This is a genomic window from Pseudomonas sp. WS 5412, assembly GCF_012985615.1.
Classification (GTDB): domain Bacteria; phylum Pseudomonadota; class Gammaproteobacteria; order Pseudomonadales; family Pseudomonadaceae; genus Aquipseudomonas; species Aquipseudomonas shahriarae.
Genome location: NZ_JAARMB010000003.1, coordinates 1 through 56,768 on the forward strand (window position 1 = coordinate 1; position 56,768 = coordinate 56,768).

Genomic DNA, 56,768 nt, shown 5'->3' on the forward strand with positions numbered 1-56,768 from the left:
TGATCGATGGCAAGACCACCGAGTTTTTCTGGCAAGGCGACAAAGTCATCGCCGAGCACACGGCGGGGCAGCATCGCAGCTATCTCTACGAGCCTGATAGCTTCAGGCCGCTGGCCTTGCTGGAAGGCTTTGGTCCGGCCAATACCCAGGCGTTCCACTACCAACTGGACCATCTGGGTACGCCCCAGGAACTGACGAACACGGACGGCAAAATCGTCTGGTCAGCCCATTACCAAGCCTACGGAAAAATCACCCGGCTGGACGAGAGCACCGTCGATAACCCGCTGCGTTTTCAGGGGCAGTATTTCGACCGGGAAAGCGGGCTGCACTACAACCGGCATCGCTACTACAATCCGGATAACGGACGCTACCTGACGCCCGACCCGATGAAGTTGGCGGGTGGGGTGAACGGGTATTTGTATGTGCCCAACCCTACGGGGTGGGTGGATCCGTTGGGGTTGAACTCATGTCCGGGCGAACGTGAATGTACGCCGACAAATGGCATTGACGACCCGTCATTAAAGGCGTCCACAAAAAAAAACGAGCCCAAACCGCCAGCCCCAGACGAAGATGACAAGTACCTTTTTCGTGGAGATAAAATCCATCCGGACGTAGTATTCAAAGAGGGGTTCAAAAGCAAAGGAAATAGTGAAGATCTTCTTCTACACGCTTTTGACAGTGACGACCCTCCAAGCATCTTCATTAGTACGTCTGCATCTAGAGCTGTAGGAATCGAATTCGCAACAGGCTACAAAACCAAGAAAGGCTACTTATACGTTCTTAAAAGTATAGCGGGACATGACTTAAACATAGAACTAGGAAAAGCGACCCCTTACCCAAAAGAGAAAGAGTTCGCCATTCATCAAAGAATAGACCCAGAAGATATAATAGGCGTCACGCCCATTAAGGCCAATGGAAGCTATGTAGGCTACTCACTTCCAAATCCGAATAGGAAATAGAATGACCACAAAAAAAATAATCGCCAGAATCGACAATACACTTACGGAGGTAATCGTAAAGTACGATTCCAAGAAACTCACAATGACATTTTCGGAGGCTGATAATCATAAAAAAATCTATCAGGAAAAAGACATTTATGTTTGCCTTGCAAAAATAAGATCGGACTTTCCTCATATAACATTCTTATGCAAGGGGGCAAAAATAAATGTTATGCCTTCCAGAATGGCCTCACAAATGTCCGCTGGGCTTGTCGCATACGAAATGACGCTGGGCAAACAAGCCTCAAACGAAGACATAGTTCATATATTTGACTATGAAGAGAGCAATCTTACAAACAACCCTCAAGACCAAATCGATTTTTTTAAGCAGTGGCTGGCATCTTTAGGTGCAGAGGACTATGAAAAATTCAACTAACACCAACTATTGATGCTGATTAATGGGGAGTTGTGTCCTTGCCGGAGATGGCGGCGGCCCTTCAAACCGACCGCACCCACCCTCCCTGCATCGAACGCACCCGATTGCGCCCGCCGCTTTTGGCCTCATACAACGCCTGGTCGGCGTCATTCAGCCAACTGGTCGCGTCGTCGTGGGAGGCTTGGTACGGTGCCAGGCCGATGCTCAGGCTGGCGCGCAGGGTGGGGTCCTGGGCGTAGCCCAGGGAGCTGAAGCGGTCGCGCAGGGCGTCCATTACTTCGGTGGCGTGGCCCAGGGGCATGTCCGGCAGGATCACGCAAAATTCATCGCCGCCGTAACGCCCGGCCAGGTCGGTGGCACGCAGGTTCTGACGCAGGATCTTGCTCAACTGGCGTAGCACGATATCGCCGGTGACGTGGCCGTAGGTGTCGTTGATGGTCTTGAAATGGTCGATATCAATCAACGCAATGGCGGCCCCCTGCTGGCCGCCCCGGCAGCGGGCGAATTCGATTTCCAGCTGGTCTTTCCACGCGCCGTGGTTAAGCAACCCGGACAGGCTGTCGGTGCGGCTCAGGGCCAGGAGTTCGCGTTTATGCCGGGCCAGGGTGATGGCCTGGCGATAACAGATCCAGCCCAGGACCAGCGGATAGAGCATCAGGATCGGCAAGCAGGCGTAGAGTTGGGCGGGCGTGGTCAGGGCGATATAGGCCGGGGCGAACAGCAGCAGCGCCACCCCGATGCCCAGTGCCTGGGCCACCCACCCCATCAGCATAAATCGGAGGCCACCGATGGCGACGTTGTTCATAGTCATCATCGACAGGGTGGTGACGCTGGGCAGCGGGTTGAAGTGCATGGCAGCGACCCAGAAGCCGCCACAAAACGAGTCCACCAACAGGTGGCGGCGCTCGGCGCGCAGGGAGTTTTCGGCGCGGCGCGCCATTTGGTAGGCCAGGTGCGGCCAGGCGAAGGCGTTGATCAGCATCCAGGCCCAGACCCAGCCAGGCGGGTCCAGTGGGTACATGCCGGCCGATACACAGACAAAGCCGAGCGTCAGCCCCAGGGTCCGAGATTTGTACAGGCGTTTGGCGAGCGGAAGTCCTTTTCCTCCTGCGGCTGACATGATCTGGCTGATCCTGGATGAATGCTGAAAGTCTATCAGGGCAAAGGCAAATAGCCAGTACCGCTCAGACAGTTACTGCAGACGCCAATCGCCTTGCCAAACCCTTGACGCCAGCGGACTAGCTGGAGAAACCGCGGGCCAACAACATCGCCACCGCCAGCAGCAATACTGCCGTGACCTTCTGCAACAGCACACGTTTGCGCGGCGACTCGAGCACATGCTTGATGCGTTGGCCGAAGTAGCAATACAGGCAGCCGCTAGCGAATTGCAGAATCAGGAATGTCAGGCCGAGGATCGCGATGTCACCGGCGGCGCTGTCCTGCCCGACGGCGGCAAACTGCGGGAACACGGCGCTGAACAGGATGATTGCCTTGGGGTTGGACAGGCCGGTCAGCAAGCCCTTGCCGAACAGGCCGCGGGGCGTCTCCGGCCCGTGCCCGGCGGCGGTGATCTGCACGCCGCTGCTGGTCCACTGCTTGTAGGCCAGGTACAGAATATAGGCCACGCCCACCAGTTGGATGCCCTGGGTAATCAGCGGGTAGCCCTTGATCAGCTCGGAAAAGCCCACGGCAAAGACCAGGATCGAAATCAGGTACGACACGCTGGCGCCGAACTGGGCCGGCAAGGAGTGCCGCAGGCCGTCCTTGAGACCCAGGCTCAGCAGCAGCAAGGTCATCGGGCCGGGGCTGAAGGCCAGGGTGCTGCACAACACCAGAAAATACAGAAAGGAAGACAGCGTAAGGGCGGTGACCATGGTGGGTAATTTCGCGGCGGGGAGGAATGTTGCGCAGTCTAGGGCGCGAATTCCGTGTCGGGCAGGTAAACTCGGCGGTTATTCACGCAGGCTTTACCGGTAAAGTGACCGGCAAACTTCAGGACGTCGCAATGGCCCTTCCGCAGATCCACTTTCATGAGCACGCCCCCAAGGTCCAGCAGATCGTCGAAGCGTTCGCCCGTGCCATCGAACAAGGCGAATTGGCCGCCGGCAGCAAACTGCCGTCGGTGCGTGAGCTGGGGGCGCAGTTGGGTGTCGGAAAATTCACCATCAATGAAGCCCTGGACCGTCTGCGCGGCCAACATCTGCTGACCTCGCGCCAAGGCCGTGGGCACTTTGTGGCCCAGCGCCAGACGCAGCCGTCGTCGAGCAACTGGGTGGACTTGCTGCCCCAGGATTTGCTCAGTGTGCTGCGCCGCCCCATGCTAACCGGCCAGGGCGAGCTACGCCCCGGTGGCGGGCATCTGCCCGAAGACTGGCTCGACTCCGAGGCCATGCGCCAGGCCCTGCGCAGTGTGGTGCGGGCCCCTTCCCTGCGGGTTGCCGGCATGGGTACGCCAGCGGGTTTCCTGCCCCTGCGCCAGGCACTGCAACAAAAACTGCAGGGCGATGGCCTGGCGGTGCCGGTGGAACAGATCATCACCACGCCCAGCACCCTGCAAGGCCTGGACATGTTGATGCGCCTGCTGGCGCGCCCCGGTGACACGGTGCTGCTGGATGCACCGTGCTATTTCAACTTCCACGCCAACCTGGCACTGCACGGGGTCAAGGTGCTGACACTGCCGCGCGGCCCGGACGGGCTCGACCTGGCGGCCCTGGAGCAGTTGCTCGCCGAGGCCCGGCCCAGCCTGTATGTGACCACCAGCATCCTGCACAACCCCACCGGCCATTCCTTCAGTGCAGCCCAGGCCTTTGGCTTGCTGCAACTGATGCGTCAGTATCACTGCCATATCATCGAGGACGACCTCTACGGCGACCTGCACCCCAACCCGCCGCCCCGCCTGGCGGCACTTGCCGGGTTGGAGCAGGTGACGTACCTGTCGGGCTTCTCGAAAACCCTCAGCGCCAATACCCGGATGAGCTATGTGGTGGCCGCACCGCAACTGGCGGCCAACCTGACCAATATGAAGTTGATGAGCGGCGGCGTGACCTCGGAGCTGTTCGAGCAACTGGTCTACCGCCTGCTCAGCGAGGGCAGCTATGCGCGGCACCGCAAGCGCATGGTCCAGCGCCTGCTGGAAGCCGGTGCGCGGGTGGAACAGTGGTTGCGCCGCTGTGGCTGTGAGCTGCCCATGGGGTATGAGGCCGGGATGTTTCTCTGGGCGCGTCTGCCGGCCGGGGTTAACGCTGAACAATTGGCCGAGGCCGGGCTCAAGCGCGGCATGGTGTTGGCGCCGGGGGCGTTGTTTGGGTATGAGTCGGGGATGGGCGAGTTTATGCGTTTCAATGTGGCGCACTGTGACGATCCACGGGTCCGGCAAGCCATCGAGCCATTGTTGCGCTGATCCAGTGTGGGAGCGGGCTTGCTCGCGAAGACGTCGGCCCAGCAAACATTGATGTTGACTGACCTACTGCTTTCGCGAGCAAGCCCGCTCCCACAGGGGATCTGCGCTTAACTGACGGGCATTAGGGCTTGCCGGCTCCCACAGTCGTGACAATTGAGTGCACACAAAAACGCAACACTGCACCGCTTCGAATGTGATGGTCGCTGCCCCCCAGGGTTTATATAGTCGGGTCCAACAGCCACCCGCCATGAGCCCCAGGGCCCATCACCAGGAAGCGCTCAATGACCGACCTTCACGACCTCACGGCCGCGCAATTGCTGGCGCATTTCGCCAGTCGCCAGCTCTCCCCCATCGACTACTACGATCACCTGCTGGGCCATATCGACCGCTGGGAGCCGCAGATCCGCGCCCTGTATGCCTTCGATCCCGAGCAGGTGCGCCGGGAAGCCCAGGCCTCCACCGAGCGCTGGAACAAAGGCCAGCCCAATGGCGTGCTCGATGGCGTGCCCGTGACCATCAAGGAACTGGTGGCTACCGAAGGCACGCCGATTCCCCTCGGCAGCGCCGCCACCCGCCTGACCCCGGCCCTCAGGGACGCCCCGCCCGCCGCGCGGATGCGGGAAGCCGGGGCGATTGTGCTGGCCAAGACCACTGTCCCGGATTTCGGCATGCTCTCCTCCGGCCTGTCGAGCTTCCATGGCATCACCCGCAACCCGTGGAACACGGCCAACAACACCGGCGGTTCCAGCTCGGGGGCTGCCGCTGCGGCCGCCGCCGGTTACGGGCCACTGCATATCGGCACCGACATCGGCGGCTCGGTGCGCTTGCCCGCCGCCTGGTGCGGCCTGGTGGGGTTCAAGCCGACCCTGGGGCGTATCCCGATTGACCCGTACTACACCGGGCGCACCGCCGGGCCCATGACCCGCACGGTGGACGACTGCGTGCTGATGATGCAGCACCTGGCCCGCCCCGATGCCCGCGACGCCACCAGCCTGCCGCCGCTCACCAGCGAATGGAGCAACCAGCCGCTGTCGGTCAAGGGCCTGCGCGTCGGCCTGATGCTGGAACCCGGCGCCGGCCTGCAACCGGAAGGTTTCGTGTGTGAGGCGGTGGAACACGCCGCGCGCCTGTTCGAAGCCCATGGCGCCAAGGTCACGCTGATCCCGCCGATCATGGACCGCGCCCAGCTCGACGGCCTCGACCAATTCTGGCGCGCCCGGCAATGGGGCGACCTGTCGGCGTTGAGCAGCGAGCAATTCGATAAGGTCTTGCCGTACATCCGCGACTGGGCCGCGCCCGGTGCCGACATCAGCGGCGTGCAGGCGGTGCAGGGGTTCAACCAGACCTTCGAGATGCGCCGCCGCGCCGCACAGGCCTTCAGCGACCTGGACCTGATCCTGTCGCCCACCAACCAGGTCAACGCGTTCCCCGCCGAATGGCCGTCACCGAGCAATGACCCGCAATTACCGTTCGAACACATCGTGTTCACCGTGCCCTGGAACATGGGCGAGCAACCGGCGCTGTCGATCAACTGTGGTTTCGCCGCCGATGGCATGCCCATCGGCCTGCAGATGATCGCACCGCGTTTTGCCGATATCTGGCTGCTGCAAATCGCAAAAACCTATGAGAGCTGGCGTGGCGCAATCCACCAATGGCCGAACCCGAACTGACCTTGACGCTGTAACTGAACTGCCCACCCACACGCCTGTTCCCTGGCCACAAGGCCGGGGTCTGGACGACCTATAACTAAAATCGAGGGGCTGGTATGCACACTGAACAATTGACTCGCGAGGGTCCCGAGCACACACCCGAAACGCCATCGCCGGACGCCGGTCGCAAGAGCATCTTCGCTGTGGTCTTGGGTAATGCCGTGGAGTTTTTCGACTTTGGGGTCTACGCGACCTTCGCGGTGATGATCGGCCATACGTTTTTCCCGTCCGACAGCGCCTTCGTCAGCTTGATGCTCTCGGTCACGGCCTTTGGCATCGGCTTTATCGTGCGGCCCCTGGGCGCGGTGCTGATTGGCGCCTACGCCGACCGCGTGGGGCGCAAGCCGGCGATGTTGTTGACCCTGGTGATGATGGCGGTGGGCACCGGCAGTATTGCGATATTGCCCGGCTACGAGACCATCGGGATTGCCGCGCCGATCCTGCTGGTGGTCACCCGCATGATTCAGGGCCTGGCCTGGGGCGGTGAAGCCGGCCCCGCCACCACCTATATCCTGGAAGCCGCGCCGCCGCACAAACGCGGCACCTATGCCTGCTGGCAAGTGGTCGCCCAGGGCGTCGCCGCCATGGCCGCCGGGCTGGTGGGTTACACCCTGACCAAAGTCATGTCCCCCGAAGACCTCAACAGCTGGGGCTGGCGCGTGCCGTTCGTGTTTGGCCTGCTGGTGTTGCCGATTGGTATCTATATCCGCCGCAACCTGGCCGAGACCTTCCACGGCCAGGGCGAAACCACCAGCACCGGCGACCTGGTGCGCGAAGTCTGCGGCAAGCATCGGTGCGCCCTGGTACTGGGCCTGCTGATCCTTTCGGGCAGCACCATCACCCAGTACTTCCTCAACTACATGACCACCTTTGCCCTGACTGAGCTGAAGCTGCCCACCAGTATTTCCATGCTCTCGACCCTGGTGGCCGGTGCGGCCATGGCGGTGTGCGCAGTGGCTGGCGGCATGTTGTGCGACCGTTTCGGGCGCCGGGTGATCCTGATGACGCCCCGGGTGGTGCTGTTGCTGATCCTGTTCCCGGCCTTGCAATTGATGACCGAACACCCCAGCCCGTCGACCTTCCTCCTGACCCTGGCGCTGCTGTCCGGCCTGCATGGCATGAGCGGCGCGGCGTTGATCGTGTTGCTGGTGGAAAGCTTCCCCAAATCCGTGCGCTCCACCGGTTTCTCTATCGTCTACGCCTTTGGTGTGGCGGCGTTTGGCGGCACCGCACAGATCATCATCACCTGGCTGATCGGCACCACGGGCGACCCGATGTCACCGGTGTGGTACCTGCTGATCGCCAACCTGGTGTGCCTCACCGCCGCCTGGTTCGCCAAGGAAACCCGGCCTGTGCTGCCCGGCACCCCGGCCCGCGAAACCCGGCTCAGAGAAGCCCCGGTTCGCTGATCGCTTTATCCCTACTGTGGCAAGACCGCTTGCCACAGGTACTGTGCCCGGCCTCAGCGGTCGCCTTACTCTTCTTTGTGTGGGGATTCACCATGTATCCACGTCTTTTCCTGGCCGCCGCCCTGGCGTCCGGTACCCAGGCTTTTGCTCAAGAAAACGCCCAGGCCAGCGCCCCCGGCTTTATCGACGGCAGCAGCCTGGACCTGAACCTGCGTCACTACTACTCCAACCAGCACACCCAGCGCAGCACCTACCTGAGCATCCAGAAACCCGCCGGCATCGAACGCACCCGCGTGCGCGAAACCTGGGTGCAGACCGCCATGCTCAAGTACAGCTCCGGCTACACCCAGGGCGTGATTGGCGTGGGGGTCGATGTCGGCGTATTCAGCGCGGTCAACCTGCAGCGCGGGCATGGCAAGGTGGCCAATGGCGGTGACCGCGTGCTGGTGGACAGCGACGGCGATGCGATCCCGACCTGGAGCCGGCTGGGGGTGGGCGATGTGCGGTTTCGCCTGTCCAACACCGAGTTCAAGGCCGGGCGCTTGATGACCGATAACCCGATCCTGCGCTACAAGGACAACCGCGCCCTGCCCTCCAGCTTCCAGGGCGTGGGCCTGTACAGCAACGAACGGGACTGGCTGTCGGTGCAGGGCGGCAGCTTCGACCGGGCCATCCCGCGCACCGGCACCGGCGCCGAACGGCTGACCACCACCTTTGGCAACCGCGCCTACAGCGGCGCGCGCATCAGCTACCTGGGGGCCACGCTCAAGCCGGGCTACGGCCTGGAAGCCAGCCTCTACGGCTCGCGCTTCGAGGACATGTGGGACCAGTACTACCTGGGGCTGACCCACCGTATCGGCGACAAAAACGCGGTGGCGCTCAAGACCGCCCTGCACTACTACCACACCCAGGATTCCGGCCAGCAGCGCCTGGGTTACATCGACAACGACGCCGCCAGCCTGGCCGTGACCGCCAACCACCAGGCCCACAGCCTGACCCTGGCCTGGCAACAGGTGTTCGGCAACGAGTACTTCGACTATGTGTGGGAGTCCACCGGCAACTACATGGCCAACTCGCTGTACTCGGACTACAACGGCCCCAACGAAAAATCCTGGCAACTGCGCTACGACCTCGACCTGGCCGCCAGCCTGTGGCACGCCAAGGGTTGGGGCATCGACGGCACGCACTACGAGGGGGATCGCAACGGCCACAACACCGGCTACAACGTGCGCGGCCTGGATAACGCCAAGCACAATGAAAACGGCTTGATGCTAGCCTACGTGGTGCAATCGGGGAAATTGAAGAACACCGTACTGCGCACCATCGTCTACAACCACCGCGCCAGCGGCGGTCAAATTGACGGCAGCTACGACGAGTTCCGGATCGTCGGCAACTTCCCCTTCAACCTGTTCTGACACCCGCCCGTCGGCACCAGTCAATGCCGACGGGTAATATTCAGAATTCTTACACCCTGCATGAGACTGCTCCGGCATTGGCTCGCCGCCGCGCTTGGTAAAAAGCCTGTCCCCTACGGACGGTTACCCAGGAACGCGGATGAAACCTTTGAAAGCAGCAGCGCTTTGCATCATCAGTGGATGGTTAATGCTCTTGAGTTCCCCCGGCCATGCCGCACCGCCGGGTATCGAGTGGCTGGTGGATTGCCCGCGCCTGCCCGGGCGGGCCCTTGACCAGGAGGTGATGGCACGCACCCAGTGCGGCATCGTCACCGTGCCGCAAAACCATCAGGCCGCGGACACACGCACGTTGCGCCTGACCCTCACCCGGGTCGGTGCCCGTCAGCCCCTGGAGCGTCGGGGTGTGATCTTCACCCGCCCGGCTACCGCACAAGCGGATTTGCGCGGGGTGTTCGCGGTGCACCTGGCCACAGTCTGGAAGTACTACAACACCGAGGCGTACCGCACGCTGACCCAGTTCTACGATGTCATCGAGTTGAGCCCGCGCAACGCCCGCACAGCAGCCGACAACGAGCAATCGGCCTGGGACATGGAGTTTGTACGCCAGCAACTGGGTGAGCAACGGATCAGCTTCCTGGGCATCGCCCAAGGCAACGTGCTCGGTGCCGGCTACGCCGGGCTGTTTGCCGATCGCATCGAACGCATGGTGCTGGTAGAGCCCGATGAGGCTGCCACCCCTGCGTTCGAATCCCTGCCCGCCACATTGCGGCTCAAGGGGCCTTATCTACAGGGCAGTTCCGTCGTCGATGCCAGCCGCTGCGTAAATCGTTGGGCGGGTGTCTACCTGGCACACGGCAGGCAGCCACCGCCGGCAAGCGACTGCCTGGGCAACTGAGGCTTCAGTCCACCAGCGCACAACGCTGCATCGCGCTGGCCAGCATTTCCTGGCACTTGAGCACCGCCACCGAGCGCGGCCGGTTGCGGTACCCGCACAGGTCGATGCGGATTCGCCCCAGGTGCTCATCGGCAATCGGCACCGCCACCAGGCCATCGCCCAGGTCGCGGGCGTCGGCATCCACCTGGGGCAGGATCAACACCGCCGCCCGTTGCCGGGCCAGGCTCTTCTGCACTTCCAGGGAGCTGGTGGTAAACACCGGCTGGATCGTCACTCCTCGTTTTTTTGCTGCCATCTCCAGGGCCTGGCGCACGCCGTACGCCGAGTCAGGAATGGCCAGGGGCTGGCCCTCAAGTTCGCGCAGTTCGATGCTGTCGCGCTGGGCAAAGGGGTGCTCGGCACTGACCAGCACCCGGTGCCACAACTCGCATTGTGCGGTGACTTCCACGTCGGCCCGTTCCTGCAGATAGAACGCCAGGCCCAGGTCGGCCTCGCCACTGCACAGGGCGTCGAGGGTGGCCGAGGCGCTGGCGATCACGATATTGAAGGTGACCTTGGGGTGCGCCCGGTAGAACGCCGCAAGCACCGGCGCCAGCACTGTGGAAACGATACTTTCTGACACATGGATGCTGATGTTACCCGCCACCTGACTCTGCCGGCTGGCGATCACATCGCGCACCTGATCGAGGCCGCGCAGGGTGCTGGTGACCTGCTCGGCCAGGCACTCACCCTCCACCGTCAGGCGGATACCGCGCGGGCCGCGCTCAATCAGGGCGGCGCCAAAGAAGTGTTCGAGGTGTTCAATCTGCCGGCTGACGGCAGTGGGCGTGACGTACAAACGCTCGGCCGCCTTACGCAACGAGGCGCAGCGCGCCACCTCGTGAAAATACCGCAAGGCTCGTAATTGCATGCTTGGGTGCTCCTGCACAAAGACTGGAGAGCTATGGCAGGCAATTACTGCGCCAGGCTCAGATTTTATGAGCACGACACATCAACTGTGGGAGGGGGCTTGCTCGCGAATGCAGTGGGTCAGTGATGGATATGTCGGCTGATACACCGCATTCGCGAGCAAGCCCGCTCCCACATGGGGGCATGGACGTGGTTTACGACCTGTTTTAACTGAAAACGACCCCTGCCGTTGACGCCCCGCCCCAACCCCTATTAAGTGCTATTTATCCGCATTAATACGATAAATAGAAAACCATGCTCAGCCGCCCCCTGCGACGCAAACGCCAGAAGCTTTCCGATGTGATTGTCGAGTCGGTCAAGCGCTCGATCGTCACCGATGCCTTGAAGCCCGGCGACCGCTTGCCCACCGAGCGCGAATTGATGGAGAGCTTCCAATGCTCCAAGGGCTCGGCCCGCGAAGCGCTCAAGGCCCTGGAGGTCGAAGGCCTGGTCAGCACCCGCACCGGCCCTACCGGTGGCGCGTACCTGAACCAGGCCGGCACGGAGCCGGCCAGCCGCGCCTTGCGCAACTACCTGCACTTCCAGCACCTGGATGGCGAGCAGGTGTATCAACTGCGCAAGGTAATCGAGGTGGAACTGGCAGTGTCAGTGCTGGGCCGCTTGAGCGAAGACGACTATCGCGCCCTGCAAGACAACGTGGACTTTTGCAGCGCGCCGGAAGACAGCGAGGCCGGCCAGCGCGAGCAGCGCCTGGCGGAGCTGGAGTTCCACAACCTGCTGGCCAGGGCCTGCCCCAATCCGCTGCTGAGTTTTATGGCGCAGTTCCTCAACGACCTGCTGCGCGACCTGGTGGTGCTGAAAAAAGCCTACAAGCCCAAGCGCAAGCAATTCGACGCGGCCAACCTGGACTATCACAAGCAACTGCTGAGCGCGTTTCGCGCCAACGATGAAGCCGCCGTGCGCAGCCTGATGCATGAACACATGTGCGACGCCGAACACCACATGACCGCGCTGGAAGGCCAGGTCAGCCCACACTTTTTGCTGGAGTTCGACCACTCCTGAAAACACCCCAAATCCCCTGTAGGAGCTGGCTTGCCTGCGCCTACAGTTTTGACCGTGTTTCACCTCAATAAAAAAGGCCTGCCCACAGGCCGTGCTCCACCGTATCGCCATTGCCACTCCTGCCAATAACTAAACCAGGGAGTCACCCCATGCAGCGTCGTACGTTGTTGAAAGCCAGCCTCACCGCCGCCGCCGCGCTCAGCCTTCCGCTGGGCGTGCGCAGTGCATTCGCCGCCGAACCGTTTACCTTTTACGGCCTCAAGTCCATGTCTGGCGCCTTTGCCAGCTATGGCAAGTTTGCCGACATGGGTTCACGCCTGGCGGTGGCCCAGTACCCCGAACTCCTCGGGCGCCCACTGAACTACAAGGTGATCGACACCGAAGGCAACGCCGGCAAGGCGGTGCGCAAGGTCCAGGAGGCGATCGGCCAGGACGGCGCGCGGTTCTTCCAGGGCTGCACCCTGTCGTCCTCGGCACTGGCAGTGGCCAAGGAAGTGGACAAGGTTGGCGGTGTGTTCATGACCCCGGTGGGCGCTGACGAAGTCACCGGCAAGGACTGCAACAGTGCGACCTTCCGCTGGTCGGTGCCCACCTATGGCGCGATCCGCGAAACCCTGGTGCCGCTGATCAAGCTGCTGCCCGAGGCCAAGCGCTGGTACACCATCACCCCGCAATACGTGTTCGGCGAAGCCTTGCTCGAAGGCGCCAAGAGCGTGCTGGCCGAAAACGGCCTGGAGCATGTGGGCAACAGCTATCACTCATTGCAGGAACAGGAATTCTCCGGCTACCTGACCAACGCCATCGCCGCCCGGCCCGACGTGCTGGTGTTGCTGAATTTCGGCAGCCAGTCCTCCAACACCCTGCGCCAGGCCGTCAACTTCGGTATCAAGGAGCGCATGAAAGTGCTGCTGGTGTGGTCCGCCGGACTCGACCAGTTCCAGGAACTGGGCAGTGATGTACTCGAAGGCGTGTACCTCGGCGCGCAGTATTGGCACCAGGTCGATACCCCACTCAACCGTGAGCTGGTCAAGCTGACCCAGGCCAAATACGGGATCAACCCCACCTACCCGCTGGCCGCTGACTACATCAGCACCAAAGTCATGATCGACACCATCAAGGCCACCGGCAGCTTCGACGGCCCCACCGTGGCCAAGGCCATGCAGGGCCTGAGCTACGACGGCCCGACCGGCAAGGAAACGATCCGCGCCGGCGACCACCAGGTGATCAAGGATTACTACCTGCTGGTGGGCAAGGCCACGGGCGACATGGCCGACAAGGATGACCTGGCCAAAGTCCTCAGCTCCGGCCAGTCGTTCCCACCGGTAGAAGCCACGGGCTGCAAGCTCGGCTGATCCGCCCACTTTCACCGGTAACACACGACAGGGCCGTTGACCGCGGCCGCCTGTTGGAGGATTCCTGCATGCTCAATCTTTACCTGTTCCAGATTCTCAATGGCCTGGGCCTGGGGATGATCTACTTCCTGATTGCGGTCGGGCTGACGATCATTTTCGGCCTGCTGAACTTCGTCAACTTCGCCCACGGCGCGTTTTTTTTGCTGGGGGCGTACATCTGCTACACCGCCGTCAGCCTCACCGAAAGCTTCTGGCTGGCCCTGCTGATCGCGCCGCTGGTGGTGGCCGCGCTGGCGTGGCTGATCGAGCGATTATTGATCCAGCGGATCTACCACCTGCCGCACATGTTCCAGATCCTCGTGACCCTGGGTATCGCGCTGATCATCCAGGAAGCCAGCGTGATGATCTGGGGCCCGGTGGGCAAAAGCGTCGCCGTGCCGGAACTGCTGCGCGGGGTGCTGGTGGTCGGCGACTTCGTGTACCCCTACTACCGCCTGTTTTTGATTGTGTTCTCGGGGCTGGTGGGCCTGGGCCTGTGGCTGCTGCTGGAGCGCACGCGCTTTGGCGCCCTGGTGCGGGCCGGCAGTGAAAGTACCGAGACCGTGTCGCTGCTGGGCACCAATATTTTCCGCCTGTTCTCCATGACCTTCGCCCTCGGCGTGGCCCTGGCCGGGATCGCCGGGGTGCTGTTTGCCCCGTTGCGTGGCGCCCAGCCCTTTGTCGGCCCGGAGATCCTCGGCATCGCCTTTGTGGTGGTGGTGATCGGTGGCATGGGCTCGTTCGGCGGCGCCCTGGTGGGCGGCCTGCTGGTGGGCGTGGTGCAGAGCCTGATGACCACCCTGTGGCCCCAAGGCGCGAGCCTGATGATCTACGGCGCCATGGCCGTGGTGATTCTGGTACGCCCTTACGGCCTGTTCGGGAGAGCCTGACATGAGCGAGAAAAATCCCCTGCCGTTTGCTAAAACTCAATCCAAGGCCATGTTGCTGTGGGTGCTGGCGGTACTGATCGGCCTGCCGTTGATCCTGCCCTCGGCAACCCTGGCCACCGAGATCCTGATCTTTGCCCTCGCCGCCCTGGCCTGCAACCTGTTGCTGGGCTACACCGGGCTGCTGTCGTTCGGCCAAGGCATCTTCTTCGGCGCCGGTGCCTATTGCGCCGCCTTGCTGATGATCCACCTGCAACTGGGCCTGTTCAGCGCGCTACTCGGCGCGGCCCTGGTCGGCGGGTTCCTGGCCTTCCTGGTGGGTGCCCTGGCGATCCGCCGCACCGGCATCTATTTCGTGATGCTGACCTTGGCTTTCAGCCAGATGGCCTACTTCCTGGCCTACACCCTGAGCGACTGGACCGGTGGCGACAACGGCCTGCTCAGTGTGCCGCGCCCGGAAATCCGTATCGGTGACACAGTGCTGCTGTCCCTGGCCGACGCCCGGGTGTTCTATGGCTTTGTCGCGGTGCTGTTCCTGCTGATCTTTATCGGCGCGCGCCGGGTGATCGCCTCGCCGTTCGGCAGCACGCTGATGGCGATCCGCGAAAACGAAACCCGCGCCTCGGCCATCGGCTACGACACGCGCCACTTCAAGATCCTGGTGTTTGTGCTGTCTGGCGCGGTCACCGGGATCGCCGGGGCGCTGTACGCCATGCTCCTGCACTTTGTGCCGCTGTCCAACATCGACCTGGTGATGTCGGAAAACATCCTGATCATGACCATCGTCGGCGGCACCGGCTCGCTGTTCGGCTCGCTGCTGGGGGCCGGTTCCATCGTGCTGCTGGGGGACTTTCTCTCCGATCTGTGGCCGCGCTGGCTGATGCTGCTGGGGGTGATCCTGATCCTGGTGGTGATCTTTATGCGTGGAGGCTTGTGGGGCGGCCTGTCGGCGCTGTTCGAACGTGTGCGTGGCAGCCGCAAGGCCGCCGCCGTGACCAAGGAGGAGCTGCTATGAGCATCCTGTTGGAAACCAAAGACCTGGAACTGGCCTACGGCGCCTTCCATGCCGTCAACGGCGTCAACCTCAAGGTCGAAGCCGGCACCATCCACACCATTATCGGCCCCAACGGCGCCGGCAAGACCAGCCTGTTTCACTGCCTGACCGGCGAACGCCAGGCCACCGCCGGGGCGATTCATTTCGACGGCCAGAACCTGATGCGCAAGCCGGCCCACAGCCGCGTCGGCCTGGGCATGGCGCGTTCGTTCCAGCTCACCAGCCTGTTCCAGAACCTCAGCGTGCGCGAAAACCTGCGCCTGGCCGCCCAGGGCCGTGACGGCGCACGCGCCCTGAACTTCTGGCGCCGCGTGGACAGTAAGCGTGAACACCTGGAGATGGCCGACCAGGTCCTGGAGCGTCTGCAACTCACCGCCCGCGCCGAGACCCTGGCCGGCGAACTGTCCCACGGCCAGCAGCGTGTGCTGGAGGTGGGCATGTCGATCTGCTCCAAGCCCAAGCTGTTGATGCTCGACGAGCCCACGTCGGGCATGGGCATCGACGACATCCCAATCATGACCCAACTGATCAGCGACCTGGGCCGCGACCATACGGTGCTGCTGATCGAGCACAACATGAGCATCGTCATGTCCATCAGCCAACGCATCACTGTGATGAGCCACGGGCAGATCCTGGTCGAGGGCACACCGGAATTCGTGCGCGCCGACGAGCGCGTGCGCAGTGCTTACCTGGGGGAGGCCGCCTGATGCTGACCGTCGACAATATCCATTCCTACTACGACAAGAGCCACGTCCTCGAGGGCGTGTCCCTGACTGTCAATCCCGGCGAACTGGTGACCCTGCTCGGCCGTAACGGCGCCGGCAAGACCACCACCCTGCGCAGCATCCTGGGGATTATCTGCCCGCGCCAGGGGCAGATTCACTTCAACGGCAAACCGTTGGTGGGGCAGAAAATCTTTGAAATTGCCCGCCAGGGATTAGCGCTGGTGCCGGAGAACCGCGGGATTTTCCGCCTGCTTACGGTCGAGGAAAACCTGCGCATCGCCGTGCGCAAGACCAGCCGTTGGCAGATGGAGGACGTGTACGCGATGTTCCCGCGCCTCAAGGAGCGGCGCAAAAACGCCGGGCATGCGTTGTCCGGTGGCGAGCAGCAGATGCTCGCCATCGCCCGCGCCCTGCTCAACGATCCCAAGCTGCTGATCCTCGACGAACCCACCGAGGGCCTGGCCCCGGTGATCGTCGACGAACTGGTGAAGATCCTGCGCAAGATCAAGGACGACGGCCTGCCAGTGCTGCTGGTGGAGCAGAACCTATTGGTCTGCGACAAGCTCGCCGACCGCCACTACGTACTCGAACAGGGCCGCGTGGTCTACGAAGGCAGCGCCGAGGCGTTTCGCGCCGACCCGACGATCAAGAACCGCTACCTGGCCCTGAGTGCCTGACCGGAGACTGCTGATGAATAGTTTTGCGCAACCGCTCCAGAGCAATGCCCCGCTGATCAACCGCGACCGCCTGTGGCAATCCTTGATGGACCTGGCCCAACTCGGCGCCACGGCCAAAGGCGGCGTGTGCCGCCTGGCCCTGACCGACCTCGACCGCCAGGCCCGCGACCTGTTTGTGCAGTGGTGCACAGCGGCCGGGTGCAGCGTCAGCGTGGATGCGATCGGCAATATTTTTGCCCGCCGCGCCGGGCGCAACCCCAACCTGCCACCGGTGATGACCGGCAGCCATATCGACACCCAGCCCACTGGCGGCAAGTTCGATGGGTGCTATGGGGTGATGGCCGGCCTGGAAGTGATCCGCACCTTGAATGACTTGGGCGTGGAAACCGAAGCACCGATTGAAGTGGTGGTATGGACCAACGAGGAAGGCTCACGCTTCCCGCCGTGCATGATGGGCTCGGGAGTGTTTGCCGGCAAATTCGACCTGCAGGAAACCCTCGACAAGCAGGATGAGCAAGGCCTGTCGGTGGGCGCCGAGCTGCAGCGCATCGGCTACGCCGGCCCGCGTGCGGTGCTCGGGCACCCGGTGGGCGCCTACTTCGAGGCGCATATCGAACAGGGCCCGGTCCTCGAAGATCAGGCCATCACCCTCGGCGTGGTCATGGGCTGCCTGGGCCAGAAGTGGTTCGACCTGACCTTCACCGGCGTCGAGGCCCACGCCGGCCCCACGCCCATGCGCCTGCGCAAGGACGCCCTGGTGGGTGCCGCGCAGGTGGTCAGTGCGGTCAACCGCATTGCCCATCAACAGCAACCCCACGCCTGTGGCACGGTCGGCTGCCTGACCCTGCATCCGGGCTCGCGCAACGTGATTCCCGGCCAAGTGCAGATGACCATCGACCTGCGCCACCTGCATGCCGACAAGCTGCAGGCCATGGTCGATGAAGTGCGTGAAGTGATCGAAGCCACAGCCAAGCAGCATGGCTTGAGCTATGAGTTGACGCCCACCGCCGACTTCCCGCCGCTGGACTTTCATCCGACCTGCGTCAACGCCGTGCGCGATGCTGCCCAGGTGCTGGGCCTGAGCCACATGGACATTGTCAGCGGCGCCGGGCACGACGCAATTTTTGTCGCTGAACTGGGCCCGGCCGGGATGATTTTTGTGCCGTGCGAAGGCGGTATCAGCCACAACGAAATCGAAAACGCCGCGCCGGATGATTTGGCCGCCGGCTGCGCGGTGCTGCTGCGGGCCATGGTCAATGCCGCGCAACAGGGAGGTGAAGCAGCATGACGCAGATCGCCAACCTGACGGCTGTAGAACTGCTGGCACGCTACCGGAATAAGAGCCTGTCGCCGGTGGAAGTGACCGAAGACACTCTGCTGCGCATCGAGCGCTACAACCCGGTGGTCAACGCGTACTGCCATGTCGACCCCGAGGGCGCCTTGAACGCCGCACGGGCTTCGGAGCAGCGCTGGTTCCAGGGCGCGCCCTGCGGGGCATTGGACGGGGTGCCGGCGTCGATCAAGGACTTGACCCTGACGGCAGGCATGCCCACGCGCAAGGGCTCACGCACCTCCTCCGCCACCGGGCCGTGGGACGTTGACGCGCCGTTTTCGGCGTTTATGCGCAAGGCCGGCGCGGTGTTGCTGGGCAAGACCACCACCCCGGAATTCGGCTGGAAAGGCGTCACCGACAACCCGCTGTACGGCATCACCCGCAACCCCTGGGACACGCGCACCACAGCCGGTGGTTCGTCCGGCGGCGCGGGTGCAGCGGCGGCGCTGAACCTTGGCGTGTTGCACCAGGGCAGCGATGCTGGCGGCTCGATCCGCATTCCCTGCGCCTTTACCGGCACCTTCGGGATCAAGCCGACCTTTGGTTACGTGCCGCAATGGCCGGCCAGCTCGATGACGATCCTCTCGCACCTGGGGCCGATGACCCGCACCGTGGAAGATGCAGTGCTGATGCTGCAAACCGTGGCCCAACCAGATGCCCGGGACGGCCTGATCGGCGCGCCGCGCAGCACGCCATGGCTCACGCCGGGCACGGACCTCAAGGGCCTGCGTATCGCCTACAGCCCGGATTTTGGTTACGTGGACGTCGATCCGCAGGTGGCCAAGGTGGTCGCCCAAGCGGTCGCGGGCCTGGTGCAACTGGGGGCGCATGTCGAACAGATCGACCCGGGCTTCAGCGATCCGCTGGAGGTGTTCAGTACCCTGTGGTGTGCCGGCGCGGCGCGCCTGACCGGGCAGTTGACCGACGCCCAGTGCGAGCTGCTCGACCCTGGCCTGCTGCGCATTGCGCAACAGGGCGAACGCCTCGGCCTGGCCGACTTCAGCGCCGCCCTGGAGGCCCGGGCGGCATTGGTGGCGCGCATGGCGGCGTTCCATGAGCACTACGACCTACTGGTCTCGCCGATGCTGCCAATCACCGCCTTTGACGCCGGGCATAACGTGCCACCGGGCTCCGGGCTGGGCGAGTGGATGGAGTGGACGCCTTTCAGCTATCCGTTCAACCTCACCCAGCAACCGGCGGCCTCGGTGCCGTGCGGGCTGGCGGCCAATGGTTTGCCGGTGGGCTTGCATGTGGTGGGTGCGCGGTTTGCCGATGAGCAGGTGCTGCGGGTGTGCCAGGCGTATGCCAGGGCGTTCCCGACCCAGCATTTGCAAGCACCGCATACGCCCACCTGAAACGCGATCACCTGCAGGAGCCGGCTGACCGGCTCCGACTACAGGTTGCTGCGGGATTAGGCTTTGATATCGGAGCCCTTCAAAGGCTGCTCACTATCAATCTTGAGCAGGAAGTCGGCGCGACGATTACCGTTCAGGTCAATCTGCAGCGTGGACTGATGGGCTTGAGCGTCGTATTCCAAAATGGCCTGTCGACCTTCACCGGTAAACCGGCTGACGAACCTCATGGGTTTTTCCGCAATGTCACGCCTCGGCGCTGATTCAACTCCATGCAGCGCTTCATCAACCACTGAAACGTCACGCTCATCCACATAAGTAGCCTCTGGCCCCGTCGCCCGCAGGTTGGACACGTCGATCTTGTCCTTGCCCGACACGAAGTCGGTGATTCGATCAGGACTCTGCGGTGTCGATTGCTGCGCATTCAAGAACAGGTAGGAGTTCCTGCCACCGCCGCCAGTCAATATGTTCTGGGTAAGGTTGCTGATAAAAATATCGTTTCCCGCCCCACCCTTGGCGTTTTCGATGGTCGTGCCCTTGGCAATGAATACATTCTTTTTCATCCCGCCGACATCCGACGGTGCGCCCTCGTTGAGATTGATCACCTGATTATCGCTAAACCCAGAAAAATCCAGCGTATCTACACCACCACCGTCCCAGACTGTAAACACCGGAGCGTCTCTGGATGAACTCAAACGATAAGCCTCACGGTCGGCATTGGAGTTGAAGCCATAGGTGGTATCGCCCGTCCGGGTTTCGTGGTTCGCCCCGTAGAGTTTCTGGATGGCGGCCATGTCATCCACCATCGGTGTAGAGGGCTGGTAGTTGATGCCGTTTTTTACGAAGGACTGGCCAGTATGCTGCTCACTCCAGTAGCTCATGATGCTATGCCCGCTGGTGTCCTCCGCGTAGGTAGCCGTCGCGTAACTCGAACCTGTAGGAAGGCTTCTGAACGGGTGCGACAACCCCAGGGCATGCCCCAGTTCGTGGGCGGTGGTTCTGTGCCCGTCGTTGGAATGGCTGGGGGCTGTATGGACCTCATCCGATCCGGCCAGCCATATTTCAGAGGCTGCACCGAACCGTGGAATACGCGGGTTTGCCGCCAGATATCGCTGTGTCGCTTCAGAAGGCAGCGTCGTCGCGAAAGCGTTTTTGCCGTCAGCGCTTTCATTGAAGTTTCCAAAGTTGATATTGCCCTCACTCACCGCTCCCTGACCCTGTTCGGTGAAGCGCACATTCGCCACATCCGACCATTGGTCCATGGCCTGCCGCGCTGAATCCTTCTGGGCCTGATTGAATTCACTGAACCCACTCAGGCCCAATGCCCGAAAAAACGGCCCGGCCGTCGTTCGAAACTGGTAGGTGACATCAGTTTTTCCATCGCCATTGGTATCGTGCCAACGGGAGTTGTCACGGGTTATCTCATCGGCGGCCTGCTCGACGGTATATGAAGGTTTGCCGTTGATTGTGCGTTCGCCACCGCGTTGATCGTGGTGAAGGACACGATCCAAGTGAGTCACGGTATTGCTGGCAAAGGGAGAAAGGTTAAACGTTGTTGAAGTCGACATGTTGCGTCTCCTTTTCACTGGTGCAGTGAAGTGGTGAGAAATGCCGGGGGACGAGCCCGCCTGGGCACATCCCAAACTAGCCCTGCACACAGCGAGCAGACATAGGCCTTTCCTTAAGGAAAGCGTGAGCCCACGCGCACGCGCTGAGCCCTGGAGCAACGCACTCATCGAAGAGGCGCGTGGTATCGTTGACACTTTTCGCGAGCACGCTCGCTCCTGCCTCGGAGCCGACATGGACATCGAACTGGCACGCACTTTCCTGGAAATCACCCGTTGCGGCAGCCTGGCCGCAGCCGCCGAGAAACTGCACGTTACCCAGACCGCCATCACCGCCCGGGTGCAAAAGCTCGAAAGCCAGCTCGACAGCACCCTGTTTGTGCGCAACCGCGCCGGGGCGCGGTTGACGGCCGATGGCGAGGCATTCGTGGTGTACGCCAATCAACTGGTGCAAACCTGGGAAGCCGCACGCCGCGACCTGCCGTTACCCGAGGGCTATCGCAATGTGTTGCATATCGGCGGCGAAGTCAGCCTGTGCAACCCGCTGATCCTCGGTTGGGCCAAGGCCCTGCGCGAACACATCCCCAGCCATGCGCTGCGCACCGAAGTGCGTGATGGGGAGTACCTGTTGCGCCAGCTGGAACTGGGGGTGCTGGATGCGGCGCTGGTGTTCCAGCCGCAGTACTGGCCGGGGTTGCAGGTGGAGCAGGTGCTGGAGGAAAAACTGATCCTGGTGCGTCTGGCCGCCCGCCCCGATCCCTATGTGTATATCGACTGGGGCGCGGGCTTTCGCCAGCAACACGACGCCGCCCTGCCGGACAAGGCCCGCGCGGCTGTGAGTTTCAACCTGGGGCCGTTGGCCTTGCAGTACATCCTGGAGAACGGTGGCAGCGGCTATTTCCGCACGCGGGTGGTGCAGAGCTATCTCGAGAGCGGCGTGATGGAGCGCGTGCCCAAGGCCCCGGAGTTCAGTTTCCCGACCTACCTGGTGTACTCGCGTGAGCGTGATTCGGCGATCCTGCAGCAGGCCCTGGTGCTGCTGCGCGGGGTGGTCAAGGCCGAGAGCGATTGGTCACAGCGTTGGGATCCGGTGCTTTGAACCGATGCCCATGGTAGCCTCCTGATGTTTTCTCCTGGTCCCACCTGCCGATGAACAAGAAAAAATCCGTCACCATCAGCGACATCGCCAAACGCGTCAATATGACCACCATCACGGTGTCGCGGGCGTTGAGCAAACCTGACCTGGTCAAGCCCGCCACCCTGGCGCGGATCCTTGAGGTGGCGCGGGAGCTGGACTATGTGCCCAACGCCTTTGCTCGCGGGCTCAAGCGCAGCGAAAGCCTGATCATCGGGGTGATCACCGCGTCGGTGGACAACCCGTTCTACAGCGAAATGATCAAGGCGATTTCCCGCGAGGCGAAAAAGCACGGCTACACCATCATGCTGGTGGACACCGACGAGCTGGAAGAATTGGAAAGCAAGGCCGTGGATACCCTGCTGGGTTATCGCGTGGCGGGGATTATCCTGTCGCCGGTCTCCGACGAGCCCGACTACCAGCCCGATTACCTGGAGCGCCTGGGCAACGGCAAGACCCCGGTGGTGCTGCTCGACCGCACGATCCACGACAGCCCGTTCAGCCGCGTGGTGCTGGACAACTACCACAGCGGGATCGAGGCCGCGCAGTACCTGTTGCGCCAGAACCCGGCGCTCAAGCGCCTGCTGGTACTGACCGGGCCGCAGCATTCACGCATCACCGTGGAGCGCCTCAAGGGCCTGCGCGAAGTGCTCGCAGAGTACCCCCAGGTGCAGGTCGAGGTGTGCGCCGGCGACTACACCTTGATGCCCTCCTACCTGCACACCCTCGACTACCTGGCCGCGCACCCCGCGCCGGAGGCGATCATGGGTTTCAACCAGTTGATCACCCTCGGCGCCCTGCGCGCCTTGCGCATGCACAATATCCCCCACGACAGCCTGACCATCTGCGGCATCGACCGCCTGCCGTTTGCCGATATCTTCGGCGTGCCGATTGCCTGCGTGGCCCATGATGCGTCGCTGGCCGGCAGCAGTGCGGTGCGCCTGTTGCTCGACCGCCTGCAAGACCCGCACAAACCCCGGGACAAGGTGGTGATCGCCGGTAAGCTGGAGAACGGCTAACGGCTGGTGTAGCCGCCATCAATCGGCAGGCTGACCCCACTGATCATGCTCGCAGCCTCACTCAACAGGAACAGCACCGGCAACGCCACTTCCCGGGGCTGCGCAAAACGCCCCAGGGGAATCGCCGCCAGGGCCGGGTCGCGCTTGGCCGGGTCGGACCAGGCCTGTTGCGCCATCGGCGTGAGGGTCACGGTGGGGTTGACGCTGTTGACGCGGATCCCGAAACGTCCCCATTCGGCACATTGCACACGGGTGATCGCATCCAGGGCAGCCTTGGACGCGCAATAACCGAGGTGATCCTCCAGCGCCACCAACGAGGCCTGGCTGGAAACGTTGACGATACTGCCGGCGATACCTGCCGCGATCATCGCCGCCGCTACCCGGCTGGCGACTTGCGCGGCGGCGCGGGCGTTGACGTTCATCACGTGGTCGAAGGCGGCGCTGCTGATCGCCGCTGCCGGTTCCAGGCGCGAGATCCCGGCGCAATTGACCAGACCGTGCATGGGCGGCAAGTCCTTGAGGGCCAGGTCCAGGGCGGCGCTGTCGGCGATGTCCAGGCACAGGGTTGCACAACCCAATTGGGACAGAGCGTGGGCGTCGCGGCCGATGGCAAAGATCTGGGCGCCGCTGGCGATCAGTTGCAGGGCGATTTCCCGGCCAATACCGCTGGTGGCGCCGGTAACAAGGATGCGCTGGTGGCTGAAGTCGAAGGTGGTGGTCATGGATGACGGTCTCGAATGCAATGGAGAACCCCTGTGGGAGCTGGTTTGCCTGCTCCCAAATCTTGGTCTGTGTTCACTTAACTCATTTGCAGGCTGTGCATGATCGGTTTGAGTGCCGGATACAGCCTCAGGTAGTCGGCAAAAGCGCGGTCGTATGCCTGCACATTTTCAGCCCCAGGCTCGGCCCGCAGCTGCAACTGCACCCAGCCTTTGTCCATTTGCGCCTTATCCACCAGCCCCACCGTATGCGCCGCCAACAACGCTGCGCCCAGCGCCGCCTCCACTTCCTGGACGATGGTGTACACCGGGTAGCGGGTGACATCCGCGATAATCTGCATCCACAAATCCGAATGGCTCGCGCCGCCCACCACGATCAACCGTGGGTCCAGGGAATGGGCACCGCGCATGCCCGCCTCGATATTGTGCCGCAGGGCAAAACTCACGCCTTCGAGCACCGCGCGGTACAGGTGGATGCGGCTGTGATACAGGTTCAGGCCGACAAAGCTGCCGCTGGCCTGGTCATCCCACACCGGGCTGCGCTCGCCCATCAGGTAAGGCAAAAACAACAGCCCTTCACTGCCCGCCGGGATCGCGTGCGCGCGCTGTTCCAGCAGCCACAGGCTGTCTTGGCCGGTGGCCTGGGCCTGTTGCTCCTCGGCCTGGCAGAACTGCTCGCGAAACCAGCTTACCGAGGCGCCGGCAGTAATCGCGCCGCCAAAGATGTACAGGTCCTGCTGGCCGTTATAGACGTGGGGCATGCTCACCAGACCATGGTGGGCATCCACCTGCTGGTTGAGGTAGCCCCAGCACATGCTGGTGCCGATCATCGCCACGTGGTTGCCCGGTCGGGTGACGCCGGCCGCCAGGGTCGCCATCGCCGCATCGACGCCACCGGCCAGCACCGGCATGCCCGGCGCCAGGCCCAGGCGCCTAGCCCATTCCGGCAGCAAACCGCCCACCACTTCGCCCGAATACAGCAAGCGCTCGGGCATCATTGCCAACGGGATATCCAGCGCCGCCAGCATCTCGACGGACCAGCCGCGCGCGGCCACATCATAGACCCCGCCGATATTGCCGGCGCTGCTGTGATCCACCGCCACCTCACCGGTCAGGCAGTAATTGATATAGCTGTTGGGCGGCAGCAGGTAGCGGGTGTTGGCCCAGACTTCAGGCTGGTGCTGCTTGAGCCAGAGCATCTTGGTGAAGCCGTAGTAGCTGTCCAGGGAGTTGCCGGTGACCGCGAACAGGCGCTCCAGGTCAACCTGCTCGCGGACCCAGGCCACCTGCTCGCCGGCGCGGCGGTCCATCCAGATCAGGCATGGGTGCAGCGGCTTGATCTGCGCATCCACGGCTATCCCCGAGCCGCCGTACAGACTGCTGATGCACAGCGCCTTGACCTGCTCTTTGACGACCCCGGCCTTGCCCATGCACCCGGCCACACAGGCCTCCACCGCGTCCAGCCAGACCTGCGGCCACTGCTCGGCCCAGCGCACTTTTGGCGTGTCCACGCGATAGCCCTGGCTGTGCTGGGCAATGATCCGACCCTCACCATCCACCAACAGCGCCTTGGTGCTTTGGGTGCCAATGTCCACGCCAATCACGTATTTCATACTTATTGCCCCGGCTTGAGCAGCACCTTGATCGACTTCACCGAGTTGGCCAGGTCGAACGCTTCGGCCCAGTTATCCAGGGGGAAGTCGTGGGTGACGATGCCCTTGGACGTCACCAGGCCGCGCTCGAACAGGTCGATGGCCACCGGGTAGCAATACGGCCCCAGGTGTGCGCCGCGTACGTCCAGTTCCTTGCGGTCACCGATGATTGACCAGTCGGCACTGGTCTCGGCGCCGAACACGCTGAACTCGACAAACCGCCCCAGCTTGCGGATTAAATCCAGGCCCTGGGTCACGCCGGCCGGCACGCCAGTGGTCTCGATATACACGTCGCAGCCGTAGTTGTCGGTCAGGCCATTGATGATCGCGCGGGCGTTGTCACGGGCCGGGTTGATCACCACATCGGCGCCGTATTTTTTCGCCAGCTCCAGGCGCTCGTCGACCATGTCGATCACCACCAGTTTTTTCGGGGTCTTCAGCGCAGCCACCTGGACCATGCACAGGCCCAGGGTGCCGGCACCGGCAATCACCACCACGTCATCGAGTTGCAGGTCGCCACGGTTGACCGTATGGATCGCGCAGGCCATGGGCTCGATCAACGCCGAATCCTCCAGGGACACCGACTCGGGAATCTTGTGCACGATGGCGGTCTTGGGGATGCGCATGTACTGGGCCATGCCGCCTTCGGCCACTTCGCGCTGGAAGCCGAAAATGTTGTGCACTTCGCACATCCAGTACTTGCCGGACTTGCAGAAGCGGCACTTGCCACAGGGCACGATCTGCTCGGCGATGACCTTGTCGCCGACCTTGACCTCAAAGTGCTCCTCGGCGCCCTCGCCCACTTGCTCCACGTAACCGAAAAACTCGTGCCCCGGCACCACCGGCGCCTTGACCCACGGGTTGTCGCCACCCCAGAACATCGCCGCGCCCGAGTGGCATTTGCAGTCACTGGCGCAGATCCCGCAGGCGGCAATGCGGATCACCAGTTCATTGGGCCGCGCCAGGGGTTTGCTGATGCGCTCCAGGCGGTAGTCTTTCGGGCCGTGGCAGACGACGGCTTGCATTTGGCTGTGCTTTTCCATGATGTACTGACCTTTATTGAAGATGAGAGAGCCCGTCGCGGCCACGGCGGCCGCGTCGAGGTGCTGGTTTTTTTACTTGTGGCGCTGACGGCTGATAAAGATCGCCAGCAGAATAATTGCGCCCTTGATCACGCTCTGCACATAGGGCGAGACCCCGAGCATGTTCAGGCCGTTGTTCAACACGCCCAACAGCATGGCGCCGAGCAAGGTGCCGACAATCACCCCGCGCCCACCGGCAATCGAGGCGCCGCCCAGGACCACTGCGGCAATCGCATCCAGCTCGAAACCGATGCCGGCGTTGGGTTGGCCACTCATCAGGCGCGAGGTCAACACCAGCCCGGCAATCGCTGCGGTCAGGCCGCTGATGCCATACACCAGCAACTTGAAGCGCGCCGCGCGCACCCCGGACAGGCGCACCGCCTCTTCGTTGCCACCGATGGCGTAGATGTAGCGGCCGATGCGTGTGTGTTGCAGCAGCACGTAGGCCACCAGGTAGGTGACCAGCATGATCAGGATCGGCACCTGGATGCCCAGCAGGCTTTGGCGGCCAAAGAAACCAAACCACTCCGGCAGCCCGGAAATCGGATAGCCATCGGTGTACATCAGGCCAAAACCCCGGGCGATACCCATGGTCGCCAGGGTGACGATGATCGGCGGCATATGCAGGTACGCCACGAACAGCCCGTTACCGATACCAAAGGCCACGCCGATCAACAGGCCCGCGCCAATCGCCAGGCCCGGCGGCAGGCCCGCGACCATCAGCCCGGCGGTCAGGGTGCCGGACAAGGCCATCACCGGCCCCACCGACAAGTCGATACCACCGGTGAGGATCACGCAGGTCATGCCCACCGCGATGATCGCGTTGATCGACACCTGGCGGCCGATATTGGACAGGTTGCTGGCGGTGAGGAAGTTGTCGCTGGCCACGATCATCACCGCCGTGACCACCAGCAGCCCGATAAACGGATAGAACGCCGGCGAGCGCACCAGTCGTGCCAGGTTCAGCCGTAACCCCTGGGTACCTGCGCGGTTAATGGACGTATTCACTTGAGCCCCCTGTTGCATGGCGCATGACCTCTTGTGGGTTGACGGCGGACGCTTCCAGTACCTTGACGATGGCGCCCTTGTGGAACACGGCGACGCGGTCGCACATGCCGATGATTTCCGGCAGTTCGGAGGAAATCATGATGATTGCGTAGCCTTGCTCGGTGAGCTTGCGCATCAGCGCGTAGATCTGTGCCTTGGCGCCGACGTCGATGCCACGGGTTGGTTCATCGAACACCAGCACATCGCAGTGATGGTTGATCCAACGAGCAATCACCACTTTCTGCTGGTTGCCGCCGCTCAGGTTGAACACCCGGCTTTCGCCGCTCGGCGCCTTGATCGACAGTTGCTGCATCAACGCTTCGACGCTGGCGCACTCCTTGCCCTTGTCGATCAGGCCGCTGGCGCCCTGGTACTTGTGCAGGTTGTTGATGGAGATGTTTTCGCGAATGCTGAAATCGGTGATCAGGCCTTCGCTCTTGCGACTTTCCGGCAGCAGGCCGATGCCGTGGGCCAACGCCTGGGCCGGGTCGTCGAGGCTGATTTTGGCGCCGCGCAACCACACATCCTTGGTCACCGACGGCAGTGCGCCCATCATCCCCAGTGCCAGCTCGGTACGGCCCGAACCGACCAGCCCGGCAAAGCCGAGGATTTCGCCCTGATGCAGGTGGAACTGGTTGTGGGGGCCATTGCGCTGCAACTGGATATCCCTGACCTCAAGCAGCAGCGGCCCGCGCGCGGCGGTGGGTTTGGCGGGAAAACTGCATTCCAGCTTGCGGCCCACCATCATCTCCACCAGACGGTCAATATCGCTGTCGGCCACGTCGGTGACGCCGGCATTGCCGCCGTCGCGCAACACGCTGATGCGGTCGCACACCTGGAAAATCTCCTCCAGATGGTGGGAGATAAAAATCACCGCCACGCCCTGGCGCTTGAGTTCGCGCATGATCTCGAACAGCAGTTCGGCCTCGCTCGGCGTCAGGGTCGCGGTGGGCTCATCGAGCACCAGCAGCCGCGCCTCCAGGGCCAGGGCCTTGGCGATTTCGACAAACTGCTGCTCGGCCACGCTCAGGCGCCGCACCGGGCATTGCAGGTCGATGCTCACCCCCAGACGCTGAAACAATGCCTGGGACGCCTCATGCATATCGCGCTTGCGCAGCAGGCCGAAGCGGTTGTTCAACTCATGGCCGAGGAAAATGTTCTCCACGGCCGTGAGGTCGGGAATCAGGCTGAACTCCTGGAAGACAATGCCGATACCGGCGGCAATCGCATCGCGATACGTCGCAAAGTGCCGGGCCTGCCCGTCAATCAGAATGCGCCCTTCATCCTGGTGCTCGACGCCGCCGAGGATTTTCATCAGGGTCGATTTGCCCGCGCCATTTTCCCCGAGCAAGGCATGAATTTCGCCGCGTTCCACCTGCAGGTTGATGGACTTGAGGGCTTGCACCCCGGGGTAGCGCTTACAGATATTTTCCAGTTGCAAAAGACTGCTCATACCGCCGACCTCTCGTTCAGAAGGATGCCCTGTGCCCCACGATTGACGTGGGGCATGGACGGTTTACCAGCTGAAATCCTTGGCCTTGGCCTGGTCGATCAGGGCGATGTCCACCGGGATACTGGCGGGGACATGGGAGCCCCACTTCTTCGCCAGGGCGATGCCCAGGGCCAGGCGGATCTGGTCGCGGGGGTACTGCGCCGAGGTGGCGATAAACTTGCTGCCTGGCTTGAGGATAGCCTTGATCGCTTCCGGTGCGCCATCGACGCTGACCAGCTTGACGTCCATGCCGCTGGCCTCGATGGCCGACAGTGCGCCGAGGGAGCCGTTGTCATTGACGCTGAAAATGCCCTTAAGGGTGGGTTGGGCCTGGAGCATGTTTTCGGTCACGCTCAGCGCCTGGTCACGTTCCTGCTTGCCGTTCTGGATGCTGACGATCTTGATCTGCGGGTGCTTGGCCACGGCTTCCTTGCAACCGCGCACGCGCTCGAGGATCGGTACTACGGCGATGCCATCGAGGATCGCGATATTGCCTTGGTCGCCGATGCTCTTGGCCAGGTATTCACAGGCCTGGAAGCCGGCGTCGAAGTTTTTCGAGCCGACGAAGGAATCCAGGGGCCCCTCGGCCTGGGCATCCACTGCAACCACCACCACACCCGCGGCGTGGGCCGATTTGACGGCGGACTGCACGCCGACCGAATCCGTGGGGTTGATCAGCAGGATGTCGATGCCCTTTTGCAGCATGTCTTCCACGTCACTGACCTGCTTGGACACGTCGTGGCGGGCATCGGTGATGATCAATTGCGCACCGATGGTCGCCGCCGCTTCTTGCAGAGCGTCTTTCATGGTGACGAAGTACGGGTTGTTGATTTCCTGGAAGGAAGCGCCGATGCGCATGGGGGCAGGCTTGGTGTCGGCCAGGGCGACGGTGGAGATGCTTAAAGCCAACAAACACAGGGTTTTGCGAAGCATTTTCATGGCGTGGTTCTCTGTTTTGTTTTTATTTTTAGAGCAAATGTTATCGTTAACATTTTGCCAGAAGCTAGCAAGGAAATGCGGTGGGTGCAAGCCCCTTGCGATATCCCTTGTGGGGGCGGGCATGCTCGCGTGGGTCGTTAAGGCGCACACCCGAGGTGTTCTTACTGGCGCGATCGCAGCGATGCGGCGACCCGACAAGCCAGCGCCCACAGGGGCAAGCTCAGCTCGCAAAATCCTCAGGCCGGACTAAGCTCACTCACCAACAAAAAATACAACGAGCGACGCCATGACCCATCCCACCGAGGCCTTTCGCGAACGCTACCGTGCCGCTGTCCACCCACGCTATAACCCGTGGCTGCATGCCGGTTTTGTAGTGCTCTACGGTTTGTCCTGCATCCTCCTGGCCTGGGGCAGCACCCAGCACATTCAGGCCTGGGAATGGCTGACCATCCCCCTGACCCTGGTGTTCTTCAACCTGTGCATCTACCTCGTCCACCGCCACCTGGGCCATCACAAACACGCTGTCGCCAAGCTGTTCTATGCACGCCACACCGGCGATCACCACAGTTTTTTCACCCCTGGCCATATGACCTACGACAGCCCCAGAGACTGGCGGGTGATCCTGTTTCCCGCCTGGCTGATCGTTGTCCACAGCCTGGCCATCACCCTCCCCGCCTGGTGGCTGCTCAAGCAGTTAAACCCCAACGTGGCGGGGTTGTTCGCCGGGTGTATGATCCTCGGTTACCTGCTCTACGAAACCTTCCATGCCTGTGAACATCTGCCCTCCGACCATCCCCTGGCACGCCTGCCGTGGATCCGGCACATGCACCAGCTCCACGCGTTGCACCACCGCCGTGAGTTGATGCAAGGGCGCAACTTCAACATTGTGCTGCCGCTGATGGACTATCTGTTCGGCACGTTGCACTGGGAGCCGGTCACGCCCCCCTCCAAAGCCCCTCGGGACACACCATGAATCAAAAAATCCGTCACTTGCTGCTCCTGGTATTGATCGTCGTCGTGGCCTTCCTGCTGCTGATGCCCACCCAGGTGCAACCGGTCAACTGGACACCACCCAAGGCACCCTCGCTGAAGGATGGGCCCTACAGCGAAAACCAGCGCCTGAAGGACGTCCAGCGTATCGGTGCCCTGGGCATCGACGGGCCTGAAGCGTTGCTGGTGGATGCCGAGGGTTTTCTGATCTCCGGCCTGCATGACGGGCGGATCATCCGCACCGCGCCCGACAGCCAGACCCTGGAGGTGCTGGCCCATACCGGGGGGCGGCCGCTGGGCCTGGCGCAACACCCGGACGGGCGGCTGATCATTGCCGACGGGGTCAAGGGCCTGCTGGCACTGGACGGCCAGCGCAAACTGACCAGCCTGACGACCAGCGCCAATGGCCTGCCCTTCGGCTTTACCGATGATGTGACGGTGGATGCGGCCGGGCGCTACGCCTACTTCAGCGACGCGTCGAGCCGCTGGGGCTATGGCCAGGATGGTGAGGCGGTGATCGAGCATGGTGGCGATGGCCGCTTGTTGCGCTATGACTTCAGCAACGGCCAGACCGAGGTGTTGCTCGATCAACTGCAATTTGCCAACGGCGTGGCGCTGGGGCCGGATGAGGCCTATGTGCTGGTCAATGAAACCGGGGCCTATCGCATCAGTCGCTATTGGCTCAAGGGCGACAAGGCGGGCACCCATGACCTGTTTATCGACAACCTGCCAGGGTTGCCGGACAACCTCACCTTCAACGGCCGGGATCGGTTCTGGGTAGCCCTGTATTCACCGCGTAACCCGCTGCTTGATGGCTTGGCCGGTTACCCGGCGGTCCGCAAGATGGTGGTACGTGCGCTGCTGGTGCTGCCCAAGCCCGTGGAGCGCAAAGCCTTTGTACTGGGGTTGGACGTGCATGGCCAGGTGATCGCTAATTTGCAGGATGGCAGTGCCGGCAACTATTCGCCGGTGACCACGGCGCGCGAGCATGGCGACTGGCTGTACCTGGGCTCGCTGAAGAACACCAGCATGGCCCGCTTGCCACTGAAACTGGCGCTGTAGAAGCCGACTTGCCGGCGATCGCCGGCAAGCCGTTTTCGGTTAGCGCACGATGGTCTGGCTGCAGATATGCCCCAGGCTTACGTACTGCGTGATGTTGCCGCCCACGCCAACACCGGGGAACTCTTTGAGCTCGATGCGCCAGCCGCCCATGTTGAACCAGGTCCGCCAGTTGTAGGTCTGGCCGGACGAGCTGTCCGGGTAGACCGCATTGAGATCGCCGGAGCAGGTGCCCAGGTCGACATTGCCGGAGGCCGCGCCAGTGATACCGGTCTTGGCCTCGTAGTTGACCCAGTGGTAGTTGATGGTGTTATCGAAGCGCTTGTCGACCCGCAGCACCGGGGTCACACCCCGCAACGGCTCACCGGTGCTGTCCGACCATTGGGTGCTCCAGCTCAGGCTACGGGCAGCCTGAGTAGCCAGTTGCATGATCGAACTGGGAATGCGCACCACGTTATCGCCATTCACATTGCTCTGGTTCAGTCGCGGCGCCGAGCCAAAAGACAAGAGGTATCGCGCCTGCGGGTTGAGCGCCACTGCCGGGTTGGCCCGCACCCGAACCTTTACGGTGTAGCCAGGCGTGAGGTTGGGGTAGGTGGAGGTGTTGTTTGGCTGGATCACCACCCAATTGTTGCCATCGAAGCGCTCGAAGATCCACTGGTCGCGGGTGCCCTCGCCGTCATCGCCAAGGAACATGCCCACACCCTGGCCGCGCAGCGCGGTGAAGTCGAAGTAATCGACATCGTTGACGCTGTCGAGGTTGCCGGTCACCTGGTTCAGGGCATCCGGCAGGGCGAACGCGGTTTGCGCGGTGTCGTTGGGCTCGAAGGCGTCGATATTGCTGTCCACCGCCACGCCAAAACTGAACTGCGAATTGCTCGCGGCTTTGGCCACCATGTACCAGTAGTAATCGCCGGCAGGCATCACGCCGTTGAGGTATTCATCAGCGCTGTCTGCGTTATCAGAGGTGCCCAGCAGCGTCAGGTTGCCCTGGCCATCGTCATGGAACAGGCTCAACGACATATCGGTACCGGCGCTCTGGTTCAGCAGTTGGACCTGGATGCGAGCGTTTTTCGGCAGGTTGAAGTGATAGGCGATTTCGGCCCCGGTCTCTACCCCGGTGAGGGTGTACAGGGTGTTGATATCCAGGGTCGGGAACTGTGGGGTAAAAGCCGCGATCGCTGCGCCTTGCAGTTGATCCTGCTGCGGCTTTTGCAACTCGCCGATCACCGCCTCAAAGGGCGCAGCGCTGGCTGCGGCTTTGCTCGCCGGGGCCTTGGGTTTGGCTGCCTTGGCCGCCTTGAGTTTTTGCTTGAGTTCGACCGACAATTTCGACGACTGGACCTTGCCCCCCACTTGAAGCACTTGGTCGACCGCTTGCTTGACTGCCTGGGCGGACAGTTTGGCTGGGGCTTGCGAAGGGTATTGTTCGGCCAGGGCAAAGGCCGAAACGAAGCAGGAGGCCGCCATGGCCGCGCCCAGCATAAAGGCTTTTTTCGATTTCATTTTTTATCCATCCATAGTTAAAAAATTGTGGCGTCGGTGCGCGGTGAAATCCGTTCACCTGGGATGGACTGTAGGATAATGCTGTATGCATGTACAGTATTTTTTCAAATAGATGTAAGGAGGATGTGATCAGTGCTGTAGGAGAAACTGACCTTGTTGCGAGGGACTTATCCCTCGCCACCCAGGCAATTTTTTCACATCGCTTTCACTGGCCGACCACGCCCTGCCCCCTAAATTGCCCAGCAACACAAACGGCTGTATTTCAGGTGTCAGGGTGAAGAGTGTGGTTGACATAAATTGCCCGGATGAGGGCCGGGCGAAAACCTTCAAGCAGTTATGGCTGCGTTTCGTTGCGCTCATCGCCCTGTGCCTGGTGGTGATGGGCGCAATGCTCTGGCCAACCACGCCGCCGAACCTGGGAATCGACAATCGCCTGGTCACTTCGGGGGCCTTGGCGGCCTGGCGCAGTGGCGACCTGATCGTACTGGTGCGCCATGAAGAACGCTGCGACCGCTCTGGCAACCCCTGCCTGGGCCCTGCGGATGGCTTGAGCCGCCCCGGCGGTGTCTCGGCCGTCGCCGTGGGTAGCGCGTTCAACGCCCTGGGCATGTCCCACAGCGATGTGGTGAGCAGCCCTACCACGCGTACCGTGCAAACCTCACGACTCATGTTCGGCGATGCCCAGATATTGCCCGACCGCTTGACCTTATGTGGCACGGCCCTCGCCCACGATCTGCCGGTACGCAAACACCCTGGGCGCAACCTGTTGCTGGTCACCCACAGCGAATGCATCGGTGACCTGGAGCGGGTGCTGGGTTACCCCCACGCTGATGGCGCCGAATATGGCAGCTCACTGTTCGTTCAAATCAATGCGCATGGCAAGCTCAAGGTGCTGGGTGTACTGAACAGCCAGGACTGGCCCACCGCCCTTGGACACCTTTAGCGGTCAGCTCACGATATCGCTGCGCTGCAGTTCTCCCTGCACCTCCAGGACAAAGGCCGGCTGGTTGGGTTTTCCCGAAATCTGCAACGTGCTCATGTTCGACTGTCGGTCATAGGCGACGATGGCTTCACCGCTCACCCCGGTAAAACGGCTGACAAACTGCAACGGTTTATCACCCAGCTGCGCCCTGATACCTGACACGTCAACCTTGTCCTCGCCGCTGACAAAGTCCTGGATCCGGTCCGGTGCCGTGGCGCTGGAGTCGTTGCCATCGCCACCGCGCAGTTCGTTATTCGCGGCGTTGCCCACCAGCCAATCGTTGCCTGTCCCACCCTTGGCATTCTCGATAGTGGCGCCATAAGCAATGGAAACGTTGCCTTTTAGGCCATCCACATCGGAAAACGTACCCTCTTCAAGACTGATTTTCTGGTCTTGGCTGTAGCCCGAGAAGTCAAGCGTGTCATTGCCGCCACCGTCCCAAATGGCGGCGACCATTTTGTCGTGCTTGGTATTGACGCTCAGGAAGTCACGGCCGGTATTGGAATTGAAGCCATACGTGGTGTCGTCTTTGCGGGTCTGGTGATTGACGCCATATTTGGATTGGTAAGCGTAAATATCGTCGAGCTGGGGAGCCGACGCCCGAAAGCCCCCATGATTGGCATAGGTCGTGCGTTCGCCCCGATAGCTCATGACGCTATGGCTTTGAGAGTCTTCATGGGAGTCGATCTTCGAACGTTCGAGAATGCCGTTGTAGTTGCCGGGGTGCGTAAGCCCCATTGCGTGGCCCAGTTCATGGATGAGCGTATGGCGACCGGCATCACCAAGCTGGGCTTTGGGCACGGACATATCTTTATCATTGCTTACAAACCAGACATCGCCCCCCTGCCCTTTAGCATCCGGCAGTACCGTATGGGCTTGAAGGGTCACAGCGGAGCAAGAAATACGATTTATCTCTTAAGCCGCCAGGAAAGCACCACGGCCTTGCGCAATCCCCATGAGCGCCTCATCACCCCGGCAACGGAATCACCCGCAACGGCCTGACCGACTTGTAGGAAAAGCTCGAGTAGATTTCCTTCACACACGGCAATGTCTGCAACACCTCACGGGCAAATTCGCCGAAGGACTCCAGGTCCCTGGCCACCACTTCCAGCAAAAAATCATAGCGGCCGGACACGTTATGGCAGGCGACGATTTCCGGGATGTCCAGCAACCGCTGTTCAAACGCCCGGGCGATTTCCTTGGAGTGGGTATCCATCATGATGCTGACAAAGGCCGTAACCCCGTAGCCCAAGGCTTTGGGCGAAAGGATCGCCTGGTAGCCGCTGATCACGCCGCTGTCTTCCAGGTTCTTGACCCTTCGCCAGCAGGGCGAGGTGGTCAGGGACACGCGCTCGGCCAGTTCGGCGACGGTCAGGCGAGCGTTGCCTTGCAGGGCGTTGAGCAGGGCTTTGTCGGTACGGTCCAGACTGCTGGGCATGTCTTGCCTCAAGTTGTTATTTTTATGGGATTTCATCCTTCGCCACAGGCTTTTCTCGGCAAAGTAGGCAACGTTCTGCCTCGGTTATGAGCATAGCATTGTAGGAAATAAGGAGTGTCCGACATGCACAATAAACACAACACATTCGGCTTTTCTACCCGTGCCATTCACTACGGCTACGATGCGCAAGACCATCACGGTGCCCTGGTGCCGCCGATCTATCTGTCGGCGACCTTTGCCTTCCCGACCGCCGAATACGGCGCAGGGTGTTTTGCCGGTGAAGAAAGCGGGCACTTCTACACGCGCATTTCAAACCCGACCCTGGCGCTGCTGGAATCACGCATGGCCACCCTGGAGGGCGGCGAGGCCGCAGTGGCGTTCAGTTCCGGCATGGGCGCGATTGCGGCGACCTTCTGGACCCTATTACGCCCCGGCGATGAGGTGATCGTCAGCCAGACCTTGTACGGCTGTACTTTCGCCCTGCTGCACCATGGCATTGGTGAGTTCGGCATCAAGGTGCGCCATGTCGACCTGGCAGACCTCGACGCCCTGCGTGCCGCACTCTCCCCCGCGACCCGCATGATCTACTGCGAAACCCCGGCCAACCCCAACCTGCAATTGATCGACATTGCCGCCGTGGCCAAGATCGCTCACCAGCAAGCCAACGTGACCATGGTGGTTGATAACACCTACTGCACTCCGTACCTGCAACGCCCGCTGGAACTGGGCGCGGATGTGGTGGTGCATTCGGCCACCAAGTACCTCAGCGGGCATGGCGATATCACTGCCGGGATCGCCGTCAGCCGCCATGACCTGGCGCAGCGCATTCGCCTGCAGGGCTTGAAGGACCTGACCGGGGCCGTACTGTCGCCCCAGGACGCCTTTCTATTGATGCGCGGCCTCAAGACCCTGGCCCTGCGCATGGATCGCCATTGCAGCAATGCCCAGGCCGTGGCCGAGGCCTTGCAGGCCAACCCGGCAGTCGAGTCGGTGACCTACCCCGGCCTGCGCTCCTTCCCGCAATACGAGTTGGCAGCACGTCAGATGAAACTGTCGGGCGGCATGATTGCCTTTGAACTCAAGGGCGGCATCGCCACCGGCAAACGCTTCATGAACGCGCTCAAGCTGTTCAGCCGCGCAGTGAGCCTGGGCGACGCCGAATCCCTGGCCCAGCACCCGGCCAGCATGACCCACTCCACCTACACCCCGGAGGAACGTGCCCAGCACGGGATTGCCGAAGGACTGGTGCGCTTATCGGTGGGGCTGGAGGATATCGCAGACCTGCTGGCGGATATCGAGCAGGCGCTGGCGCATTGCGTCAAGCGCGCACCGTCGAGCAAACCGGCGACGCATTCCGCGTAGAAATGGGGGGGTTACTTCACCAGCCGGGTTTCCTTTGAAGGCCGGTAGCCAAAGTAGGCGCTGTAGCATTTGCTGAAGTGGCTGGGCGACACAAACCCGCAGGCCACCAGCACTTCGACCTGGGACAGTTCGGTGTGCTGCAGCAGGCGCCGGGCCTCGGTGATGCGCAGCTCCATGTAGTAGCGCTGCGGTGTGGTGCCCAACTGCTCGCGGAACAAACGCTCCAGTTGGCGCCGCGAGCGCCCGGCATACACCGCCAGTTGCTCCAGGGCCAGGGGTTCTTCGAGGTTGGCATCCATCAGGCGCACCACCTCGCGCAGCGGCGCACTCACGCAGATATTTTCGGCGGGCTTGATCCGCCGGTAACGCGACTCCTCAAACGCCAGGATATCTTCAATGCCCTCCACCAGCGCCTTGTCGTGCAGGCTCTTGATCCAGTCCAGGGCCATATGGAACGCGCCCGAAGGGCTGGACGCGCTCAGTCGGTCGCGATCAATCACATAGGGCTCGCTGCTGACCTGGGTGGCCTTGGCGATTTCCGTCAGGGCCGGGCGATGTTCCGGGTGAATGGCGCAGCGATAGCCGTCCAACACCCCGGCCTTGCCCAGAAACCACGCGCCATTCCATAAGCCGGCGAGGACCACACCCTGTTGCGCCGCAGCCTTGAGCAGTTCGATAAAGCTTTCACCGGCCTTGAGCTGGGTGCGATAGCCGCCGCAAATCACCAACAGATCAAGGTCGCCCAGGGCGTTGTGGTCGAGGCGCGCGTCCGGGCGAATCACCAGGCCCAGGTCGCTGATCACCTCCTGCTCGTCCAGGCCGAAAGTGCGTGAAGTGAACAACCCCGGGCGCAGCAGGTTGGCGGTGATCAGGGTGTCCAGCGCCTGGGTGAAGGCCGGCAGGGAAAAGTGTTCCAGCAACACAAACCCTGCACGCACCTGGCGTTGGGCCTGGCCCGGGGTTTCGTTCAGGTAGCGCAGGTTCTTGCCTTTCATCCCGCCGCTGAATTGCCGTCTTTCCATGAGTGTTCAACCTGTGTGCGGCGCGGTATGAGGCGCCATCGCCGGCAACAGCTTAGGGCTTGATGTTTTTCAACTGGTTGAGCAAGTCGAGCAGTTGCTGCAATTGCTCTTCGCCGAACTGTTCCTGGATCTTCTGGTAGTTGCTTTCCATCCCCGCGCTCATCTCGACGAAGCACTGTTGCCCCTGCTCGGTGAGGGTCACGAACACCCGGCGCTGGTCTTCGCTGGACTTGCGCCGACGCACGATGCCGTCGCGTTCCAGGCGCGCCAACACGCCGGTCATGCTCGGTTTGAGGATGCAGGCCAGGTGCGCCAACTGATGACTCTCCAGTTCGCCCTGCTGGCGCAGGATCCGAATCACCCGCCACTGCTGCTCGGTCAATTGATGTTCATTGAGCAACGGCCGGAAAAACGCCATGGCGGCTTCGCGGGCCTGCAGCAGGGTCAGCGTCAGGGAAGGTCTGGGAGTGGACATGGCTCACGCACAAAAGAGATCGAAGCGTCGAAGCTTAGGGTCGGCTCCACGGGCATGCAAGCCGGCCGCCACACAAACTCGTTAACCTCGACACGAATTATTTTAAAGCAGCGCAAATTGTCTACCCATAATAAATATAACATGTTAACAATATGCCACTCCCTTCAGCGATCCGAAGGGCGATACCTACAAAAACAACAAAAGGAATCTGTCATGCATTTGCGCCTCCTTCCCCTGGCGGCCAGCGCTGGCCTGTGCGCTACGTTCAGCCCTTTGAGCGCCTACGCCGAGTTTATCCAGGACAGCAAGGCCAGCCTCGACCTGCGCAACTTCTATATGAACCGCGACTTTCGCCAAACCCACGCGCCGCAGAACAAGGCCGATGAGTGGGCCCAGGGCTTTGTGCTGCGCCTGGAGTCGGGCTACACCGAAGGCCGGGTGGGCTTTGGCGTGGATGCCCTGGGTGAGCTGGGGGTCAAGCTCGACTCCAGCCGCGACCGCCGTGGCACCGGGCTGCTGCCGTATGGCGCCAGCCAGCAGCCCGTCGACAATTACAGTGAACTGGGCCTGACGGCCAAGGTGCGGGTCTCGAAAACCGTGCTCAAGGCCGGCACCCTGCAGCCGCAGTTGCCGGTGGCCGCCTACAACGACACCCGGCTCCTGCCTTCGACCTATAGCGGCGAGTTGCTCACCTCCCAGGACATCGCCGGCCTGACCCTGAACCTGGGCCGCCTGGAAAAACAGAACCTGCGCGACTCTTCCAGCAACGACGCGATGAGCTACGCCGGCGTCGACAGCAACCACCTGGACCTGGCCGGCGGCACCTATGCAATCACCCCACAGCTGGCGACGACTTACTACTACGCACAGATGCAGGATATCTACCGCCAGCACTTCATCGGCCTGGTGCACGACCTGCCGCTGAGCAACGGCATGAGCCTGCGCAGCGACCTGCGCTACTTCGATACCCGCGAACAGGGCAACCATGAATTGCGCGGCGCTTCGCGGGTGGACGGCGGGCGCATCGACAACCGGTTCTTCAACGGCATGCTGAGCCTGTCGACAGGGGCGCACAAGTTCGGCCTGGGCTACCAGAACCTGTCAGGCCATGGCGATTTCGCTTACCCCGGCATGGACCCCTACTCGGTCAACCTGGTAACCATCAATGTGTTCACCAAGGCCGAGACCGATGCCTGGCAAGCGCGCTATGACTACAACTTCGCCGCCCTCGGCCTGCCGGGGCTGACCTTTATGACGCGCTATGTGGACGGCAGCCATGTGCAGACCGCCAGCGTGCGCAATGGCCGCGAATGGGAGCGCGATACCGACCTGACCTACACCGTGCAGAGCGGGCCGCTGAAAAACGTCAACGTCAGGCTGCGTAACGCGACCCTGCGGTCGAGCAACGGCCTGACCAGTGATATCGACGAAAACCGCATCATCGTCGGCTACAGCCTGGCGCTGTGGTGATCAACGCAGGCCCGATTGACGCAGGCGGTACTCCCCCGGCGTCATCTGTGCATAACGCTGGAAGAACCGGCTGAAATAGGCCGGGTCCTTGAACCCCAACTGGTAGCAGATTTCATTCGCGGAACTGCCGGTAAACAGCAGCAGGCGCCGGGCTTCCTGCATCAGCCGTTCCAGCACCAGGCGCTTGGACGGCAGGTCGGCAATACGCCGGCATACGTCGTTGAGCCGCGCCTCGGTCACGCCAATGTGCTCGGCGTACGCCGACAGCGGCCAATGCAGCAAATAGTGGTCTTCGATCAGTTCATTGAAGCGATGGAAGATGCGCAAGTCTTCGTGGCGCGCCGGGCGCGCTTCCAGGGAATTGGCGCACAGGCGCAGCAGGCTGATCATGATCAGGCGGGTCAGGCTTTCCAGGGCTGTCGCCCGCCCGGCGCCCGTGCTGTTGACCTCGTTGCACAGCTCGTCGAACAGCCACTCCAGCCGCTTGATCTCGGGCTGAAACGTGGGTGCCAGGCGTGCCAGCGCGACGCAGGCGGGCGGTATCTGCGGGCCGGGCGCAAGGCTCGGGTCGGCATCAATCAGCGCCCGCACCAGTTGCTGGCGCACGGTCAGGACATGGCCGTCGGCATCGGCTTCGGTGACAAAGGCATGGGCTACCGTGGGCGGCGTGAGAAAAAACATCGGCCCGGATTCCAGGTACTGCTGATCGTCGAGGTAGACCCGCACGGCGCCGCTCTTGACGTAATGCACCTGGAAAAACCGGTCATGCCGATGCACGGGCATATTGCGCCCGAAAAACCCCGCCAGGTTGCCGAGCCGGTCGTAATGCACGTCGGCATCGCTGTAGCGCTGGTCGTAGACCTGGCCGATGTTGATGTTGGGGATCGGTTTCACAGGCGCCTCTTTATTGTTTTTTGCACCCGATGATTTTGCCACGCTTGACGGTAGTTAACATATTAATTATAACGTTAACACATTAACGAACTGCCTCCAGAGCAGTCGCCATCGCCAGGAGAAATCCATGAGCCGTACCCTGCATGATGTTGCCAGCGGCACCCTGTTCGGCGTCGCGCTGAACTACCAGGGCTTGCTGAACCAGCGTCTCGCCGAATTCGAGCAGCCGCCGTACCAGAAGCCGCCGGTCAAGCCGGTGCTGTTTATCAAGACCCCCAACACCCGCAACAGCCATGACGGCATCGTGCTCCAGCCCCACGGCGAACGCCTGCAACCGGGCCCGGCCCTGGGCGTGGTGATCGGCAAAAGCGCCAGCCGCGTCAGCGTGGAAAATGCCCTGGAGCACGTGGCGGGCTACGTCATCGTCAATGAGTTCAGCCTGCCGGAAGACAGCTACTACCGCCCCGCCGTCAAAGCCAAGTGCCGCGACGGGTTCTGCGCCCTGGGCCCTGAGCTGGTGGCCCGCGAGCAGATCGCCAACCCCCATCAGTTGAGCCTCAAGCTGTTCGTCAACGGCGAGTTGCGCCAGCAGAACACCACGGCCAATTTTGTGCGCGACATTCCCCGCTTGATCGCCGAAATCAGCGAGTTCATGACCCTGCATGCGGGCGATGTGCTGATCACCGGCACGCCTGAAGGCCGGGTGGATGTGCAGCCCGGCGACACCGTCGAAGTCGAGATCAGCGGCCTGGGCCGCCTGGTCAACCACATCCAGGCCGAGGAGCACCCATGAAACACGCCCGTATCCGCTATGCAGGCCAGGTCCATCAGGTCCACGTCGAAGCCGATAACGCTGTGCGCCTGGCCGATGGCCGGCTGCTGGCCGAAGACCAGGTCGAGTGGCTGCCACCGGCCACCGGCAATATGTTCGCCCTGGGCCTGAACTACGCCGACCATGCCGCCGAGCTGGCCTTCGCCCCGCCGACCGAGCCGCTGGCCTTTATCAAGTCGCCAGGCACCTACACCGGGCACAACCAGATCACCTGGCGCCCGGACAACATCGCCTATATGCACTACGAGTGCGAGCTGGTGGCGGTGATCGGCAAGCCGGCGCGCAACGTCAAGCGCGAGGACGCCCTGGAGTACCTGGCCGGCTACACCGTGTGCAACGACTACGCGATCCGCGACTACCTGGAAAACTACTACCGCCCCAACCTGCGTGTGAAAAACCGCGACGCCACCACCCCGGTCGGCCCATGGATGGTCGACGTGGCCGATGTGCCGGACCCAGGCAACCTGACCCTGCGCACCTGGATCAACGGTGAGTTGCGCCAGGAAGGCAGCACCCGCGACATGATTTTCGATATCCCCTACCTGATCGAATACCTGTCCAGCTTCATGACCCTGCAACCCGGCGACATGATCGCCACCGGCACCCCCGAAGGCCTGGCCGATGTGGTGCCAGGGGATGAAGTGGTGGTGGAAGTGCAAGGCGTCGGCCGCCTGGTCAACCGAATTGTCAGCGAGGCGGACTTTTTCGCCGCCCGGAAAGAGGCTTGAACCCCATGATCAAACACTGGATCAACGGCCGCGAGGTCGAAAGCAAAGACACCTTCATCAACTACAACCCCGCCACCGGCGAGGCGATTGGTGAAGTGGCCAGCGGTGGCGCCGAAGAAGTCGCCCAGGCCGTGGCTGCGGCCAAGGAAGCCTTCCCGAAGTGGGCCAACACCCCGGCCAAGGAGCGCGCGCGCCTGATGCGCAAGCTCGGCGAACTGATCGAGCAGAACGTACCGCACCTGGCCGAACTGGAAACCCTGGACACCGGCCTGCCGATCCACCAGACCAAGAACGTGTTGATCCCTCGGGCCTCGCACAACTTTGATTTCTTCGCCGAAGTCTGCACGCGCATGGACGGCCACAGCTACCCGGTGGACGACCAGATGCTCAACTACACCCTGTACCAACCGGTGGGTGTGTGCGCGCTGGTGTCGCCATGGAACGTACCGTTCATGACCGCCACCTGGAAGACCGCCCCGTGCCTGGCCCTGGGCAACACGGCGGTACTGAAGATGTCCGAGCTGTCGCCGCTGACCGCCAACGAACTGGGACGCCTGGCGTTGGAAGCGGGGATCCCCAAGGGCGTGCTCAACGTGATCCAGGGCTACGGCGCCACCGCCGGTGATGCCCTGGTGCGTCACCCGGATGTGCGGGCGATTTCCTTTACCGGCGGCACCGCCACCGGCAAGAAGATCATGCAGACCGCCGGCCTGAAAAAGTACTCCATGGAGCTGGGCGGCAAGTCGCCAGTGCTGATTTTTGAAGACGCCGACCTCGAACGGGCCCTGGATGCCGCGCTGTTCACCATCTTCTCGCTCAACGGCGAGCGCTGCACCGCCGGCAGCCGGGTGTTTATCCAGGAGAGCGTGTACCCGCAGTTCGTCGCCGAGTTCGCCGCCCGCGCCAAACGCCTGATTGTCGGTGACCCGCAAGACCCGAACACCCAGGTGGGCTCGATGATCACGCAAGCCCACTATGACAAAGTCACCGCCTACATCAAGATTGGCCTAGAAGAAGGCGCCAACCTGGTTGCAGGCGGCCTGGAGCGGCCGGCCAACCTGCCGGCGCACCTGGCACGCGGGCAGTTTATCCAGCCAACCGTGTTCGCCGATGTCAACAACAACATGCGCATCGCCCAGGAAGAAATCTTCGGTCCGGTGGTGTGCCTGATTCCCTTCAAGGACGAAGCCGAGGCCCTGCAACTGGCCAACGAGACCGAGTATGGCCTGGCGTCCTATATCTGGACCCAGGACATCGGCAAGGCCCATCGCCTGGCCCGTGGCATCGAGGCCGGCATGGTGTTTATCAACAGCCAGAACGTGCGCGACCTGCGTCAGCCGTTCGGCGGGGTCAAGGGCTCGGGGACCGGTCGTGAAGGCGGCCAGTACAGCTTCGAAGTGTTCGCCGAGATCAAGAACGTGTGCATTTCCATGGGCAGCCACCACATCCCGCGCTGGGGCGTGTAACCCGCCGGGGCTGGCTCCTACAGGGTCCGTAGCGCACCAACAAGAATAATGAAATCAGGAGAATGATCATGGGTGAAGTAGTCCTGGCGGCGAAAATCTGCCACGTGCCTTCCATGTACCTGTCGGAACTGCCGGGCAAGCACCACGGTTGCCGCGAGGCGGCGATTGCCGGGCACAAGGAGATCGGGCGCCGCGCCCGTGAACTGGGGGCCGACACCGCTGTGGTATTCGATGTGCACTGGCTGGTCAACAGCGGTTACCACGTCAACGGTGGCGAGCGCTTCCAGGGCACCTACACCAGCAATGAGCTGCCGCACTTCATCAAGAACATGGAGTACGCCTACCCCGGCTGCCCGGAACTGGGTGAACTGATTGCCGCCGAAGCCAACCTGGCCGGGGTGCGCACCATGAACCACAACATCCCGAGCCTGGAGCTGGAATACGGCACCCTGGTGCCCATGCGCTACATGCACATGGACGTGCCCCAAGAGCAGAAATTCAAGGTGATCTCCATCGCCGCCTGGTGCGCCTGGCATCGCCTGGCAGACAGCTTCGCCTTCGGTGCCGCCGTGCGCCGGGCCATCGAGAAGAGTGATCGCAAGGTGCTGGTGCTGGCTTCCGGGTCACTGTCGCACCGCTTCTCCGACGACCGCGAAGCCGAAGCCAACATCCACAACTGGACCCGCGAGTTCGACAAGCAAGTGGATATGCACGTGGTGCAGATGTGGCGCGAAGGCCGCTTCAAGGAGTTCTGCGCGATGCTCCCGGACTACGCCGAACACTGCTTTGGCGAGGGCAAGATGCACGACACCGCGATGCTCCTGGGCTTGCTCGGCGGGCCTGAGTACAACCGCCCGGCCGAGATCATCACCGAGCCGTTCGGCAGCTCCGGCACCGGCCAGATCAACGCCATTTTCCCGCTCTGAATTCAACACCCGCAGATGTGGGCGCAGCCTCGCCCGGCGACACAGCGCCCACATTAAATCGCCTACAGAAGGAGGCTTTGCATGCCGCATTTCATCGCCGAATACACCGACAACCTCGAACCCCAGGCCGATCTGCCAGGGCTGTTTGAAAAGGTCCACCAGGTGCTGGGAGACAGTGGCGTGTTCCCCCTCGGCGGCATCCGCAGCCGCGCGGTGCGCCTGGACACCTGGCGCATGGCCGATGGCAAGCACGACTACGCCTTCGTCCATATGACCCTCAAGGTCGGCCACGGTCGCGACCTGCCTACCCGTCAGGCGGTGGCTGAAACCTTGTTCATGGTGATCACCGAGCACTTCGCCGCCCTGCAGGCACAACGGCTGCTGGCGCTGTCCTTCGAGATGGTCGAGCTGCACCCGCAGTTGAATTTCAAACAGAACAACGTCCACGCGTTTTTAAGCAACCAGGCGGGTTGACCCCCCGCCTCCCCCAACGGCCTCTCAGACAAAAAGTACAACATCATGAGCACAGCCAATACCGCCCACAGCGTCACCCTTGCCGAGCATGATCGCACCCACAGCACTGTCACCTGGCGCCTGATGCCGTTGTTGCTGATCTGTTACCTGTTTGCCCACCTGGACCGGATCAACATCGGGTTCGCCAAGATGCAGATGAGCAACGACCTGCATTTCAGCGACACGGTGTATGGCTTCGGGGCCGGTCTGTTTTTTATCGCCTACGCGCTGTTCGGCGTGCCCAGCAACATTGCCCTGGACCGCGTTGGGCCACGGCGCTGGATCGCCTGCCTGATGGTGGTGTGGGGCATCCTGTCCACCAGCATGCTGTGGATCGAAAGCTCCACCGGCTTCTACGTCCTGCGTTTTTTGCTGGGCGTGGCCGAGGCGGGTTTCTTCCCCGGGATCCTGGTGTTTCTCAACCGCTGGTACCCGGCGCGCCGACGTGCGCAGATCACCGCCCTGTTCGCCATCGCCGTGCCCATGGCCGGGGTGATTGGCGGGCCGCTCTCGGGGGCGATCCTGGAGAACTTCCACGACTTCGGCGGGATGCGCGGCTGGCAGTGGATGTTCCTGATCGAAGGCGCACCCGTGGTGCTGCTGGGCCTGGTGGTGCTCAAGTACCTGCCGGACAGTTTTGAAACGGTGAAATGGCTGGAGCCTGCGCAGAAACAACAATTGCGCGAACAGTTGAGCACCGAGGAAAAGCGCAAATCCATCACCTCCTTTGGCGGCATCCTGCGCGACCCGCAAGTGTGGCTGCTGGTAGCGATCTATTTTGCGGTGATGCTGGCGGTCAACACCCTGGCGTTCTGGATGCCCACCCTGATCCATGGCGCCGGCATCGGCCGCGACAGCCAGGTCGGCCTGCTGAGCGCCGTGCCGTACCTGGCCGGCTGCTTCTTCATGATCGGCTGCGGACGCTCCTCGGACCGCAACCGCGAACGCCGCTGGCATTTGTGTGTGCCATTGCTGATGGCGGCGGCGGGGATCGCGGTGGCCGGCCTGGCACCGGGCAACTCGCTGGTGGTGATGGGCGGCCTGATCGTCGCCGGCATGGGCGCCAGCGCCGCGCTGCCGATGTTCTGGCAACTGCCGCCGGCCTTCCTGTCCAACTGCACCCAGGCGGCCGGGATCGCCATGATCAGTTCGTTTGGCAGCATTGCCTCGTTCCTCGCGCCGTACCTGATCGGCTGGATGCGCGACACCACCCAGAGCGCCAGCCTCGCCCTGTACGTGCTGGCGCTGTTTATCGCCCTTGGCGGCCTGCTGGTGCTGCGCACCAACGCTGCCATCGTCAACCCTCAGTAAGAGACCCTTGTCATGCTTGATCCACAGCTCATCCTGCAAGCCGCCGCCCAGCTGGACCATGCCGAACGCAGCCGCGAACAGGTACGCCAGTTTTCCCTTGAGCATCCGGCGATCACGATCGAGGACGCCTACGCCATCCAGCGCGCCTGGGTCGCCCAGAAGATCAAGGGCGGCCGCAAGCTGGTCGGGCACAAGATCGGCCTGACCTCGCGGGCGATGCAGGTGTCGTCGAACATCACCGAACCGGACTACGGTGCGCTGCTCGATGACATGCTGTTTGAGGAAGGCACCGACATTCCGTTCGAGCGCTTTATCGTGCCGCGGGTCGAGGTCGAACTGGCCTTCATCCTCGGCAAACCTCTCAAGGGCCCCAACTGCACGATTTTCGATGTGCTCGACGCCACCGAGTGGGTGATCCCGGCCCTGGAAATCATCGACGCGCGTATCCAGCAGATCGACCCACACACCAAGGCCACGCGCAAAGTGTTCGACACCATCTCCGACAACGCCGCGAATGCAGGGGTGGTCATGGGCGGCCGCGCGGTGCGGCCAACCGAAATCGACCTGCGCAAAGTGCCGGCGGTGCTGTACCGCAACGGCGTGATCGAAGAGTCCGGGGTCTCGGCCGCCGTGCTCAACCATCCGGCCAAGGGCGTGGCCTGGCTGGCAAACAAGCTGGCGCCCTACGACGTCACCTTGCTGCCGGGGCAGATCATCCTCGGCGGCTCGTTTACCCGGCCGGTGGCGGCCAGCCCGGGCGATACCTTCCATGTCGACTACGACATGCTCGGTTCGATTTCCTGCCGCTTCGTCTGACCCCTGGAGGACTGATTCATGGACATGCCTGTCAACCGCTTCAAACAGCGGCTCGCCAGCGGTGAAACGCAGATCGGCCTGTGGCTGGGCCTGGCGGACGCGTACTGCGCGGAACTGGCGGCCAATGCCGGTTTCGACTGGCTGCTGATCGACGGCGAACACGCCCCCAACGACGTGCGCGGCATGCTCGGCCAATTGCAGGCCGTGGCGCCCTACCCCAGCGCGGCGGTGATTCGCCCGGTGATCGGCGATACCGCGCTGATCAAGCAGGTGCTGGATATCGGCGCGCAGACCCTGCTGGTGCCGATGGTCGAAAGCGCCGCCCAGGCCCGGGAGCTGGTGCGCGCCATGCGCTATCCGCCCCAGGGCATACGCGGTGTGGGCAGTGCGCTGGCGCGGGCTTCGCGCTGGAACAGCATCGACGGCTACCTGGACCAGGCCGATGCACAGATGTGCCTGCTGGTGCAGATCGAAAGCCTGCAAGGCCTGGCCAACCTCGACGCGATTGCCGCCGTCGAGGGAGTGGACGGCGTGTTTATCGGCCCGGCGGACTTGAGTGCCTCCATGGGCCACCGAGGCAATCCGGGACACCCAGAGGTGCAAGCGGCAATCGAAGATGCCATTGCGCGGATCCGCCAGGCGGGCAAGGCGGCGGGGATTCTCAGTGCCGATGAGAAACTGGCCCGGCGTTACATCGAACTGGGCGCGGGGTTTGTCGCGGTGGGGGTGGATACCACGGTGCTGATGCGTGGGTTGCAGGGGTTGGTGGGCAAGTTCAAAGACAAACCCGCGCCAGCGAGCACTGGCGGCGTCTACTAATCACCTTCAAACGCCGCAGGACCCGATGTGAGAGCGGGCTTGCTCGCGAAAGCGGTGTGTCAGTCAATATATTCGGTGACTGAACCACTGCTTTCGCGAGCAAGCCCGCTCCCACATTTTGGATGCGTGGTGTTTGAGAGATCGTGTTTCAGCGCTTGATGTTTTTCAGCTCATCCAACAGCCCCAGCAAAGTCTGCAACTTCTCCTCCCCCAGTTGCTCCTGCAAGCGCTGGTAGTTGGCCTCCATGCACTGGCTCATGGAGGCAAAACTCGCCCGCCCCTTATCCGCCAGGGTCACCAGTACCCGCCGCTGATCCTGCTCGGCCTTGCGCCGATGGATCATCCCCGCCGCTTCCATGCGCACCAGCACGCCAGTCATGCTCGGTTTGAGGATGCAGGCCAGTTCCGCCAGTTGGTAAATCTCCAGTTCATCGTGTTGATTGAGGATGCGGATCACCCGCCATTGCTGCTCGGTGAGGCCGTGCTCGTTCAGCGAGGGGCGGAAAAAACTCATGGCCGCTTCGCGGGCCTGTAGCAAAGTGAGGGTCAGGGACTGCCGGGGTTTGAGCATAGAGTCAGGGTCACGTGATATTTAGTTAATGTTTTAACGAAACTCTAACATCCCCACCCCGCGCAAGCGCTATAACTTAATGGTCGCGCACGTCCATGGCGCGCTGAATCAAAAGCCCCGGCACGCAGGATCAAGACATTGCTGCCGCCAAAGCCCCTAATGAAGACATCTGCTTTAGAGCCTTCCTTCACTTTTCAGGCTGCGCCATGATCACTATTGAAACCCCCACGTATTACACCGCGACCAAGAAGTACAACCTGAGCTTTCCCACCCTGGAGCAGGACATCGAGGCCGACGTCGTCGTGATCGGCGGCGGCTTTTCCGGGATCAACACGGCGCTGGAACTGGCAGAAAAGGGCATCACCAATATTGTCGTGCTGGAGGCGCGCTACCTGGGCTTTGGCGGCACCGGGCGCAATGGCGGGCAGATCATGGCCGGCATCGGCCACGACCTGGAGAAAATCAAGCAAGACGTCGGCGAAGACGGCCTGCGCCAAGTGTTCGAGATCAGTGACCTGGGCGCCGACATCATCAAAGACCGGATCGCCAAGTACAACATCGACGCCGATTTCTGCCATGGCTACGGCTATATGGGCTTCAACGCCCGTCAGGAAAAGACCCTGCGGGCCTGGGAAAAAGACTTCAAGTCGATCAACAGCAAGCATGAAATCCGCTTTCTCGGCGGCTCCGACGTCCAGCAGATCATCGGCTCCGACGCCTACAGCAGCGCCCTGTTGCATATGGGCGGCGGGCATGTGCATTCGCTGAACCTGCTGCTGGGCGAAGCCACCGCCCTGGCCGGCCTTGGCGTGCGGATCTTCGAGAACAGCCCGGCCCTGGAAGTCAGCTATGGCGAGCTCATCACCGTGCGCACCGGGCGCGGCTCGGTCAAGGCCAGCAAGCTGTTGTGGGCCTGTGACAGTTTTCTCAACAAGCTGGAGCCGGAGCTGCATCGCTCGACCATCAACACCTACGCATTCCAGATGATGACCGAGCCGTTGAGCGAAGAACTGATCCAGCGGATAAGCCCGATTCGCGGGGCCTACAGCGACATCCGCCCGGTGATCGACTACTACCGCGTGACCAACGAAAACCGCCTGCTGTTCGGCGCCGCCACGCCGCTGGTAGAGCACATTCCCGGCGATTTGAAAGCCTGGAACCGCAAGTTGATGCTGAAGATCTTCCCCTACCTCAAGGACGTGAAAATCGACCTGGCCTGGGGCGGCCCGATGGCCTGCAGCCCCAACCTGTTCCCCCAGATCGGCACCCTGCCGGGGCGCAGCAATGCGTTCTTCGTCCAGGGTTACTCGGGCTTTGGCGTCACCCCCAGCCACATCATCTGCAAGGTCCTGGCCGAAGGCATGAGCGAAGGCTCGGCGCGCTATGACCTGGTCAGCTCAATCCACCGCCCGACGATTATCGGCAAGGACGCAATCCGCCCCTTGCTGCTGACCGCCGGCAAATCCTGGCACCAACTGTCCGGTTACTGGAATGGTCGCCGCTAACTCCATTTTTATCCCTCAGGAGCAACTGTATGGCCCTCGTTACCCTCAAGAAAGATATCCAGCTGTCTGAACTCGACGCCTGGGGCACCGTTGCCGATCTCGGCTCCGAGATCCTCGCCGGCGAGCTCAAGGCTTTCGGCAAAATGACTTTTGGTGCGCCCACCGACAAAGTCAGCAGCGCCTATTTCGGCACCACCCAGGGCAAATTCCGCATGGTCTACCCGTTTCATGAACAAGCCACAGTGGTCACCGGCGAGGTGCGCCTGACCGACGAAAACACCGGCCAAACCACCCGCTACCAGGCCGGTGACAGCTGGTTCGTGACCCAGGGCACACCCGTGCTGTGGGAAGTGGTCAGCGAGAGTTTCGTCAAGCACTACTTCGCGGTCGCATAACTGCGTTGCTTGGTGTGGGAGCGGGCTTGCCCGCTCCCACACAAGCCCGCTCCCACATTGGGGGTGGGCTGATTGATAAGTCGCGGTCAGGCCATTCCTACCACCTGCTGCAACCGGCTACTGCGAAACGCCTTGGGCGACTGCTCAAACTGCTTCTTGAACGAACGGCTGAAATGCGCAGAATCGGTGAAGCCCCATTTGTAGGCAATCGAGGTGATCGACTCGCTGCGCAGGAACGGGTTGATCAAGTCATCGGCGCTGCGCTTGAGCCGCGCGCGCTGGATGTAGCGGCAGACGCTGTCGTCCTGTTCTTCGAACAGCCGGTACAAATGGCGCACCGAGATGTTCAAGCGGCTGGCCAGGCCCACCGGGCTCAAGCCAGGCTGGCTCAGAGACTCATCAATGATTTTCTGCACGTAGCTGCGCAGGTTGTTGCCCTGCAACGCGGCCACGTCCTCGCGCGGGTCATCGTCCTGCTCCAGGGCCGAGCCCAGCAGTGACACAAAGGCACACTGCAGCGCCTCAACCTCGTCCTCGGCACCCTCGCTGCCCTTGCACAACTGATCCATCAACACATGCAACATGCGCCCGCAGGCTTTGCTGGAGGAGATCTTGCCAAAGGTCTTTGATTGGCTGCCCATCTGCTTGCACACCTGGGTGCGCGGCAATGACAGCGAGACATGCTCGATCAAACCGAATGGGGTGATTTCAATTGAGCCCACCGAGTCCATCAGCAGCAGTTCGCCAGGGGCCAGTTGCACCCGCTGGCCGTTCTGCACGATCTGCGAATAGCCGCTGCGCTGGCTGACCAAAAAGCAATCCTGATCGTTATCGCGGTCGGGGTTGGTCGCCTGGCGCTTGATCAACCCGGCATTGGTACGCAGGCTGGCCAACGACAGGCCGTCGCTGGCGAGCAGGGAGAACTCGCCGATAAACAGCGAGCGGTTGAAGGCCAGTTCGGTGTCGAAGTGGCCGCACATGGCACGCAAGTCGCGGTTCCAGGTGTCGAGCCCCTGTTGTGCACTCTGTTGGATACCCATGGGTGTCTCCACAATGGCTTATTGTTTTTGTCGGGCAATAGTTAACATGTTATCTATATGCGCGCAACAAGTACCTGTCCACCATTGTGTTAGCACTAATGATGCCAATCAGAGCGTGCGCAATACGCGCTGCAAGCCGAGCAGCGCAGCCAGCAGTACATCCCGCTGTTCACGGCTCAGGGCAATGTAGCGTCGGAAGGCCGGCATGCGGTTGACCACCTCGCTGCCGCCCATGTGCTCCAGGCGTACGTGCCATTGCTGGGCATGCAGCTCGATGTGCAGGCGCTTGAAATCCAGGGGCATCAATGCCTCGTGCAGCGCGCTGTCCTGTTGCAAGCGCGCCTGCAATTGCCCCAGCAATGCCCCCTCGCCCGCGCGCTGCCGGCAGCAGATTCCAGTTCGTCGAATGGCCCCGCCATGGTGCAATTCAAAGCGTGCCGCGCCCTCTGCCGAGGCGGGTAGGCGCAGGCTGAATTCGGTCATGACCAGGTGCATCAACAACTGCGATTCGGTGCGCTCGCGGATTTCCAGGTGCAGGCTGTCGTCGTCCAGGACGGCGTGCGCCAAAGTCGGCGATACCTGCTCGAAACGCGCCAGCCCGAGGTTGCGCTGCAACTGCCCCAGGGTGCGCCCAGGCTGATAGCCGGCGGGCGCCCGTTGCGCACTGAACAGTTCAGACAGCTTTTGCCGCAGTGCTGACATAGCCGTGATGAGCGTGACCCGGTTCATTGGCAAACTCCTTGGCCAGCACGTCTTCCACCGACGCCGGCGTGAATGGATTGACCTTCTGCACCACCAGGGTCCAGAACAGCGCATACACCGCAGTACCGCCCAGCATCACGCCGAACGGGACATAGATATCCGCCGGGTTCATCCCCGGCGGCGTGATAAACCACATGCCCAACAGAATGCCGGCGCTGGACAGCAACTGCGGCAGCGGGAACCACGGCGAGCGATAAGCCCGTGGCAAATCGGGGCGACGAATGCGCAGGATCACCACCGACACCGTGACCAACAGGTAGGCGAAACTCCACGCACACACCGCCGCCAGTACCAGGTGCATGATGTTGTCGGTGTTGCCGCCCAGGTACAGCGCATGCAGGCACGGAATCAGCATCGCCACCAGGATGCACAGCACCGGGGTCTTGAAGCGTGGGTGCAGGTAGGTGAAGACCTTGGGCAACGCGCCATCCACCGCCATGCCATACAGAATGCGTGGCACACCGGCCATCAGGGTGTTGATGGTGGCGGCGCCGGCAAACAGAAAGCCAATGCCCAGCCACAGCGGCCCGATCTGCCCCATCACCTGTTCGGCAAAGCGTGGAATGGCCATGGGTGTGTCCAGCAGATGCACGCCGCTGGCCGCGTCCAGCACCACGTTTTCGACCTGGCGCTTCATCGCTGCGCCATAGATGAACATGCACGTTGCCACGCCCATCAGGCCGAGCATCATTGCCCGGGGCATGACCTTGGCCGACTGGCGCAAGTCCGGCGCCAGCGGGGTGACGAATTCACAGCCGACAAACATAAACATCGCCATGCCCACCAACGACAGCACCGTCACCAGGTCGGTGCCCACCAGGGACTCACCAAACCAGCCGTCCAGTTGCACTGCGGGCGCGGCGATCAGGCCCAGCACGCCAAACACCATCAAGGTGGTCCACATGCCGAAGGTGAGGATGATCTCGGCGCGGCCAAAGGCACTGACGCCAAACACATTGAGCACGCCGAACACCAGCACAAAACCGACACCCAGCAGCCACGAGCCACCGGCGGATTCGGCCAGGGTGTTGAGGTGTTCGAAGTTCACCAGGGCCATGACCCCGGCGAGAATGGTCTCGGCGGTGCCGGCAAACACATGCACGATCAAATACGCCGACAAGGTGCCGGTGATCGCAAAGAAACGGCCCATGCCGCAATTGATGTAGTCGTACACCGAGCCGGTGGTAGGCAGTATCGAGGCGGCCTCGGCGAAGGTCGTGGCCTGGGCCAGCATCATCACTACGGCCAGCAGCATGGCCAGCGCAAACGCGCTGCCGCCGATGCCAAAGCCCATGGTCGCGGTGAGAATCACCGGGCTGGCCATGATCAGGCCAATGGTGCTGGCCAACGCGGTGGGGAAACCCACCGTGCCCCGGTTCAGGTGCGCAGTAAGTCTGTCATTGCTCGACATGGTGCAGATCCTCGAAAGGGATTTTTTAGAAGTGTTTGCACTGTGCGCCCCGCCCCGCCTGATCGTCTTGCCCCTGGCTGCCGCCGGTTTTGTTGCTCCCTGCCAGGGCTTGCAGCCTGGCGGCCAGGATCAATTACCTGGCACGCAGGTGAAAGACTTGCGCCGCCGACGCTCGCCCTAATGCGCCCTCAACTTAACCCTTGGGGGACTATAACAATGGAGCACACACGCAAAACCCGCCACCTGCGCCCGGCTGTCGGCCTGGGTCTGGCGCTGTTGATTGGCCAACCTTCAGCCCAGGCAATCGAACTGTATGCCGACGACGACACCACCGTCACCGGCAACTTCCTGGCCGTGTACGGCATGTTCAACAGCCGCAAGAACTACGAGGGCAGCCAGGGCGGTTCGACCTGGCGTGAAGGCTTTATCAAGTACGGCTTGAGCGTCGAGCAGACCCTGGGCGGCAACGCCAGTGTGTATGGCACCGCCAACCTGGTGAGTTCCGGCACCTGGGGCGATGGCGATGCCTCCCGTGTGACCGACGGCAGCGAGCGCACCACCAAGTTCGACGAAGCCTTTGCCGGCTGGCGCTCGGGGGACCTGTTGCCGGCCCTGGGCAAGGATGGCCTGGACCTGTCGTACGGGCGCCAGATCATCACCGTGGGCGACGGCTTTATCATCAACGACGATGGCCCGAACCTGGGCAATGGCGTGGCCGACGGTGAGTTCGACCGCGGCGGCGCCTATTACATCGCGGCGCGGCATGCGTTCGACAAGGCGGCAGTGATGCGCCTGGGCGGCAAGGACGGCTTGCATGGCAGCCTGATGTGGATCGAGTCCGACAACCGCGCCCAGGCCCTGACCGAAATGGCCATCGGCACCCTGGAATACAGCGCAGCGCCAGGCACCCTGGGTCTGACCTACCTGCATGGCATCGACGTGGACGAGCGGTTTGCCAACGACCTGCAACGCCAACGCAAGGGCATGAACCTCTACAGCCTGCGCGGCACCGGGAATGCCGGGATCGACAACGCGCACTTCTCGTTTGAATACGCCTGGCAGGACAAAGACCCCGGCCCGGAAAAAGCCTGGTACGCCGAGGCCGGCTACACCTTCACCGACCTGCCCTGGTCGCCGGACCTGACCTACCGCTATGCGCGCTACTCGAAAAACTGGGATGCGCTATTCGCTGGTTTCAATCGAGGGTTGGGTACCTGGGTCCAGGGCGAAGTAGCGGGCAACTACTCCGGGCCCTACAACAGCAACACCTCGGTGCAGCACGTGGCACTCAAGGTCAAGCCGCTGGACAACCTGACCCTCGGCGCACTGTTCTTCGACTACCAGACTGTCAGCAAGCGCAACATGCTCGACCTGGATGGCCGCGAGCTGGACCTGTATGTCGAATGGGCGGTGAACGAACACCTGATCATCACGCCGTTGATTGGCCTGTACCAACCGGACAAGGACCAGGAGGCGGGCGGCAACCAGGTCGGTGGCAACGGCACCAACGTGTATAGCCAGTTGGTGGTGGCGGTGCCGTTCTAAGCCGTGGGTTGCACCTGAGCCACCGCACTTCCCCTGTGGGAGCGGGCTTGCCCGCGATAGCGGTAGTTCATCCGCCGAATGTATCGACTGACACTCAGCCATCGCGGGCAAGCCCGCTCCCACAGGGGCATGGCAGCCACAGACATACGCCCCGGCAGGCACAGTCAAGCTGTCGCCTGCAGCGTTGGTTAGCCTCGGGGTTTCCCTTTTGATCAGGAACCTCCCCATGAGCGATATCGCGCTGCTGCCCACCGTCGAAGCCTTCTTGCGTCGAGACCACGGCCTGTTTATCGACGGCGGCTACGTCCCCAGCCAGTCCAGCCAGACCCTGGCGGTGATCAACCCCGCCACCGGCCAGGTCATCGCCACGGTCGCCGACGCGCAAGCCAGTGATATCGAGCTGGCCGTGGCCTCCGCCAGGCACGGCTTTAAACAATGGTCCCTGACCGCCCCCGCAGTGCGCGGTAACGTGCTGCTCAAACTCGCCGACCTGCTGGAACGCCACCGTGAGGAGCTGGCACAGATCGAGACCTGTCAGTCGGGCAAGATCATCCAGATTTCCCGGGCGTTCGAGGTGGACCAGGCCGCGCATTTCCTGCGTTATTACGCAGGCTGGGCGACCAAGATCAGCGGCCAGACCCTCACCCCGTCACTGCCTTCGTTTGCCGGCGAGCGCTACACCGCCTTC

At 62.2% G+C, this 56,768-nt stretch carries 54 protein-coding genes (1 of these 54 running past the window's edge); 34 read left to right on the forward strand and 20 right to left on the reverse strand.

Features of this window, described 5'->3' with window-relative positions; genetic code table 11:
* Positions 1–959 (forward strand): RHS repeat-associated core domain-containing protein (locus HBR94_RS05000; protein ID WP_178112791.1); only part of this gene is annotated, 959 nt, incomplete at its 5' end.
* A 1-nt stretch (position 960) separates the two neighbouring features.
* On the forward strand, positions 961–1,374 hold the full coding sequence (locus HBR94_RS05005; RefSeq protein WP_115128579.1) for a hypothetical protein: 414 nt from the start codon (positions 961–963) through the stop codon (positions 1,372–1,374).
* Between the two features lie 61 nt (positions 1,375–1,435).
* Here HBR94_RS05005 and HBR94_RS05010 read toward each other — a convergent pair whose 3' ends face one another.
* Together HBR94_RS05010 and HBR94_RS05015 are read right to left on the reverse strand one after the other, a co-directional pair.
* Entirely contained in the window at positions 1,436–2,494 is a 1,059-nt protein-coding gene (locus HBR94_RS05010; protein ID WP_057441593.1) for a diguanylate cyclase, read from the reverse strand.
* A gap of 118 nt (positions 2,495–2,612) precedes the next feature.
* Positions 2,613–3,248 carry a LysE family translocator gene (locus HBR94_RS05015; protein ID WP_057441594.1) on the reverse strand — a complete coding sequence of 212 codons (636 nt, stop codon included), beginning with the start codon at positions 3,246–3,248 and terminating at the stop codon, positions 2,613–2,615.
* A 131-nt stretch (positions 3,249–3,379) separates the two neighbouring features.
* Between HBR94_RS05015 and HBR94_RS05020 the strand changes: the two genes are divergently transcribed.
* The 5 genes from HBR94_RS05020 to HBR94_RS05040 all read left to right on the forward strand — a co-directional run bounded on the left by HBR94_RS05020 (position 3,380) and on the right by HBR94_RS05040 (position 10,202).
* Positions 3,380–4,774: a PLP-dependent aminotransferase family protein gene (locus HBR94_RS05020; protein ID WP_057960098.1), complete on the forward strand. Its 1,395-nt coding sequence runs from the start codon at positions 3,380–3,382 to the stop codon at positions 4,772–4,774.
* A gap of 281 nt (positions 4,775–5,055) precedes the next feature.
* Positions 5,056–6,444: an amidase gene (locus HBR94_RS05025; RefSeq protein ID WP_057444291.1), complete on the forward strand. Its 1,389-nt coding sequence runs from the start codon at positions 5,056–5,058 to the stop codon at positions 6,442–6,444.
* A 95-nt stretch (positions 6,445–6,539) separates the two neighbouring features.
* Complete coding sequence (locus HBR94_RS05030; RefSeq protein WP_262383362.1) at positions 6,540–7,892, forward strand: citrate-proton symporter; 1,353 nt, start codon at positions 6,540–6,542, stop codon at positions 7,890–7,892.
* Positions 7,893–7,984: 92 nt separating this feature from the next.
* Entirely contained in the window at positions 7,985–9,307 is a 1,323-nt protein-coding gene (locus HBR94_RS05035; RefSeq protein WP_170044309.1) for an OprD family outer membrane porin, read from the forward strand.
* Between the two features lie 187 nt (positions 9,308–9,494).
* Positions 9,495–10,202 carry an alpha/beta hydrolase gene (locus HBR94_RS05040; protein ID WP_262377274.1) on the forward strand — a complete coding sequence of 236 codons (708 nt, stop codon included), beginning with the start codon at positions 9,495–9,497 and terminating at the stop codon, positions 10,200–10,202.
* Between the two features lie 4 nt (positions 10,203–10,206).
* On the opposite strand, the gene HBR94_RS05045 is transcribed toward HBR94_RS05040, so the two are convergent.
* Entirely contained in the window at positions 10,207–11,112 is a 906-nt protein-coding gene (locus tag HBR94_RS05045) for a LysR family transcriptional regulator (protein WP_057960102.1), read from the reverse strand.
* Positions 11,113–11,405: 293 nt separating this feature from the next.
* Here HBR94_RS05045 and HBR94_RS05050 point away from each other — a divergent pair, with 293 nt between their 5' ends.
* From HBR94_RS05050 to HBR94_RS05085, 8 genes are all read left to right on the forward strand, one after another.
* On the forward strand, positions 11,406–12,173 hold the full coding sequence (locus HBR94_RS05050; RefSeq protein ID WP_057441603.1) for an FCD domain-containing protein: 768 nt from the start codon (positions 11,406–11,408) through the stop codon (positions 12,171–12,173).
* Between the two features lie 149 nt (positions 12,174–12,322).
* A complete protein-coding gene (locus HBR94_RS05055; protein WP_170044311.1) occupies positions 12,323–13,525 on the forward strand; it encodes an ABC transporter substrate-binding protein in 1,203 nt (400 codons plus the stop codon).
* A gap of 68 nt (positions 13,526–13,593) precedes the next feature.
* Positions 13,594–14,454, forward strand: coding sequence for a branched-chain amino acid ABC transporter permease (locus HBR94_RS05060; protein WP_057960104.1), 861 nt, complete (start codon positions 13,594–13,596; stop codon positions 14,452–14,454).
* A gap of 1 nt (position 14,455) precedes the next feature.
* On the forward strand, positions 14,456–15,466 hold the full coding sequence (locus HBR94_RS05065) for a branched-chain amino acid ABC transporter permease (RefSeq protein WP_115128584.1): 1,011 nt from the start codon (positions 14,456–14,458) through the stop codon (positions 15,464–15,466).
* Entirely contained in the window at positions 15,463–16,212 is a 750-nt protein-coding gene (locus tag HBR94_RS05070) for an ABC transporter ATP-binding protein (protein WP_057441609.1), read from the forward strand. Before HBR94_RS05065 ends, HBR94_RS05070 begins: the two co-directional genes overlap by 4 nt.
* A complete protein-coding gene (locus HBR94_RS05075; protein ID WP_029293283.1) occupies positions 16,212–16,907 on the forward strand; it encodes an ABC transporter ATP-binding protein in 696 nt (231 codons plus the stop codon). The genes HBR94_RS05070 and HBR94_RS05075 overlap by 1 nt, the downstream gene beginning before the upstream one ends.
* Before the next feature lie 13 nt (positions 16,908–16,920).
* Positions 16,921–18,195: a Zn-dependent hydrolase gene (locus HBR94_RS05080; RefSeq protein WP_057960106.1), complete on the forward strand. Its 1,275-nt coding sequence runs from the start codon at positions 16,921–16,923 to the stop codon at positions 18,193–18,195.
* Positions 18,192–19,595, forward strand: coding sequence for an amidase (locus HBR94_RS05085; protein ID WP_170044312.1), 1,404 nt, complete (start codon positions 18,192–18,194; stop codon positions 19,593–19,595). Before HBR94_RS05080 ends, HBR94_RS05085 begins: the two co-directional genes overlap by 4 nt.
* A 56-nt stretch (positions 19,596–19,651) precedes the next feature.
* Here the strand turns inward: HBR94_RS05085 and HBR94_RS05090 are convergent, their stop codons facing one another.
* Positions 19,652–21,160 carry a M10 family metallopeptidase C-terminal domain-containing protein gene (locus HBR94_RS05090; protein ID WP_170044313.1) on the reverse strand — a complete coding sequence of 503 codons (1,509 nt, stop codon included), beginning with the start codon at positions 21,158–21,160 and terminating at the stop codon, positions 19,652–19,654.
* Positions 21,161–21,392: 232 nt separating this feature from the next.
* Between HBR94_RS05090 and HBR94_RS05095 the strand changes: the two genes are divergently transcribed.
* Positions 21,393–22,256, forward strand: coding sequence for a LysR family transcriptional regulator (locus tag HBR94_RS05095; protein ID WP_057960108.1), 864 nt, complete (start codon positions 21,393–21,395; stop codon positions 22,254–22,256).
* Positions 22,257–22,306: 50 nt separating this feature from the next.
* Positions 22,307–23,311, forward strand: coding sequence for a LacI family DNA-binding transcriptional regulator (locus tag HBR94_RS05100; protein ID WP_170044314.1), 1,005 nt, complete (start codon positions 22,307–22,309; stop codon positions 23,309–23,311).
* Here HBR94_RS05100 and HBR94_RS05105 read toward each other — a convergent pair.
* The 6 genes from HBR94_RS05105 to HBR94_RS05130 all read right to left on the reverse strand — a co-directional run bounded on the left by HBR94_RS05105 (position 23,308) and on the right by HBR94_RS05130 (position 30,242).
* A complete protein-coding gene (locus HBR94_RS05105) occupies positions 23,308–24,033 on the reverse strand; it encodes an SDR family oxidoreductase (protein ID WP_170044315.1) in 726 nt (241 codons plus the stop codon). The genes HBR94_RS05100 and HBR94_RS05105 overlap by 4 nt on opposite strands.
* A 77-nt stretch (positions 24,034–24,110) precedes the next feature.
* Positions 24,111–25,643 (reverse strand): FGGY-family carbohydrate kinase, encoded by a 1,533-nt coding sequence (locus HBR94_RS05110; protein WP_170044316.1) that lies wholly within the window; start codon positions 25,641–25,643, stop codon positions 24,111–24,113.
* 2 nt (positions 25,644–25,645) lie between these two features.
* Positions 25,646–26,725: an alcohol dehydrogenase catalytic domain-containing protein gene (locus tag HBR94_RS05115; RefSeq protein WP_057441625.1), complete on the reverse strand. Its 1,080-nt coding sequence runs from the start codon at positions 26,723–26,725 to the stop codon at positions 25,646–25,648.
* Between the two features lie 72 nt (positions 26,726–26,797).
* Entirely contained in the window at positions 26,798–27,790 is a 993-nt protein-coding gene (locus tag HBR94_RS05120; protein ID WP_057960111.1) for a ribose ABC transporter permease, read from the reverse strand.
* Positions 27,756–29,264, reverse strand: a complete 1,509-nt coding sequence (locus HBR94_RS05125; protein WP_057960112.1) for a sugar ABC transporter ATP-binding protein — start codon at positions 29,262–29,264, stop codon at positions 27,756–27,758. Before HBR94_RS05125 ends, HBR94_RS05120 begins: the two co-directional genes overlap by 35 nt.
* Positions 29,265–29,327: 63 nt before the next feature.
* Positions 29,328–30,242 carry a substrate-binding domain-containing protein gene (locus HBR94_RS05130; RefSeq protein WP_057444288.1) on the reverse strand — a complete coding sequence of 305 codons (915 nt, stop codon included), beginning with the start codon at positions 30,240–30,242 and terminating at the stop codon, positions 29,328–29,330.
* A gap of 286 nt (positions 30,243–30,528) precedes the next feature.
* Here HBR94_RS05130 and HBR94_RS05135 point away from each other — a divergent pair, with 286 nt between their 5' ends.
* Both HBR94_RS05135 and HBR94_RS05140 read left to right on the forward strand, forming a co-directional pair.
* On the forward strand, positions 30,529–31,215 hold the full coding sequence (locus HBR94_RS05135) for a sterol desaturase family protein (protein WP_170044317.1): 687 nt from the start codon (positions 30,529–30,531) through the stop codon (positions 31,213–31,215).
* Positions 31,212–32,294, forward strand: a complete 1,083-nt coding sequence (locus tag HBR94_RS05140) for an SMP-30/gluconolactonase/LRE family protein (RefSeq protein WP_170044318.1) — start codon at positions 31,212–31,214, stop codon at positions 32,292–32,294. Before HBR94_RS05135 ends, HBR94_RS05140 begins: the two co-directional genes overlap by 4 nt.
* A gap of 39 nt (positions 32,295–32,333) precedes the next feature.
* Here the strand turns inward: HBR94_RS05140 and HBR94_RS05145 are convergent, their stop codons facing one another.
* Positions 32,334–33,797 (reverse strand): hypothetical protein, encoded by a 1,464-nt coding sequence (locus HBR94_RS05145; RefSeq protein ID WP_115128594.1) that lies wholly within the window; start codon positions 33,795–33,797, stop codon positions 32,334–32,336.
* 283 nt (positions 33,798–34,080) lie between these two features.
* Between HBR94_RS05145 and HBR94_RS05150 the strand changes: the two genes are divergently transcribed.
* A complete protein-coding gene (locus HBR94_RS05150; RefSeq protein ID WP_222931999.1) occupies positions 34,081–34,740 on the forward strand; it encodes a histidine phosphatase family protein in 660 nt (219 codons plus the stop codon).
* 3 nt (positions 34,741–34,743) lie between these two features.
* Here the strand turns inward: HBR94_RS05150 and HBR94_RS05155 are convergent, their stop codons facing one another.
* Positions 34,744–35,586, reverse strand: a complete 843-nt coding sequence (locus HBR94_RS05155) for a M10 family metallopeptidase C-terminal domain-containing protein (RefSeq protein ID WP_170044320.1) — start codon at positions 35,584–35,586, stop codon at positions 34,744–34,746.
* Between the two features lie 160 nt (positions 35,587–35,746).
* A complete protein-coding gene (locus HBR94_RS05160) occupies positions 35,747–36,217 on the reverse strand; it encodes an Lrp/AsnC family transcriptional regulator (protein WP_032863716.1) in 471 nt (156 codons plus the stop codon).
* A gap of 123 nt (positions 36,218–36,340) precedes the next feature.
* On the opposite strand from HBR94_RS05160, the gene HBR94_RS05165 reads away from it, so the two are divergent.
* The gene (locus tag HBR94_RS05165; RefSeq protein ID WP_170044321.1) at positions 36,341–37,579 is read left to right on the forward strand and encodes a methionine gamma-lyase; all 1,239 of its coding nucleotides are present in this window, start codon (positions 36,341–36,343) and stop codon (positions 37,577–37,579) included.
* Positions 37,580–37,590: 11 nt separating this feature from the next.
* On the opposite strand, the gene HBR94_RS05170 is transcribed toward HBR94_RS05165, so the two are convergent.
* Entirely contained in the window at positions 37,591–38,601 is a 1,011-nt protein-coding gene (locus tag HBR94_RS05170; RefSeq protein ID WP_120733581.1) for a GlxA family transcriptional regulator, read from the reverse strand.
* A gap of 52 nt (positions 38,602–38,653) precedes the next feature.
* The gene (hpaR, locus tag HBR94_RS05175; protein WP_057441641.1) at positions 38,654–39,076 is read right to left on the reverse strand and encodes a homoprotocatechuate degradation operon regulator HpaR; all 423 of its coding nucleotides are present in this window, start codon (positions 39,074–39,076) and stop codon (positions 38,654–38,656) included.
* A 213-nt stretch (positions 39,077–39,289) separates the two neighbouring features.
* On the opposite strand from hpaR (HBR94_RS05175), the gene HBR94_RS05180 reads away from it, so the two are divergent.
* Entirely contained in the window at positions 39,290–40,546 is a 1,257-nt protein-coding gene (locus HBR94_RS05180) for an OprD family porin (protein ID WP_170044322.1), read from the forward strand.
* On the opposite strand, the gene hpaA is transcribed toward HBR94_RS05180, so the two are convergent.
* Entirely contained in the window at positions 40,547–41,440 is an 894-nt protein-coding gene (hpaA, locus tag HBR94_RS05185) for a 4-hydroxyphenylacetate catabolism regulatory protein HpaA (protein WP_115128598.1), read from the reverse strand.
* Positions 41,441–41,567: 127 nt separating this feature from the next.
* Between hpaA and HBR94_RS05190 the strand changes: the two genes are divergently transcribed.
* The 8 genes from HBR94_RS05190 to hpaI all read left to right on the forward strand — a co-directional run bounded on the left by HBR94_RS05190 (position 41,568) and on the right by hpaI (position 48,851).
* Positions 41,568–42,233, forward strand: coding sequence for a fumarylacetoacetate hydrolase family protein (locus HBR94_RS05190; protein ID WP_057441647.1), 666 nt, complete (start codon positions 41,568–41,570; stop codon positions 42,231–42,233).
* Positions 42,230–43,000 carry a fumarylacetoacetate hydrolase family protein gene (locus HBR94_RS05195; protein WP_057441649.1) on the forward strand — a complete coding sequence of 257 codons (771 nt, stop codon included), beginning with the start codon at positions 42,230–42,232 and terminating at the stop codon, positions 42,998–43,000. The genes HBR94_RS05190 and HBR94_RS05195 overlap by 4 nt, the downstream gene beginning before the upstream one ends.
* Positions 43,001–43,005: 5 nt before the next feature.
* Positions 43,006–44,466, forward strand: coding sequence for a 5-carboxymethyl-2-hydroxymuconate semialdehyde dehydrogenase (gene hpaE, locus HBR94_RS05200; protein WP_170044323.1), 1,461 nt, complete (start codon positions 43,006–43,008; stop codon positions 44,464–44,466).
* 68 nt (positions 44,467–44,534) lie between these two features.
* Entirely contained in the window at positions 44,535–45,392 is an 858-nt protein-coding gene (hpaD, locus tag HBR94_RS05205; protein WP_057441719.1) for a 3,4-dihydroxyphenylacetate 2,3-dioxygenase, read from the forward strand.
* A gap of 81 nt (positions 45,393–45,473) precedes the next feature.
* Positions 45,474–45,866 carry a 5-carboxymethyl-2-hydroxymuconate Delta-isomerase gene (locus tag HBR94_RS05210; protein WP_057441653.1) on the forward strand — a complete coding sequence of 131 codons (393 nt, stop codon included), beginning with the start codon at positions 45,474–45,476 and terminating at the stop codon, positions 45,864–45,866.
* A gap of 45 nt (positions 45,867–45,911) precedes the next feature.
* Positions 45,912–47,216, forward strand: coding sequence for an MFS transporter (locus tag HBR94_RS05215; RefSeq protein ID WP_057441655.1), 1,305 nt, complete (start codon positions 45,912–45,914; stop codon positions 47,214–47,216).
* Positions 47,217–47,228: 12 nt separating this feature from the next.
* Positions 47,229–48,032, forward strand: coding sequence for a 2-oxo-hept-4-ene-1,7-dioate hydratase (hpaH, locus tag HBR94_RS05220; RefSeq protein ID WP_057441657.1), 804 nt, complete (start codon positions 47,229–47,231; stop codon positions 48,030–48,032).
* A gap of 18 nt (positions 48,033–48,050) precedes the next feature.
* The gene (gene hpaI, locus HBR94_RS05225; protein WP_115128601.1) at positions 48,051–48,851 is read left to right on the forward strand and encodes a 4-hydroxy-2-oxoheptanedioate aldolase; all 801 of its coding nucleotides are present in this window, start codon (positions 48,051–48,053) and stop codon (positions 48,849–48,851) included.
* A gap of 148 nt (positions 48,852–48,999) precedes the next feature.
* Here hpaI and hpaR (HBR94_RS05230) read toward each other — a convergent pair whose 3' ends face one another.
* Complete coding sequence (gene hpaR, locus HBR94_RS05230) at positions 49,000–49,422, reverse strand: homoprotocatechuate degradation operon regulator HpaR (RefSeq protein ID WP_057960125.1); 423 nt, start codon at positions 49,420–49,422, stop codon at positions 49,000–49,002.
* Positions 49,423–49,628: 206 nt separating this feature from the next.
* On the opposite strand from hpaR (HBR94_RS05230), the gene HBR94_RS05235 reads away from it, so the two are divergent.
* The gene (locus tag HBR94_RS05235) at positions 49,629–50,927 is read left to right on the forward strand and encodes an FAD-binding oxidoreductase (protein ID WP_170044324.1); all 1,299 of its coding nucleotides are present in this window, start codon (positions 49,629–49,631) and stop codon (positions 50,925–50,927) included.
* A 29-nt stretch (positions 50,928–50,956) separates the two neighbouring features.
* Complete coding sequence (locus HBR94_RS05240) at positions 50,957–51,322, forward strand: cupin domain-containing protein (protein WP_057441665.1); 366 nt, start codon at positions 50,957–50,959, stop codon at positions 51,320–51,322.
* Positions 51,323–51,408: 86 nt separating this feature from the next.
* Here the strand turns inward: HBR94_RS05240 and feaR are convergent, their stop codons facing one another.
* The 3 genes from feaR to HBR94_RS05255 all read right to left on the reverse strand — a co-directional run bounded on the left by feaR (position 51,409) and on the right by HBR94_RS05255 (position 54,535).
* Complete coding sequence (feaR, locus tag HBR94_RS05245; protein WP_170044325.1) at positions 51,409–52,362, reverse strand: transcriptional regulator FeaR; 954 nt, start codon at positions 52,360–52,362, stop codon at positions 51,409–51,411.
* A 108-nt stretch (positions 52,363–52,470) separates the two neighbouring features.
* The gene (locus HBR94_RS05250) at positions 52,471–53,091 is read right to left on the reverse strand and encodes a DUF3156 family protein (protein WP_057441669.1); all 621 of its coding nucleotides are present in this window, start codon (positions 53,089–53,091) and stop codon (positions 52,471–52,473) included.
* Complete coding sequence (locus HBR94_RS05255; RefSeq protein WP_170044326.1) at positions 53,036–54,535, reverse strand: APC family permease; 1,500 nt, start codon at positions 54,533–54,535, stop codon at positions 53,036–53,038. Before HBR94_RS05255 ends, HBR94_RS05250 begins: the two co-directional genes overlap by 56 nt.
* 216 nt (positions 54,536–54,751) lie before the next feature.
* Here HBR94_RS05255 and HBR94_RS05260 point away from each other — a divergent pair, with 216 nt between their 5' ends.
* Both HBR94_RS05260 and HBR94_RS05265 read left to right on the forward strand, forming a co-directional pair.
* Positions 54,752–56,080, forward strand: coding sequence for a hypothetical protein (locus HBR94_RS05260; RefSeq protein ID WP_170044327.1), 1,329 nt, complete (start codon positions 54,752–54,754; stop codon positions 56,078–56,080).
* Between the two features lie 226 nt (positions 56,081–56,306).
* On the forward strand, positions 56,307–56,768 hold the start of the coding sequence (locus HBR94_RS05265; RefSeq protein ID WP_170044328.1) for an aldehyde dehydrogenase family protein. The gene runs 1,026 nt beyond the window's last position; 462 of the gene's 1,488 nt are visible here — the first part of the coding sequence; the start codon lies at positions 56,307–56,309; its stop codon lies off the right edge, out of view.

Coding starts and splice junctions, on each gene's coding strand:
- HBR94_RS05160 (WP_032863716.1), bottom strand. CDS start 36,217: ATGCCCAGCAGTCTGGACCGTACCGACAAAGCCCTGCTCAACGCCCTG.
- HBR94_RS05215 (WP_057441655.1), top strand. CDS start 45,912: ATGAGCACAGCCAATACCGCCCACAGCGTCACCCTTGCCGAGCATGAT.
- HBR94_RS05095 (WP_057960108.1), top strand. CDS start 21,393: ATGGACATCGAACTGGCACGCACTTTCCTGGAAATCACCCGTTGCGGC.
- hpaD (WP_057441719.1), top strand. CDS start 44,535: ATGGGTGAAGTAGTCCTGGCGGCGAAAATCTGCCACGTGCCTTCCATG.
- hpaR (WP_057441641.1), bottom strand. CDS start 39,076: ATGTCCACTCCCAGACCTTCCCTGACGCTGACCCTGCTGCAGGCCCGC.
- HBR94_RS05025 (WP_057444291.1), top strand. CDS start 5,056: ATGACCGACCTTCACGACCTCACGGCCGCGCAATTGCTGGCGCATTTC.
- HBR94_RS05105 (WP_170044315.1), bottom strand. CDS start 24,033: ATGACCACCACCTTCGACTTCAGCCACCAGCGCATCCTTGTTACCGGC.
- HBR94_RS05135 (WP_170044317.1), top strand. CDS start 30,529: ATGACCCATCCCACCGAGGCCTTTCGCGAACGCTACCGTGCCGCTGTC.
- HBR94_RS05010 (WP_057441593.1), bottom strand. CDS start 2,494: ATGTCAGCCGCAGGAGGAAAAGGACTTCCGCTCGCCAAACGCCTGTAC.
- HBR94_RS05020 (WP_057960098.1), top strand. CDS start 3,380: ATGGCCCTTCCGCAGATCCACTTTCATGAGCACGCCCCCAAGGTCCAG.
- hpaR (WP_057960125.1), bottom strand. CDS start 49,422: ATGCTCAAACCCCGGCAGTCCCTGACCCTCACTTTGCTACAGGCCCGC.
- HBR94_RS05130 (WP_057444288.1), bottom strand. CDS start 30,242: ATGAAAATGCTTCGCAAAACCCTGTGTTTGTTGGCTTTAAGCATCTCC.
- HBR94_RS05235 (WP_170044324.1), top strand. CDS start 49,629: ATGATCACTATTGAAACCCCCACGTATTACACCGCGACCAAGAAGTAC.
- HBR94_RS05080 (WP_057960106.1), top strand. CDS start 16,921: ATGAATAGTTTTGCGCAACCGCTCCAGAGCAATGCCCCGCTGATCAAC.
- HBR94_RS05040 (WP_262377274.1), top strand. CDS start 9,495: ATGCTCTTGAGTTCCCCCGGCCATGCCGCACCGCCGGGTATCGAGTGG.
- HBR94_RS05075 (WP_029293283.1), top strand. CDS start 16,212: ATGCTGACCGTCGACAATATCCATTCCTACTACGACAAGAGCCACGTC.
- HBR94_RS05145 (WP_115128594.1), bottom strand. CDS start 33,797: ATGAAATCGAAAAAAGCCTTTATGCTGGGCGCGGCCATGGCGGCCTCC.
- hpaE (WP_170044323.1), top strand. CDS start 43,006: ATGATCAAACACTGGATCAACGGCCGCGAGGTCGAAAGCAAAGACACC.
- HBR94_RS05190 (WP_057441647.1), top strand. CDS start 41,568: ATGAGCCGTACCCTGCATGATGTTGCCAGCGGCACCCTGTTCGGCGTC.
- HBR94_RS05005 (WP_115128579.1), top strand. CDS start 961: ATGACCACAAAAAAAATAATCGCCAGAATCGACAATACACTTACGGAG.
- HBR94_RS05120 (WP_057960111.1), bottom strand. CDS start 27,790: ATGCAACAGGGGGCTCAAGTGAATACGTCCATTAACCGCGCAGGTACC.
- HBR94_RS05250 (WP_057441669.1), bottom strand. CDS start 53,091: ATGAACCGGGTCACGCTCATCACGGCTATGTCAGCACTGCGGCAAAAG.
- HBR94_RS05140 (WP_170044318.1), top strand. CDS start 31,212: ATGAATCAAAAAATCCGTCACTTGCTGCTCCTGGTATTGATCGTCGTC.
- HBR94_RS05085 (WP_170044312.1), top strand. CDS start 18,192: ATGACGCAGATCGCCAACCTGACGGCTGTAGAACTGCTGGCACGCTAC.
- HBR94_RS05055 (WP_170044311.1), top strand. CDS start 12,323: ATGCAGCGTCGTACGTTGTTGAAAGCCAGCCTCACCGCCGCCGCCGCG.
- HBR94_RS05170 (WP_120733581.1), bottom strand. CDS start 38,601: ATGGAAAGACGGCAATTCAGCGGCGGGATGAAAGGCAAGAACCTGCGC.
- HBR94_RS05115 (WP_057441625.1), bottom strand. CDS start 26,725: ATGGAAAAGCACAGCCAAATGCAAGCCGTCGTCTGCCACGGCCCGAAA.
- hpaI (WP_115128601.1), top strand. CDS start 48,051: ATGGACATGCCTGTCAACCGCTTCAAACAGCGGCTCGCCAGCGGTGAA.
- HBR94_RS05260 (WP_170044327.1), top strand. CDS start 54,752: ATGGAGCACACACGCAAAACCCGCCACCTGCGCCCGGCTGTCGGCCTG.
- HBR94_RS05165 (WP_170044321.1), top strand. CDS start 36,341: ATGCACAATAAACACAACACATTCGGCTTTTCTACCCGTGCCATTCAC.
- HBR94_RS05240 (WP_057441665.1), top strand. CDS start 50,957: ATGGCCCTCGTTACCCTCAAGAAAGATATCCAGCTGTCTGAACTCGAC.
- hpaH (WP_057441657.1), top strand. CDS start 47,229: ATGCTTGATCCACAGCTCATCCTGCAAGCCGCCGCCCAGCTGGACCAT.
- HBR94_RS05060 (WP_057960104.1), top strand. CDS start 13,594: ATGCTCAATCTTTACCTGTTCCAGATTCTCAATGGCCTGGGCCTGGGG.
- HBR94_RS05050 (WP_057441603.1), top strand. CDS start 11,406: ATGCTCAGCCGCCCCCTGCGACGCAAACGCCAGAAGCTTTCCGATGTG.
- HBR94_RS05125 (WP_057960112.1), bottom strand. CDS start 29,264: ATGAGCAGTCTTTTGCAACTGGAAAATATCTGTAAGCGCTACCCCGGG.
- HBR94_RS05255 (WP_170044326.1), bottom strand. CDS start 54,535: ATGTCGAGCAATGACAGACTTACTGCGCACCTGAACCGGGGCACGGTG.
- HBR94_RS05100 (WP_170044314.1), top strand. CDS start 22,307: ATGAACAAGAAAAAATCCGTCACCATCAGCGACATCGCCAAACGCGTC.
- HBR94_RS05210 (WP_057441653.1), top strand. CDS start 45,474: ATGCCGCATTTCATCGCCGAATACACCGACAACCTCGAACCCCAGGCC.
- HBR94_RS05035 (WP_170044309.1), top strand. CDS start 7,985: ATGTATCCACGTCTTTTCCTGGCCGCCGCCCTGGCGTCCGGTACCCAG.
- HBR94_RS05045 (WP_057960102.1), bottom strand. CDS start 11,112: ATGCAATTACGAGCCTTGCGGTATTTTCACGAGGTGGCGCGCTGCGCC.
- HBR94_RS05065 (WP_115128584.1), top strand. CDS start 14,456: ATGAGCGAGAAAAATCCCCTGCCGTTTGCTAAAACTCAATCCAAGGCC.
- HBR94_RS05155 (WP_170044320.1), bottom strand. CDS start 35,586: ATGTCCGTGCCCAAAGCCCAGCTTGGTGATGCCGGTCGCCATACGCTC.
- HBR94_RS05090 (WP_170044313.1), bottom strand. CDS start 21,160: ATGTCGACTTCAACAACGTTTAACCTTTCTCCCTTTGCCAGCAATACC.
- feaR (WP_170044325.1), bottom strand. CDS start 52,362: ATGGGTATCCAACAGAGTGCACAACAGGGGCTCGACACCTGGAACCGC.
- HBR94_RS05110 (WP_170044316.1), bottom strand. CDS start 25,643: ATGAAATACGTGATTGGCGTGGACATTGGCACCCAAAGCACCAAGGCG.
- HBR94_RS05180 (WP_170044322.1), top strand. CDS start 39,290: ATGCATTTGCGCCTCCTTCCCCTGGCGGCCAGCGCTGGCCTGTGCGCT.
- HBR94_RS05015 (WP_057441594.1), bottom strand. CDS start 3,248: ATGGTCACCGCCCTTACGCTGTCTTCCTTTCTGTATTTTCTGGTGTTG.
- HBR94_RS05070 (WP_057441609.1), top strand. CDS start 15,463: ATGAGCATCCTGTTGGAAACCAAAGACCTGGAACTGGCCTACGGCGCC.
- HBR94_RS05030 (WP_262383362.1), top strand. CDS start 6,540: ATGCACACTGAACAATTGACTCGCGAGGGTCCCGAGCACACACCCGAA.
- HBR94_RS05195 (WP_057441649.1), top strand. CDS start 42,230: ATGAAACACGCCCGTATCCGCTATGCAGGCCAGGTCCATCAGGTCCAC.